This is a genomic window from Tepidicella baoligensis (assembly GCF_013432195.1).
Taxonomy (GTDB): domain Bacteria; phylum Pseudomonadota; class Gammaproteobacteria; order Burkholderiales; family Burkholderiaceae_C; genus Tepidicella; species Tepidicella baoligensis.
In genome coordinates, this window is sequence record NZ_JACCDB010000004.1 from 172405 (window position 1) to 230075 (window position 57671).

General features: G+C 65.1%; 49 protein-coding genes (2 of these 49 only partly in view). 21 read left to right on the forward strand and 28 right to left on the reverse strand.

Annotated features, from left to right (window positions below; translation table 11 throughout):
- The 3 genes in view from HZS63_RS06860 to scpA are tightly spaced (each overlapping or abutting the next) and all read right to left on the reverse strand, a layout consistent with a single transcriptional unit that may run on beyond the window.
- Positions 1-371 carry the 5' end (the start) of a BUD32 family EKC/KEOPS complex subunit gene (locus HZS63_RS06860; protein ID WP_180683306.1) on the reverse strand. The gene continues 409 nt to the left of window position 1, outside the view, so the window shows 371 of its 780 coding nt (coding positions 1-371); its start codon is at positions 369-371; its stop codon lies beyond the left edge, outside the window.
- A complete protein-coding gene (meaB, locus tag HZS63_RS06865; RefSeq protein ID WP_180683307.1) occupies positions 365-1486 on the reverse strand; it encodes a methylmalonyl Co-A mutase-associated GTPase MeaB in 1122 nt (373 codons plus the stop codon). Before meaB ends, HZS63_RS06860 begins: the two co-directional genes overlap by 7 nt.
- Complete coding sequence (gene scpA / locus HZS63_RS06870; protein ID WP_180683308.1) at positions 1483-3630, reverse strand: methylmalonyl-CoA mutase; 2148 nt, start codon at positions 3628-3630, stop codon at positions 1483-1485. The genes meaB and scpA overlap by 4 nt, the downstream gene beginning before the upstream one ends.
- 121 nt (positions 3631-3751) lie before the next feature.
- Between scpA and HZS63_RS06875 the strand changes: the two genes are divergently transcribed.
- Both HZS63_RS06875 and HZS63_RS06880 read left to right on the forward strand, forming a co-directional pair.
- Positions 3752-4390 (forward strand): GntR family transcriptional regulator, encoded by a 639-nt coding sequence (locus HZS63_RS06875; protein WP_180683309.1) that lies wholly within the window; start codon positions 3752-3754, stop codon positions 4388-4390.
- A 108-nt stretch (positions 4391-4498) separates the two neighbouring features.
- A complete protein-coding gene (locus HZS63_RS06880; RefSeq protein ID WP_180683310.1) occupies positions 4499-7006 on the forward strand; it encodes an EAL domain-containing protein in 2508 nt (835 codons plus the stop codon).
- On the opposite strand, the gene dusA is transcribed toward HZS63_RS06880, so the two are convergent.
- Genes dusA through HZS63_RS06905 form a run of 5 tightly spaced genes read right to left on the reverse strand, consistent with a single transcriptional unit; the run spans position 6937 to position 13427 of the window.
- Positions 6937-7995 carry a tRNA dihydrouridine(20/20a) synthase DusA gene (gene dusA, locus HZS63_RS06885; protein ID WP_180683311.1) on the reverse strand — a complete coding sequence of 353 codons (1059 nt, stop codon included), beginning with the start codon at positions 7993-7995 and terminating at the stop codon, positions 6937-6939. The two genes, HZS63_RS06880 and dusA, sit on opposite strands and share 70 nt — an antisense overlap.
- Positions 7996-8018: 23 nt before the next feature.
- On the reverse strand, positions 8019-9761 hold the full coding sequence (locus HZS63_RS06890) for a methyl-accepting chemotaxis protein (protein WP_343039961.1): 1743 nt from the start codon (positions 9759-9761) through the stop codon (positions 8019-8021).
- Entirely contained in the window at positions 9686-10423 is a 738-nt protein-coding gene (phbB, locus tag HZS63_RS06895; RefSeq protein ID WP_180683312.1) for an acetoacetyl-CoA reductase, read from the reverse strand. Before phbB ends, HZS63_RS06890 begins: the two co-directional genes overlap by 76 nt.
- Positions 10424-10469: 46 nt before the next feature.
- Entirely contained in the window at positions 10470-11648 is a 1179-nt protein-coding gene (locus HZS63_RS06900; RefSeq protein WP_180683313.1) for an acetyl-CoA C-acetyltransferase, read from the reverse strand.
- A gap of 39 nt (positions 11649-11687) precedes the next feature.
- Positions 11688-13427, reverse strand: a complete 1740-nt coding sequence (locus HZS63_RS06905) for a PHA/PHB synthase family protein (RefSeq protein ID WP_180683314.1) — start codon at positions 13425-13427, stop codon at positions 11688-11690.
- Between the two features lie 135 nt (positions 13428-13562).
- Between HZS63_RS06905 and HZS63_RS06910 the strand changes: the two genes are divergently transcribed.
- Positions 13563-13883, forward strand: coding sequence for a hypothetical protein (locus HZS63_RS06910; RefSeq protein WP_180683315.1), 321 nt, complete (start codon positions 13563-13565; stop codon positions 13881-13883).
- Here HZS63_RS06910 and pgeF read toward each other — a convergent pair.
- From pgeF to HZS63_RS06925, 3 genes are read right to left on the reverse strand one after another with little or no spacing between them, the layout of a single operon-like run.
- Positions 13800-14618, reverse strand: coding sequence for a peptidoglycan editing factor PgeF (pgeF, locus tag HZS63_RS06915; protein WP_180683316.1), 819 nt, complete (start codon positions 14616-14618; stop codon positions 13800-13802). The two genes, HZS63_RS06910 and pgeF, sit on opposite strands and share 84 nt — an antisense overlap.
- Complete coding sequence (maiA, locus tag HZS63_RS06920) at positions 14605-15288, reverse strand: maleylacetoacetate isomerase (protein WP_180683317.1); 684 nt, start codon at positions 15286-15288, stop codon at positions 14605-14607. Before maiA ends, pgeF begins: the two co-directional genes overlap by 14 nt.
- A 48-nt stretch (positions 15289-15336) precedes the next feature.
- A complete protein-coding gene (locus tag HZS63_RS06925) occupies positions 15337-15720 on the reverse strand; it encodes a MarR family winged helix-turn-helix transcriptional regulator (protein ID WP_343039962.1) in 384 nt (127 codons plus the stop codon).
- Between the two features lie 263 nt (positions 15721-15983).
- On the opposite strand from HZS63_RS06925, the gene HZS63_RS06930 reads away from it, so the two are divergent.
- Complete coding sequence (locus tag HZS63_RS06930) at positions 15984-17027, forward strand: TRAP transporter substrate-binding protein (protein WP_180683319.1); 1044 nt, start codon at positions 15984-15986, stop codon at positions 17025-17027.
- A gap of 117 nt (positions 17028-17144) precedes the next feature.
- Positions 17145-17699, forward strand: coding sequence for an NUDIX hydrolase (locus tag HZS63_RS06935; protein ID WP_180683320.1), 555 nt, complete (start codon positions 17145-17147; stop codon positions 17697-17699).
- Between the two features lie 13 nt (positions 17700-17712).
- On the opposite strand, the gene HZS63_RS06940 is transcribed toward HZS63_RS06935, so the two are convergent.
- Together HZS63_RS06940 and smc are read right to left on the reverse strand one after the other, a co-directional pair.
- Positions 17713-18798 (reverse strand): cell division protein ZipA C-terminal FtsZ-binding domain-containing protein, encoded by a 1086-nt coding sequence (locus HZS63_RS06940; RefSeq protein WP_180683362.1) that lies wholly within the window; start codon positions 18796-18798, stop codon positions 17713-17715.
- A complete protein-coding gene (gene smc, locus HZS63_RS06945; protein ID WP_180683321.1) occupies positions 18798-22322 on the reverse strand; it encodes a chromosome segregation protein SMC in 3525 nt (1174 codons plus the stop codon). The genes HZS63_RS06940 and smc overlap by 1 nt, the downstream gene beginning before the upstream one ends.
- 120 nt (positions 22323-22442) lie before the next feature.
- On the opposite strand from smc, the gene dapC reads away from it, so the two are divergent.
- From dapC to HZS63_RS06980, 7 genes are all read left to right on the forward strand, one after another.
- Positions 22443-23690 (forward strand): succinyldiaminopimelate transaminase, encoded by a 1248-nt coding sequence (dapC, locus tag HZS63_RS06950; RefSeq protein WP_180683322.1) that lies wholly within the window; start codon positions 22443-22445, stop codon positions 23688-23690.
- A 12-nt stretch (positions 23691-23702) separates the two neighbouring features.
- Entirely contained in the window at positions 23703-24527 is an 825-nt protein-coding gene (gene dapD / locus HZS63_RS06955; RefSeq protein ID WP_180683323.1) for a 2,3,4,5-tetrahydropyridine-2,6-dicarboxylate N-succinyltransferase, read from the forward strand.
- A gap of 25 nt (positions 24528-24552) precedes the next feature.
- Entirely contained in the window at positions 24553-25716 is a 1164-nt protein-coding gene (locus HZS63_RS06960) for a PilT/PilU family type 4a pilus ATPase (protein ID WP_180683324.1), read from the forward strand.
- Between the two features lie 21 nt (positions 25717-25737).
- On the forward strand, positions 25738-26922 hold the full coding sequence (dapE, locus tag HZS63_RS06965) for a succinyl-diaminopimelate desuccinylase (protein WP_180683325.1): 1185 nt from the start codon (positions 25738-25740) through the stop codon (positions 26920-26922).
- Positions 26919-27869, forward strand: coding sequence for a 50S ribosomal protein L3 N(5)-glutamine methyltransferase (gene prmB / locus HZS63_RS06970; protein ID WP_425505926.1), 951 nt, complete (start codon positions 26919-26921; stop codon positions 27867-27869). Before dapE ends, prmB begins: the two co-directional genes overlap by 4 nt.
- On the forward strand, positions 27866-29881 hold the full coding sequence (locus HZS63_RS06975) for an ABC-F family ATP-binding cassette domain-containing protein (RefSeq protein ID WP_180683326.1): 2016 nt from the start codon (positions 27866-27868) through the stop codon (positions 29879-29881). The genes prmB and HZS63_RS06975 overlap by 4 nt, the downstream gene beginning before the upstream one ends.
- A gap of 61 nt (positions 29882-29942) precedes the next feature.
- Positions 29943-30887: an RsmB/NOP family class I SAM-dependent RNA methyltransferase gene (locus tag HZS63_RS06980; RefSeq protein ID WP_219339112.1), complete on the forward strand. Its 945-nt coding sequence runs from the start codon at positions 29943-29945 to the stop codon at positions 30885-30887.
- Here the strand turns inward: HZS63_RS06980 and HZS63_RS06985 are convergent.
- Positions 30857-32569, reverse strand: a complete 1713-nt coding sequence (locus tag HZS63_RS06985) for a thiamine pyrophosphate-binding protein (protein WP_180683328.1) — start codon at positions 32567-32569, stop codon at positions 30857-30859. The genes HZS63_RS06980 and HZS63_RS06985 overlap by 31 nt on opposite strands.
- Positions 32566-33786, reverse strand: coding sequence for an MFS transporter (locus tag HZS63_RS06990; protein ID WP_425505928.1), 1221 nt, complete (start codon positions 33784-33786; stop codon positions 32566-32568). The genes HZS63_RS06985 and HZS63_RS06990 overlap by 4 nt, the downstream gene beginning before the upstream one ends.
- 97 nt (positions 33787-33883) lie before the next feature.
- Here HZS63_RS06990 and HZS63_RS06995 point away from each other — a divergent pair, with 97 nt between their 5' ends.
- Entirely contained in the window at positions 33884-34891 is a 1008-nt protein-coding gene (locus HZS63_RS06995; protein ID WP_180683329.1) for a D-2-hydroxyacid dehydrogenase family protein, read from the forward strand.
- A gap of 6 nt (positions 34892-34897) precedes the next feature.
- On the opposite strand, the gene HZS63_RS07000 is transcribed toward HZS63_RS06995, so the two are convergent.
- Positions 34898-36787, reverse strand: coding sequence for a type IV pilus assembly protein FimV (locus HZS63_RS07000; RefSeq protein ID WP_180683330.1), 1890 nt, complete (start codon positions 36785-36787; stop codon positions 34898-34900).
- Between the two features lie 172 nt (positions 36788-36959).
- Between HZS63_RS07000 and HZS63_RS07005 the strand changes: the two genes are divergently transcribed.
- Genes HZS63_RS07005 through HZS63_RS07020 form a run of 4 tightly spaced genes read left to right on the forward strand, consistent with a single transcriptional unit; the run spans position 36960 to position 40929 of the window.
- Positions 36960-37739 (forward strand): oxepin-CoA hydrolase, alternative type, encoded by a 780-nt coding sequence (locus HZS63_RS07005; RefSeq protein WP_180683331.1) that lies wholly within the window; start codon positions 36960-36962, stop codon positions 37737-37739.
- 59 nt (positions 37740-37798) lie between these two features.
- Positions 37799-38518 (forward strand): Crp/Fnr family transcriptional regulator, encoded by a 720-nt coding sequence (locus HZS63_RS07010; RefSeq protein ID WP_180683332.1) that lies wholly within the window; start codon positions 37799-37801, stop codon positions 38516-38518.
- Between the two features lie 25 nt (positions 38519-38543).
- Positions 38544-39632, forward strand: a complete 1089-nt coding sequence (locus HZS63_RS07015; RefSeq protein WP_180683333.1) for a phosphotransferase — start codon at positions 38544-38546, stop codon at positions 39630-39632.
- A 34-nt stretch (positions 39633-39666) separates the two neighbouring features.
- Complete coding sequence (locus tag HZS63_RS07020) at positions 39667-40929, forward strand: acyl-CoA dehydrogenase family protein (protein ID WP_180683334.1); 1263 nt, start codon at positions 39667-39669, stop codon at positions 40927-40929.
- A 5-nt stretch (positions 40930-40934) separates the two neighbouring features.
- On the opposite strand, the gene HZS63_RS07025 is transcribed toward HZS63_RS07020, so the two are convergent.
- From HZS63_RS07025 to HZS63_RS07055, 7 genes are read right to left on the reverse strand one after another with little or no spacing between them, the layout of a single operon-like run.
- Positions 40935-43379, reverse strand: coding sequence for a GspE/PulE family protein (locus tag HZS63_RS07025; protein WP_246316215.1), 2445 nt, complete (start codon positions 43377-43379; stop codon positions 40935-40937).
- 43 nt (positions 43380-43422) lie between these two features.
- On the reverse strand, positions 43423-43644 hold the full coding sequence (locus tag HZS63_RS07030; protein WP_180683335.1) for a DUF2788 domain-containing protein: 222 nt from the start codon (positions 43642-43644) through the stop codon (positions 43423-43425).
- A 14-nt stretch (positions 43645-43658) separates the two neighbouring features.
- Positions 43659-44438 (reverse strand): DUF2189 domain-containing protein, encoded by a 780-nt coding sequence (locus HZS63_RS07035; RefSeq protein WP_180683336.1) that lies wholly within the window; start codon positions 44436-44438, stop codon positions 43659-43661.
- A 34-nt stretch (positions 44439-44472) separates the two neighbouring features.
- Positions 44473-46098, reverse strand: coding sequence for an ABC transporter ATP-binding protein (locus HZS63_RS07040; RefSeq protein WP_180683337.1), 1626 nt, complete (start codon positions 46096-46098; stop codon positions 44473-44475).
- Positions 46095-47171 carry an ABC transporter permease gene (locus HZS63_RS07045; protein ID WP_425505929.1) on the reverse strand — a complete coding sequence of 359 codons (1077 nt, stop codon included), beginning with the start codon at positions 47169-47171 and terminating at the stop codon, positions 46095-46097. Before HZS63_RS07045 ends, HZS63_RS07040 begins: the two co-directional genes overlap by 4 nt.
- Before the next feature lie 4 nt (positions 47172-47175).
- Positions 47176-48210, reverse strand: a complete 1035-nt coding sequence (locus HZS63_RS07050; RefSeq protein WP_180683338.1) for a microcin C ABC transporter permease YejB — start codon at positions 48208-48210, stop codon at positions 47176-47178.
- A gap of 2 nt (positions 48211-48212) precedes the next feature.
- Complete coding sequence (locus HZS63_RS07055; protein WP_180683339.1) at positions 48213-50081, reverse strand: extracellular solute-binding protein; 1869 nt, start codon at positions 50079-50081, stop codon at positions 48213-48215.
- Between the two features lie 38 nt (positions 50082-50119).
- Here HZS63_RS07055 and fabI point away from each other — a divergent pair, with 38 nt between their 5' ends.
- Entirely contained in the window at positions 50120-50920 is an 801-nt protein-coding gene (fabI, locus tag HZS63_RS07060; RefSeq protein ID WP_180683340.1) for an enoyl-ACP reductase FabI, read from the forward strand.
- A 26-nt stretch (positions 50921-50946) separates the two neighbouring features.
- On the opposite strand, the gene HZS63_RS07065 is transcribed toward fabI, so the two are convergent.
- From HZS63_RS07065 to HZS63_RS07080, 4 genes are all read right to left on the reverse strand, one after another.
- Positions 50947-51558 carry a rhodanese-like domain-containing protein gene (locus HZS63_RS07065; protein WP_180683341.1) on the reverse strand — a complete coding sequence of 204 codons (612 nt, stop codon included), beginning with the start codon at positions 51556-51558 and terminating at the stop codon, positions 50947-50949.
- Positions 51555-52211: a c-type cytochrome gene (locus HZS63_RS07070; protein ID WP_180683342.1), complete on the reverse strand. Its 657-nt coding sequence runs from the start codon at positions 52209-52211 to the stop codon at positions 51555-51557. Before HZS63_RS07070 ends, HZS63_RS07065 begins: the two co-directional genes overlap by 4 nt.
- A gap of 117 nt (positions 52212-52328) precedes the next feature.
- Positions 52329-52838 (reverse strand): nucleoside deaminase, encoded by a 510-nt coding sequence (locus HZS63_RS07075; protein WP_180683343.1) that lies wholly within the window; start codon positions 52836-52838, stop codon positions 52329-52331.
- Entirely contained in the window at positions 52835-53866 is a 1032-nt protein-coding gene (locus tag HZS63_RS07080) for an ABC transporter substrate-binding protein (protein WP_133596374.1), read from the reverse strand. Before HZS63_RS07080 ends, HZS63_RS07075 begins: the two co-directional genes overlap by 4 nt.
- Before the next feature lie 297 nt (positions 53867-54163).
- Between HZS63_RS07080 and HZS63_RS07085 the strand changes: the two genes are divergently transcribed.
- A complete protein-coding gene (locus HZS63_RS07085) occupies positions 54164-55159 on the forward strand; it encodes an isopenicillin N synthase family dioxygenase (protein WP_180683344.1) in 996 nt (331 codons plus the stop codon).
- A gap of 111 nt (positions 55160-55270) precedes the next feature.
- Here the strand turns inward: HZS63_RS07085 and lpdA are convergent, their stop codons facing one another.
- Positions 55271-56872 (reverse strand): dihydrolipoyl dehydrogenase, encoded by a 1602-nt coding sequence (lpdA, locus tag HZS63_RS07090; RefSeq protein WP_246316228.1) that lies wholly within the window; start codon positions 56870-56872, stop codon positions 55271-55273.
- Here lpdA and HZS63_RS07095 point away from each other — a divergent pair.
- Both HZS63_RS07095 and HZS63_RS07100 read left to right on the forward strand, forming a co-directional pair.
- Positions 56865-57497: a radical SAM protein gene (locus HZS63_RS07095; protein ID WP_180683345.1), complete on the forward strand. Its 633-nt coding sequence runs from the start codon at positions 56865-56867 to the stop codon at positions 57495-57497. The two genes, lpdA and HZS63_RS07095, sit on opposite strands and share 8 nt — an antisense overlap.
- Positions 57498-57549: 52 nt before the next feature.
- Positions 57550-57671: the 5' end (the start) of a ferritin-like domain-containing protein gene (locus tag HZS63_RS07100; RefSeq protein WP_180683346.1), read on the forward strand. It continues 355 nt past the right edge of the window; 122 of the gene's 477 nt are visible here — the first part of the coding sequence; the start codon lies at positions 57550-57552; the stop codon falls past the right edge of the window.

A 57671-nucleotide genomic window follows, 5' to 3' on the forward strand; every position in this document is an offset into this window, starting at 1 on the left:
GCGACCCGGGCCGCTTCGCCGCCTTGGTCGATCAGGCGGATCAGGTTGTTCTGGCCCAGGTCCTCCATGACGATGAAGTCCTCGGCCACATGCCACAGCCGTGGCACCCGCACACCGGCGGCCGAGAGGTCTTGGAGCCGGCGCACTTCCACCTTCTGTGCAAGTGCCCCCCCATGCACCGGCACCGCCTTGAGACAAGCGACTCCGGCCAGCGTAGCGATGCCGTTGAGCAGGCGGTGCGCCCATGGCCCCCTGAGTGGGCGCTGCCCCTTGACCACGACCCGCCCTTCGGGCAGCTCGAAATGTTCCACCCGGTTGCGTCGCCAGCCTTGTGAGGCTTTGATGATCTCCAGCGAACGCGCACTCAGCACGAGGGCTCCTTCGTTTGCAGAAAAACGGCCAGCAATTCGCGTGCGGCGGCAGAGGCCACCCGCCGCCCCTGCAACACCTCGTCGGACAGGCCAGGCAACAGACGGCGAACAGCGGCGTGCTGCCGGAATGCCTCCCGCAGACCGGCATCGATGCGTTCCCACATCCAGGCCCGAGCCTGCTGGTGCCGCTTGGCTTGCAGACGCCCGTTCGCCGTTTGCAGGCGGCGGAAATCGCTCACCAGCGCCCAGAAGCTGTCCACCCCCTGCCCATGCAGCGCGCTGATCTGGATCACCTGCGGGTGCCAAATGGCAAGGCCCCCACGCTCTCCCACTGCGTGCGGGTCGCTGCCCCCCGAGGGGGCTGGTTCGCCCTTGGGGCGGCCCAGCGGGCGAACCGTTTCTGCTGGAGGCGCGATGGGCATGCGCTCGGGGTTGCCGTGCAAGCCCAGCAGACGCAGAGACGATGTGATCTGCGCCCGCGCGCGGGTGGCGGCATCCGGGTCGATGTCGGCCTTGTTGATGACCACCAGGTCGGCCAGCTCCATCACGCCTTTCTTGATGGCTTGCAGATCGTCGCCGGCGTTGGGCAGTTGCAGCAGGCAAAACATATCGGTCATGTTGGCCACGGCGGTTTCGCTCTGGCCCACGCCCACCGTCTCGACGATGACCACGTCGTACCCGGCGGCCTCGCACACCAGCATGGCTTCACGGGTTTTCTCGGCCACACCGCCCAGGGTGCCGCTGCTGGGGCTGGGGCGGATGTAGGCACGCTCATGCACCGACAGGTGTTCCATGCGCGTTTTGTCGCCCAGGATGGAGCCGCCCGACACGCTGCTGGACGGGTCCACCGCCAGCACGGCCACGCGGTGGCCCAGCCCGATGAGGTACAGGCCCAGCGCCTCGATGAACGTGCTCTTGCCCACGCCCGGCACGCCGCTGATGCCCAGCCGCAACGCCTGGCCGGTGTGCGGCAGCAGCGCGGTGAGCAGTTCGTCCGCCTGGGCGCGGTGATCGGCCCGGGTGGATTCCAGCAGCGTGATGGCCTTGGCCATCGCCCGGCGCTGCACGGCGCCCTGCCCCCGGACGATGCCATCGAAAAGCTCGGCAGGGCTCAAGCGACCGCCTTTTTGATCTGCTCCAGCACGTCCTTGGCGCTGGCGGGAATGGGGGTCCCGGGACCATAGATGCCCTTGACGCCCGCTTCATAGAGGAATTCGTAGTCCTGGCGCGGAATCACCCCGCCCACGAAGACAATGATGTCGTCGGCACCCTGCTTCTTGAGTTCTTCGATGATGGCAGGCACCAGCGTCTTGTGGCCTGCGGCCAGGGTGGACACACCCACGGCATGCACGTCGTTCTCGATGGCCTGGCGCGCGCACTCTTCGGGCGTCTGGAACAGCGGGCCCATGTCCACGTCGAAGCCCAGGTCGGCGAAGGCGGTGGCCACCACCTTGGCACCCCGATCGTGGCCGTCCTGCCCCAGCTTGGCGATCATCACGCGCGGTCGGCGGCCTTGGCTCTCGGCAAAGGCCGCGATCTCCTCCTTGAGTTTTTCCCAGCCTTCGGCCGAATCGTAGGCAGCAGCGTACACCCCGGTCACCTTTTGTGTGTCGGCGCGGTGGCGCCCAAAAACCTTCTCCAGTGCGTCGGACACCTCGCCCACCGTGGCCCGCAGGCGGATGGCGCGGATGGACAGGTCCAAGAGATTACCACTGCCGCTTTCGGCGGCGGCGGTCAGTGCCTCCAGCGCCGCCTGCACGGCCGCATGGTCGCGCTTGGCCTTGACCTCCTTCAAGCGCGCAATCTGCTGCTCACGCACCTTGTGGTTGTCCACCTCCAGGATTTCGATCGGGTCTTCCTTGGCCAGCTTGTACTTGTTGACGCCCACGATCACGTCCTTGCCGGAGTCGATGCGCGCCTGCTTCTCGGCGGCGGCGGCTTCGATCTTCAGCTTGGCCCAGCCGCTGTCCACGGCCTTGGTCATGCCGCCCATGGCGTCTACTTCTTCGATGATCTTCCAGGCTTCGTCGGCCATCTGCTGGGTCAGCGTCTCCATCATGTAGCTGCCCGCCCAAGGGTCCACCACCTTGGTGATGTGCGTTTCTTCCTGGATGATGAGCTGTGTGTTGCGCGCGATGCGGGCGCTGAACTCGGTGGGCAACGCAATGGCTTCGTCGAAGCTGTTGGTGTGCAGGCTCTGCGTGCCGCCAAAGACGGCCGCCATGGCCTCGATGGTGGTGCGCACGATGTTGTTGTACGGGTCCTGCTCCGTCAGGCTCCAGCCACTGGTCTGGCTGTGCGTGCGCAGCATCAGACTCTTGGGGTTCTTGGCGTTGAAGCCCTTCATGATGCGGCACCACAGCAGGCGCGCCGCCCGCATCTTGGCGATTTCCAGGTAGAAGTTCATGCCGACCGCCCAGAAAAAACTCAGGCGCCCGGCAAAGTCGTCCACGTCCATGCCCTTGGCAATGGCGGTCTTCACGTATTCCTTGCCATCGGCCAGGGTGAAGGCCATCTCCAGCGCCTGGTTGGCCCCGGCTTCCTGCATGTGGTAGCCGCTGATGCTGATGGAGTTGAACTTCGGCATGTGCTTCGAGGTGTACTCGATGATGTCGCCGATGATGCGCATCGAAGGCTCGGGCGGGTAGATGTAGGTGTTGCGGACCATGAACTCCTTGAGGATGTCGTTCTGGATGGTGCCGCTGAGCTGGTCCTGGCGCACGCCCTGTTCCTCCGCCGCCACCACATAGCCCGCCAGCACGGGCAGCACGGCGCCGTTCATGGTCATGGACACGCTCACCTTGTCCAGCGGAATGCCGTCGAACAGGATCTTCATGTCCTCCACGCTGTCGATGGCCACGCCGGCCTTGCCCACGTCACCAAACACGCGGGGATGGTCGCTGTCGTAACCCCGGTGGGTGGCCAGATCGAACGCCACACTCACCCCCTGCGCACCCGCGGCGAGTGCCTTGCGGTAGAAGGCATTGGATTCTTCAGCCGTGGAAAAGCCGGCGTACTGGCGGATGGTCCAGGGCCGCACCGTGTACATCGTGGCCTGCGGGCCGCGGATAAAGGGCTCGAAACCCGGCAGCGTGTCGGTATAGGGCAGATCTTTGATGTCTTGCGCGGTGTACAAGGGCTTGACCACGATGCCGTCGGGCGTGACCCAGTTGAGGCTCTCCAACGGGCGGTCTTTGAGCGACTTGGCAGCGGCCTTTTCCCAGTCGGACAGGGTGGCGGGCTTGAACTCGGACGTCATGTGGGGCACCTGTGCATGTGATCTTGAATGGAGCGCATTCTACATCATTCATAATTATTGATGCAAAATGCAGATTGAGGTAACATCGCACCCCATCCGCTCGATTGTCGATCCTTTCACCATGTCCCTGACCCCACGCGCCCTGTATGAAGAAGTGGCCGAACTGTTGCGGCAACGCATCTTCAACCGGGAGCTGCCGCCCGGGAGCTGGATCGACGAGCTCAAGATCGCCGAGGAACTGGGCATCAGCCGCACCCCATTGCGCGAAGCGCTGAAGGTGCTGGCCGCCGAAGGGCTGGTGACCATGAAGGTGCGTCGCGGCGCCTACGTGACCGAAGTATCCGAACAAGACTTGCGTGAGGTTTACGAACTGCTGTCGCTGCTGGAATCCGATGCCGCCGGGGCCGTCTGCGAGCGCGCCACAGACGACGATCTGCGCGAACTCCAGGCCCTGCATCAGGAACTGGAGCGCTCAGCCGATCCGGCCACAGGCTCGCGCGAGCGGTTCTTCGCCCTGAACGAAGCGTTTCATCTGCGCTTGCTCGACTTGGCCGGCAACCGCTGGCGTAAACAGATGGTCGCCGACCTGCGCAAGGTCATGAAGCTCAACCGGCACAGCTCGCTGCTCAAGGCGGGGCGCATCGAAGAGTCGCTGAAAGAACACCGCGCGATCCTCGCGGCCGTGACGGCCCGCCAAGCGGGCAAAGCCCGCGCTGCGGTGAAAACCCACTTTGCCAACGGGCTGGAAGCGGCCGCCTGAACCGGGGATTCCCCGGGTTTCTGGCGGCTGGCCCCTGTGCCTACAATGGGCCATTCGCACCGGGCGGCACCGGGCGGAAACGTCCCCCTGAAACCACCGACCCCGATTGTGGCCGATACAACGCCATCCCCACTCGACCGGCACACCCTGCTCGAATACCAGGCGATTCTCGAAAACGCCTCGGTGGGCATCGTGTTCACACGCCATCAGCATGTGTTGCATTGCAACCGCCGCTGCTCGGAGATCTTTGGCTGGCCCCATGGTGAATTGGTCGGACAACACGGCTCGGTGTTTTACACCTCCCCCGAGGAATACGCCCGCGTCGGGCGGGAGGCTTCCCCCCTCCTTGCCCAAGGGCAACTGTTCGATCAGGAAATGCCCATGCGGCGCAAGGATGGCGGCGTCGTGTACTGCCACATCCGTGCCAAGGCCATCGATCCAGCGAACACCGCAGAAGGCACCATTTGGATTGTTGAAGACGTCGGCGAGCGTCATCGAGCCGAGGCCCAGATTCAGGACTTGCTGCTGAAGCAGCAGGCGATCCTGGAGAACGCCTCCATCGGGATTGCCTTCACCCACAATGGCGTCATCGTGCACTGCAACCCCCGCATGGAGGCGATCTTCGGTTGGCCACCTGGGGGGTTGATAGGACGTCGGAGCGAGGTATTCTTCCGGAACACGGAGGATTATCAGGCCTTCGGCCGCCAGGTCGGACCTCTGTTGGCACGAGGCGAACTGGTGGATATCGAGTGGCTCAATGTCAAGCAAGATGGCACTGCCCTCTGGAGTCGCCACCTCGCCAAAGCCATACCCAACCTTGACGAAGGTCTGGGCGCCATCTGGATCAGCGAAGACATCACCAAACGGAAGGCCATCGAGGAAGCGCTCCATGAAGCCCAGCGCCAGTTGGAGCAGCGCGTGCTGGAGCGCACCGCGGAGCTGGAAAAAGCCCACCAGCAACTCGATGCCATGATCCAGTGTGCCCCGCTGGCCATTTACACGCGCGATCCCCAAAGTGTCATCACCAGCTGGAACCCGGCGGCCGAACAGATGTTTGGCTGGTCTGCCGAAGAGGTCGTCGGCCGGCAAATACCCTCCGTCCCGAGCGACCAGCTGGAGGAGCACGAGGCGCTGGTGCGCCGCGTGCTGGCGGGTGAAACCTTGATGCAGATCGAGGTGGTGCGCCTACGCCGCGATGGCAAACGCATCTACCTCAACATGACTGTCGCTCCCATGCGCGACAGCGCCGGCTGCATCACCGGCTACCTCACCATCGCCGCCGACATCAGCGAGCGCAAGGAGGCCGAGCAGCGCATCGAATTCCTGGCCTACCACGACGTGCTCACCGGCCTGCCCAACCGGCTGCTGTTGCGCGACCGGGTGGACCAGGCCATGGCCCATGCGGAGCGCCACCGCAAACATATGGCGCTGCTCTTCATGGACCTCGACAACTTCAAGCAGATCAACGACACGCTGGGCCATGACAGCGGCGACCAGCTCCTCAGAGAGGTGACGCAACGCATCCGGCACTGTATCCGCGACACCGACACCGTCAGCCGCCAAGGCGGCGATGAGTTCGTCATCCTGCTGCCGGATCTCACCGATGCTCAAGCCGCCGTCCCCGTGCTCGACAAACTGATGGAACAGATGCAGCGCCCCTTCGTGCTGGACGGCAACGAACTGAGCACATCGATGTCGGTGGGCGTGGCGGTGTACCCGGAAGATGGCCGAACGTTCGATGCCCTTCTGAAAAAAGCGGACATGGCCATGTATCAAGCCAAGGAAAACGGCCGCGCGACCTACCATTTTTTCAACGACGCCATGAGCCACCGCGCCAGCGAACACCTGGCCCTGCGCAACGGCCTGCGGCGGGCGCTCGACCATGGCGAGCTGGAACTGTATTACCAGCCTCAAGTGGATCTGGCCAGTGGCTGCATCACCGGCGCCGAAGCCCTGCTGCGCTGGAACGCCCCCGGTGACGGCCTGATCATGCCAGGGCGGTTCATTCCCGTGGCCGAAGAAAGCGGACTCATCGTGCCCATCGGCGAATGGGTCATCATGGAAGCCTGTCGGCAGGCCAGTGCCTGGCGCCGGGCGGGGCTGCCCGAACTGTGCGTGGCCATCAACCTGTCGGCCGTACAGTTCCGCCGCGGCAATGTGGAACAGACCGTGCTCCGGGCCCTGGAGTCGACCGGTCTGCCCCCGCATTGCCTGGAACTGGAGCTGACCGAATCCATCATGATCCAGAGCCTCGAACAGGTGCTCGCCACGGTCCGCCGGCTCAAACTGCTCGGCGTGAAGCTGTCGATCGACGATTTCGGCACCGGCTACTCCAGCCTCTCCTACCTCAAGCGGTTCGACGTGGACAAGCTCAAGATCGACCAGTCCTTCGTGCGCGATCTGGCCACCGACCCCGACGACGCGGCCATCGTTCGTGCCATCGTCCAGATGGCCCGGAGTCTGAACCTGAAAACCATTGCCGAGGGAGTGGAAACCGAAGACATGCGGCACATGCTCCGGGTGTTCCAGTGCGATGAGGCACAGGGCTACTTGTTCGCCCACCCGATGGGGGCTGAAGCGTTCGCCCGATTCTTGAGCGAACGCTCGGGCGTCTGAGCCTCAGGCTGCCGCTCCTGCGCCCGTGCTGCGCGGGCCATGGCCCACACCTCCCGCGGGGGCAAGGGTTTGAGCCGATGGTTGCTCCAAACCTGACGCCACCCTCGCGCCCCGCGTTGGCCGTGATAGAGGCCCAGCATGTGGCGCGCGATCGCATACCAGGGGGTACCGTCCTCACGCGCCTCGCGCTCCATGTAGGCCACCATCGCCTCTTCCACCGCCTCGCGCGTCACGGCTTGGGCAGGCTCACCGTAAAAGTCTTCATCCCAGGTCGACATGAGCCAGGGGTGGTGGTAGGCTTCGCGCCCCAACATGGCCCCATCGACCTCGCGCAGATGCGCCTCGATCGCTTCGTTCGTCTGGATACCCCCATTGATCACGATCGTCAGGTGAGGAAAATCCCGCTTCAGGCGATAGACGTGCTCATAACGCAGCGGCGGCACCTCGCGGTTCTCCTTGGGACTGAGGCCCTGCAACCAGGCATTGCGCGCGTGTACGATGAACACTTCGCAGCCCGCCTCGCTGACCAGCCCCACGAAATCGCGCACGAAATCGTAGCTCTCCACCCGGTCGATGCCGATGCGATGCTTGACCGTGACGGGAATCCGCACCGCATCCCGCATGGCCTTGACGCCATCGGCCACCAGGCCAGGCGCCGCCATCAGACAGGCACCGAAAGCCCCCCGCTGCACCCGCTCGCTGGGGCAACCGCAATTCAGGTTGATCTCATCGTAGCCCCAGGCCTCGCCGAGGCGCGCCGCGATCGCCAGCTCGCGCGGCTCGCTGCCACCCAGTTGGAGCGCCACCGGGTGTTCCTGCGCATCCAGGCGCAGGTGGCGGCGCACCGATCCGTGCATCAGCGCCCCCGTGGTCACCATCTCGGTATAGAGCCGGGTGCGACGGGTCAACAAGCGGTGGAAATAGCGGCAGTGCTTGTCCGTCCACTCGAGCATCGGCGCCACGGACAGGCGCCAACCCGCCTCTTGCATGGGTACTCTGATGCAAAAGACCATCAAGCCAGCCTGAAAGCAGCCACAGACTGCACCAGTTCCTGGGCCTGGCTGCGCAAACTGTTGGCGGCAGCCGCCATCTCTTCGACCAAGGCGGCGTTTTGTTGCGTGGCCTGATCCATCTGCACCACCGCTTCTTCGACTTGGCCGACGCCGCTGCTTTGCTCCAAGCTGGCGGCACTGATCTCGCCCACGATGTCGGTCACACGCCGAATGCTGTCGACCACCTCTTGCATGGTCTGCCCTGCACGGTTCACCAAGGCCGAACCCTGCTCGACACGCTCGACGCTGACTTGAATCAGGGCTTTGATTTCCTTGGCAGCCTCTGCGCTGCGCCCGGCCAAGCTGCGCACTTCGCCGGCCACCACGGCAAATCCGCGCCCTTGTTCACCGGCGCGCGCCGCTTCCACAGCGGCGTTGAGGGCCAGGATATTGGTCTGGAAAGCGATACCGTCGATCATGTTGATGATGTCTGCGATTTTGCGGCTGCTCTCGGAGATGCCCGACATCGTGTGTACCACTTGGCTCACCACTTCGCCTCCCTGCACAGCCACGCTGGAGGCGCTCTGGGCCAGTTGGTTGGCTTGTTGCGCGTTGTCTGAATTTTGCTTCACCGTCGAAGACAGCTCCTCCATCGAAGACGCTGTTTCCTCCAGGGCGCTGGCCTGGCTTTCGGTTCGGGAACTCAAATCCTGATTGCCCTGCGCAATCTGGGCACTGGCCGAGGCCACAGCCTCGGCGCCTTGCCGCACCTGACCCACCAGGCGCACCAACGAACGTTGCATGTCACTCAATGCCCGCAGCAATTGGCCGATCTCATCGGTCGTCTTGGGATGAACGCTATGGGTCAGGTCTCCCCCCGCCACGGCCTGGGCCAATTCCACCGCCTCTTTCATCGGCACGGTGATGGAGCGCACAATCCAGAAGCCCAACAGCAAAGCAAGCACCACGGCAGCACCCACCGCCACCCACACGGTCACCCGCAACTCGCGGACGTCGGCTACTGCCGTCTTTCCTGTTTCCTGGGAAACCTGTTTTTGCAACTCGATCTGCCGATTCAGCGCATCGAGATACGCCAGTTGCACAGGCCGGATGCCATTGAGCAGGTGTTCGACAGCCTCCTCTCTTTGCCCACTGTCAAGCAGCGAAAAGTACCGGTCCACGCCTGCCCTGAATTGGGTGCCGCTCTGCACGATCGTGGCCATCAGCTGGCGCCCTTGGGGCGATACGATCATCTCCTCCATCCGTTGGAGGATTTGCGCCGAACGCTGCCGGGATGCCAAGATGTCGTCCCGCTCGCGCTGCACATCGGCCGGGTTCGGCATCAAGGCCATGTTGCGGATGGCTCGGGCCTGGCGATTTACCTCCAGGCGGAGTTCGTTCATGTCCTCAATGATCACCATCCGGTTGTCGACAATGTCCAGCAGCTCATCCTGAACCACCGCCGCCTTGAGCGTGCTTTGCAGGCCGATCAGCAAAATGACCAGCACCAGCACACCGAAAGCCAAGGTCAAACGTGTTGCAATGTTCAGATTGTTCAAATAAGTCATGGCACCCCCCGGTTCATTTGTCGCTGACGAATATCGTTCTCTGAGGCCTTGAACACCAAGCTCTGCTACCCAGACAACCCGCCAAAGCGGGTTGCCAGCAGCGTCAAGACAGCGCCAGATCAGCCCATGTGCAGGCCGCCGTTCACCGAGAAGTCGGCGCCGGTGGTGAAGCCGGCGTCCTCGCCGGCCAGCCACGCCACGATGGAGCCGATTTCCTCGGGACGACCCAAGCGCTTCACGGGAATCGTGGCCACGATCTTCTCCAGCACATCGGGACGGATGGCCCGCACCATGTCGGTGCCGATATAGCCGGGACTGACGGTGTTGACCGTCACCCCCTTGGCGGCCAGTTCCTGGGCCAGCGCCATGGTAAAGCCGTGCATACCGGCCTTGGCGGCGGAGTAGTTGGTCTGGCCGGCCTGGCCCTTCTCACCGTTCACCGAGGAAATCTGGATGATGCGGCCCCAACCGCGCTCCACCATGTCCGGCACCACCTGCTTGGTCACGTTGAACATGGAAGTCAGGTTGGTGTTGATCACGGCGTTCCAGTCGTCCAGTGTCATCTTCAGGAACATGCGGTCGCGCGTGATGCCGGCGTTGTTGACCAGCACATCGATGGGGCCGTGCTCTTCTTTGGCCTTGGCAAAAGCCTGAACGGTCGAATCCCAATCGGCCACGTTGCCCACGCTGGCGTAGAACGTATAACCCAGGGCTTTCTGTTCATCCAGCCATTTCTGGTAGTCCCGCGTCGGGCCACAGCCCGCGATGACCTTGAATCCAGCCTGGGCCAGGCGATGGCAGATGGCGGTACCGATACCGCCCATGCCGCCGGTGACGTAAGCAACTTTTTGACTCATGTTGTGCTCCTCTGGGTGTGATGAGTGGGTGACAGACAGGAAATCATCAACGCTCGACGGTCAGGGACACGCCCATGCCACCGCCGATGCACAAGGCCGCCAGGCCTTTTTTCGCGTCGCGACGCTGCATTTCATGCAGCAGCGTGACCAGAATGCGGCAACCCGACGCCCCGATGGGGTGACCGATCGCAATCGCGCCGCCGTTAACGTTCACCTTGGCCGGGTCCACGCCCAGCCCCAGGTTGACGGCACAGGCCTGGGCGGCAAAGGCCTCGTTGAGCTCGAATAGGTCCACATCGCCGACGCTCCAGCCGGCGCGGGCCAAAGCCTTTTGCGAAGCCGGCACCGGGCCCATGCCCATGGTGGCGGGGTCCAGGCCGCTGGTGGCAAAGCTGCGGATGGTAGCGAGCGGCTTGAGGCCGAGTGCGGCGGCTTTGCTCGCTTTCATGACCATCACCGCAGCCGCGCCGTCGTTGATGCCCGAGGCGTTACCTGCCGTCACGGTGCCGGCCTTGTCGAAAGCCGGACGCAGGCTGGCCAGTGCCTCGGCATTCGTCTTGCGGTTGATGTACTCGTCGGAGTCGAACACGACCGGGTCCCCCTTCTTCTGGGGTATGACCACGGGCACGATCTCGTCCTTGAACTTGCCCGCCTCCTGTGCGGCAGCCGCTTTCTGCTGGCTGGCAAGCGCGAAGGCATCCTGTTGCTCGCGGCTGATGCCGTGCGCCTTGGCCACGTTTTCGGCCGTGATCCCCATGTGGTATTGGTTGTACACATCCCACAGGCCGTCCACGATCATGGTGTCCACCATCTTCCAGTCGCCCATGCGCTGGCCGTCGCGGCTGCCGTTGAGCACATGCGGGCTGGCGCTCATGTTTTCCTGACCACCGGCAATCACGATCTCGCTGTCGCCCCAGGCAATCGCCTGGGCCGCCAGCATCACCGATTTCAGACCCGAACCGCAGACGGCGTTGATCGTCATGGCGGGTGTCTCTTTGGCAATGCCGGCCTTCATCATGGCCTGGCGGGCCGGGTTCTGACCCACACCCGCTGCAAGCACCTGCCCCATGATGACTTCACCGATCTGGTCAGCACCCACGCCGGTACGCTCCAGCAACGCTTTGATGACGGTTGCGCCCAGCTCGGGCGCCGGGATCTTGGCCAAGCTGCCGCCGAACTTGCCCACGGCGGTACGGGCGGCGCCCACAATGACGATGTCTTCCATGTTCACTCCTGTGTTGATGTGACTTGAGGTTCGGCGGCTTCAGGCCTTGACCTTGACGTAGCGCCCCGGTGCCGGCTCGATGGGTTTGTATTTCCGGTTGCCGTAGCTCTTGGGAGCGGGGATCGGCTTGCCCGCATGACCCTTGAGCCAGGTGGACCAGTCCGTCCACCAGCTGCCCGGGTGTTCAGTCGCAGAGGCGAGCCAGTCCTCCAAACGGGGCGGGAAATGGTTGTCCACACCGATCCAGTGGCTGCGCTTGCCCTTGCTGGCTGGGTTGATGACCCCAGCGATATGCCCGGACGCCCCCATGACGAAACGCTTGGGCCCGGGCAGATGCTGGGTGCTGGCGTAGGCCCCGCCAATCGGCACGATGTGGTCTTCGCGCGAACCATAGATGTAGACGGGGATGTCGATCTTGCCCAGGTCGATCTTTTCGCCACAAACCGTGGCGGCTCCGGGTTTGCAAAGGCGGTTTTCCAGGTAAGTGTTGCGCAGATACCAAGCGTAGTAGGGCCCCGGCAGGTTGGTGCTGTCGCTGTTCCAGTACAGCAAGTCGAACGGCGGCGGCGTCTCGCCTTTCAGGTAGTTGTTCACCACGTAGTTCCACACCAGGTCGTTCGGGCGCAGGAAGCTGAAGGTGGTGGCGAGTTCCCGCCCGGGCAGCAGACCGCCGTGGGCGAACTGCATTTCGCGGAACTTCACGAAGGCCTCGTCGATGAAAACGTCCAGCACGCCGGTGTCGGAGAAGTCGAGGAAGGTGGTGAGGAAAGTGGCGCTGTGCACCGGTTTTTCCCCGCGCGCGGCCAGCACAGCGAGCGCCGTGCCCAGCATGGTGCCCCCCACGCAGAAGCCCAGGGCGTTGATGTCCTCGGCGCCCGTGATCTCGCGCGTGACTGTGATCGCGCGGATCACTCCATCCTCGATGTAGTCGTCCCAAGTCTTGTGGGCACAGGATGCGTCGGGGTTGCGCCAGCTCATCACGAAGGTGCGCATCCCCTGCTCGACCGCATAGCGGATCAGGGAGTTCTCGGGCTGCAGGTCCAGGATGTAAAACTTATTGATGCAGGGCGGCACCAGCAGGAAGGGACGTTCGTGGACCTTGGCGGTGAGCGGTTTGTACTGGATGAGCTGGAACAGATCGTTCTCGAACACCACCTGACCTTCGGTGGTGGCCACGTTCTTGCCGACTTCAAAGGCGCTTTCGTCGGTCATGGACACGTGCCCCTGCTTCATGTCGTGCAGCAAGTTCTGGATACCCCTGGCAATGCTCTCGCCCCGGGTCTCGATCGCTTTTTTCTGCGCCTCGGCGTTGAAGATCAGGAAGTTGCTGGGCGCGCTGGCGTCGATCCACTGCTGCACCGCAAAGTGGATGCGGGCACGGGTCTTGGCATCGGCTTGCACGGCGTCAGCCAGGGACATGAGCGTGCGCGCATTGAGCAGATAGACAGCCGCGACAAAAGCGGACAAGGGGTTCTGCGACCAGGCTTCGTCTGCGAAACGGCGGTCCTTGGGCGGTTTGACCTTGAGGCCCTGGTTCCAGATCTCGGTCAATTCACGGACATAGTTTTGTTGAATGTCCAGCAGACGGGAAGGCTCCACCTGGACCGGCTGGCCGCTGATTTTGGCGAACAGGTGCATCAGGTTGGCGTCGCTGGGCAGCCCAAAACCGGGATGGGGCACGCCCGTTGCCTGCTGGGCCTGGAGCATCTGGGCCCATTGCTGCATGGCGGCTTGCTGGAATGGCTGGGCCGATTGGAGCCAAGGATTGTCAGGTGTCATACACATCTCCGGGACGGGGGTTGCAACGCAGCGGATGGGGGATCGATCACAATAGGCGTTACAGTATGAAGGAGCGAGCTTCCAATGGCCTGACATGCCGTCGAGCTGCTGGATTCGCAGTTGCAAAACATACGCATGTATCTGGTCGTCATTGCCTGGCTCTATGTGGCGGTCCTGATGGCGGTGGCCGAAGCCACCAGCAGCACAGGAACCCTCCTTGGAGCCATTATCACCTTCTTCCTTTACGGTTTGGCGCCGATCGGCATCGGGGTTTACCTGATGGGCACGCCCCTGCGCCGCAAAGCCCGTCTGGCACGGGAACGGCAGGATGCAGCTCTGGGCATGGCTGGCGTGACCCAGCCGTCGAACGTCTCAGAGACGACGCCAGATCAAGGCCGCCATGCGTCCGCTGCCCCCGAGGCGAGCGGTGTCGCGCCGATGCGAGAAAAACCATGAAGGCTGGCTCACGGTGCACCACGCCGCACTGCCATCGTTGCCGTCGATGACGGTGAAGCCCAGCCGCATCAGCCGACGCCGTGCCAGAGCGGGCAAGTCGGCCAGGTAGCGGTCGGGACCGGTCGCCGTCGGCGCACGTGGCACGAAATGGGCCACCGATGCGGCATCGCTGCTCAGGAAAGCCTGCCGCACGTCCTCGCCGACCTCGAACTGCCTCGGCCCAATGCAGGGTCCCAACCATACCGTCGTGCGGGAGCGGTCGGCGGGCCGTTGCACGGCTGGCCACTGCTCGCACAAAGCCTCCAGAACACCATGCCCCTGCCGGCCCGCCAACCCCCGCCAACCGGCATGGGCGGCCGCCACGCTGGCCCCACCCGGAGCCGCGAACAGAATGGGCAAACAGTCGGCGACCAGCACCGTGCAGGCCAGGCCGGTCTGATCGGTCCAGCAGGCATCGGCTTGCACACCGTCCGGGGTGTCGGGCTGCAGCCGGCACACCGCCGACCCATGAACCTGGCGCAAAAACACCGGGCGCACGCCACATGCCGTGGCCAGGCGCTGCCGGTTGCTGGCCACGGCGAGCGGATCGTCTCCCACATGATCGCCGAGATTGAAACTCGACCACGGCCCGACGGACACACCGCCTTCGCGATAGGTCCAGGCGGCTTGTACACCGGCTGGCCAGCGAGCCCCCACCGGCTGGCAACCGACACGCGAGGGATCAGCGCTCGGCATCCGGGCAACGGTCGGGCATGGCACGCTGAAATGCATCGAGTTGCATGCAGGCCTCATGGGCGGCCATGGTCAGCGGGATGTCCAGCGTGGCGTAATCCAGGCCAAAACGGCGACCATTGATCACCTGGGGCACCAGGCAGCAATCGGCCAGCGTCGGCGTGTCGCCATAGGAATAGACCGACGGTGGCAAACCACGCGCAGCGCGCTCGGCCTGCAAGTCGCGCAAACGCCGTTCGTAGGCCAACAGCCCTTCTTTGACCCAGTGGTTGTACCAGGCAGCCCGCTGGTCCTCATCCAGCCCGAGCGGTCCACTCAAGTATTTCAGGATGCGCAGGTTGTTGATCGGATGCACCTCGCAGGCAATGGTCTGCGCCAACCCGCGTACGCGGGCGCGGCCCAAGGGGTCGGACGGCAGCAGCGGTGGCTCGGGATGGGTTTCGTCCAGGTACTCGATGATGGCCATGGACTGGCTCAGCAACGCGTGGTCGGGGTCGCCGTCCACGTCGAGCACGGGCACCAGCCCATCGGGGCTGATCGCCCGGTAGGCCGCCCCGTGCTGCTCCCCCCGAGCCAGGTGTACCGGCAGGTACTCGTAATCCAGCCCTTTCAGATGCAGCGCGATGCGCACCCGAAACGAGGTGCCAGAACGGAAGTAGTTGTAAAGTTTCATGCGTTGAACTCCATCCAAAAAAACATGCCCGCATCAGAGATGCGCGGTTCACACGGCATGGTCCTGCCCGCGCATGAACACCTTGCGCAACAAACGTTTGAATTCGACCTGCTCCTGCGCGTCCAGTGGCGCCATGAGGCGGTCCTGCGAGCGGGCGATCGGCACCATGAGCGCAGCCACCACGGCTTGGCCAGCCTCGGTCACCCACAGCAGTCGGCGCCGGCGATCGGCCGTATCGCGCTCACGCTGGATCCAGCCCTTGGCCTCCAGCCGCCCGATCACCGAGCCGGACGTGGCGGCATCCAGCGCAACAGCCTGTGCCAAGCTCACCTGGTCCAGGCCGGGCCGGTCGATCAACGCATTGAGGATGGCAAACTGCACCTGGGTCACGTCGTAAGCGGCGGCTTCCTGCGTGAACAAGGCCACAGACACCTGATGCGCCCGGCGTATGAGATGCCCGGGTGCATTCGCAAAATCGAAACTGACAGTGGCAGGAGCGTCTGAAGTCATGGGTGAGCAGGGATGGCAAATCCCCATGACAATAACATGGGGATTACACCTAGTCGATAGCGGCCGTCAGGACACATATTGACACATTTTTTGCCTTACAGTTATGGGAACCGGAATCACTTTGGTCACTCATATGGGGGCCATCAACCACCCATCCGGGATTCGTCGTCAAGAGGAGATTTTCCATGATTCAGCGCAGAACCCTGCTTCAGTCTGGCGCCGCCGTTGCGCTCGGTGCTCCCGCCCTGATCGGCTTTGCCCAGCAAAGCGTGACCCTGAAATTCCACACCTTCATGTCACCGACCTCGAACGTCTGGCTGAACATGCACCGTGCCTGGATGGACAAAGTCGAAAAAGACTCCGGCGGCCGCATCAAGTTTGAAGCATACCCGGCGATGCAGCTCGGCGGCTCACCTGTGCAACTGTTCGATCAGGCCAAGGACGGCGTGGTGGACATCGTCTGGACCCTGCCCGGTAACACCCCCGGCCGCTTCCCGCGCTCCGAGGTGTTCGAGCTGCCCTTCATGATGACGAACGCCGAGGCCACCTCCAAGGCCTTCTGGGAATATGTGCAGACGAAGGCGGCCGACGAGTTCCGCGAAGTCAAGCCCATTGCCTTCCAGGTCCACGGCCCCGGCGTGTTCCACATCAAGAACAAGGCGATCAACTCACCAGACGATTTGCGTGGCCTGAAAATGCGTGGGCCTACCCGCCAAATCACCAAGATGCTGGGCTACCTGGGGGCCACGCCGGTGGGCATGCCGCTGCCGCAAATTCCCGACTCGCTCTCCAAGGGGGTGGTCGACGGTTGCGTGATTCCTTGGGAGGTGGTGCCTTCGATCCGTGTGCACGAGCTCACCCAGTTCCACAGCGAATTCGACTCGTCCGGCGGCGCTCTCTACACCACCACCTTTGTGATGGGCATGAACCAGCGCAAGTACGACTCGCTGCCGCCCGACCTGAAGAAGGTGATCGACGACAATTCCGGCCTCAACGCCTCCGCCTTCCTGGGTCGTACCCAGCAGGCGGGCGATGCACCGGCCCGCAAGCTGGCCGTGGACCGCGGCAACACGATCAACACCATCGGCCAGGCCGAGGCCCAGGAGTTCCGCCGCCGCGCCCGCCAGATGGAGGTGGAGTGGGTGCAGGACATGGATCGTCGAGGCTTCAACGGCCGAGACCTCCTCGAGACCGCGCGCAAACTGATCGAAAAGCACACCAAGGCTTGATGCCTGCGGCCTACCCGGCTTTCTCGCAGAACCGGCCTCTGCAGAGGCCGGTTTTTTATGGCCTTCGCACAACCCTGCAGCCCTGCATGGGCCTTGCCAGACCACTACACTCGGGGCATGTTTCGCTCAAAGATCAAACACTGCCGTGAATGCGGCGCTGCGGTCGAGCACCGGCTGCCTGGCGATGGCGACACCAAGGTCCGGGCCATCTGTCCGCAGTGCGGGACGATCCATTATGAAAACCCGCTCAACGTCGTGGGCACCGTCCCCTTTTGGGGAGCGGATGGCGCACAGGTGTTGCTGTGCAAGCGCAATATCGAGCCGCGCTTCGGCAAGTGGACACTGCCGGCCGGTTTCATGGAACTGGGCGAGAGCACACTGGAAGGCGCGGTGCGCGAGACGCAAGAGGAAGCCGGCGCCGACATCGAAATCCTGGACCTGTTCACGGTGCTCAACGTGGTTCGCGTGGGGCAGGTCCACTTTTACTACCGGGCGCGGTTGCTGAGCGACACGTTCAAGCCTGGTCACGAAACCCAGGAAGCCCGTCTATTCCGCGAGGAGGAAATCCCCTGGGAGGAACTGGCGTTCCGCACGGTCAAGGAGACGCTGGAGTACTATTTCGAGGATCGGCGCCAGGGGCGTTTTTGCGTGCACACGGGCGATATCGTCTGATGGCGGCTGCACCTCAACTGAACAGCCGTCGCGTCAGTGGCGCGCCAGCGGGCAGCTGCCTGGCTTCCAAAGCATCGTAGAGAACCTCGAGATCGGCGCCAATGCGATCCATCGCGTCCTTGCCCAGAGGCTGCCCTCCATCGTCGGTGACGCTGCCCTCCATCGACGCCGCCAGCGCCAGGGCCGCTTCGCGCATGCGCACGAAAGGACGTTCGGCACGGGCCACGTGCGGCACGTCCAGCGTGATCGAAAAATCACGCAGTGCAGCCTGATCGGGGTCTTCGGACAAGGCGGCCTGGGTCTCGAACTGCAGCACCAACACCGCAGCGGCACCCGGCTGCGCGGCCGGCAACACCATACGACCGGGCAAAGCGCCGACCACGAAGCCCTGCCGCGCGGCATGCTGGGTCAGATAGCCGGGGCTCCAGGCGGCCCGGGTGGCTCGAACGGTGAACGAGAGCTGAGCATCGTGCGCACCGGCAAACTGATCGAGCTCGCGGGCACGGGCGACTTCCTGCATCATGTCCGGGAAATCGGCTGCAAGTTGCAAGGCGTCGGCAAATGCCTGCAGCTTCACCACGAATTCGGAGAACTCGATCTCATTGAGCGGCCCCATGCGATTGGCGAGCTGGATACCGGCCCGCAGACAGGTGTAGCGCTGCCCGGAGCGCGGAAATTCCCACGCCTGAGTGGCAAGATTTTGGCCCTCGATGAAGAAAGGCTTGCTGCCGATGCGGCGCGTACCGGGCAGGGCCGCGAGCACGGCATCACCGGAGACCATCGTATCGGCCGTGAGTTGGGCGATCGCGTCGAGTTGCGGATCCAACAACGGCAAGGCGGTTGCGGGGGACTGGCGTGAACCGCTGACCGCCAGGGGTGGCTCGCCAGCTCCGGTATCGTCACCGAGCACAGGTTCGAGTCGATCGTGCAGCGCCTGGGCCACGGCAGCGGCTTCCTGGGCTCGGTCCTCGGTGCCGTCAGCTGGCGCAGGACGGGCGCGGCGCGGCTGCAAGCGAGAGGTGACCCAACGGTTGTAGAGCAAGACAGCCGCCACGACGACCACCCCGAGGACGATCAGGCCCAGTTGCAGAGGGGAGATCACGATGACGCCTCCATCATGCCGGCGGCGGTTTCCATGTCCACCGCCACGATGCGGGATACACCCTGCTCCTGCATGGTCACACCTATGAGCTGCTGTGCCATTTCCATGGCGATTTTGTTGTGGCTGATGAAGAGAAATTGGGTCTCGGCGCTCATGCGTGAGACGAGTTTCGCATAACGCTCGGTGTTGGCATCGTCCAGCGGGGCATCGACCTCGTCGAGCAGACAGAAAGGCGCTGGGTTGAGCTGGAAAATGGCAAACACCAGCGCGATGGCGGTCAGCGCCTTCTCACCACCAGACAGCAGGTGGATGGTCTGGTTTTTCTTGCCTGGGGGCTGGGCCATGACTTGCACACCGGCGTCGAGGATTTCCTCCCCGGTCATCACCAGCCGCGCCTGACCACCCCCAAACAGTTCGGGAAACATCTTGCCGAAATGGCTGTTGACGGTCTCGAAGGTGTGGGCCAGGAGGTCGCGGGTTTCGGCGTCGATTTTGCGAATCGCGTCCTCCAGCGTCCGGATGGCTTCGTGGAGGTCGTTGGACTGGGCGTCGAGGAATTGCTTGCGTTCGCGAGCGCTACCCAGCTCTTCGAGAGCAGCGAGGTTGACGGCGCCCAGCGCGGTGATTTCACGCTGGCAGCGGTCGATCTCGCCCTGCAGGCCATAGAGCTTGACCCCTTCGGTTTCGATGCCTTGCGCGAGTGCGTCGAGATCGGCCCCGGCCTCGGCCAGCCACTGATGGTATTGGTCCAACCCCATCCGGGCCGCCTGTTCCTTGAGCTGGAATTCGGTGATGCGCGCACGCAAGGGTTCGAGCTCGCGCTCCAGTTGCAGACGACGTTCGTCACTGGCGCGTAAGCGGGCGGTGAGTTCGTCGTACTGGCTGCGCTGGGCAGCGAGCTCCTGCTCGCGCTGGAGCTTGGCTTCGAGCGCTGCCTGCAACCCGCCCTGGGCGGCCGCATCGGACAAGCGCTCGAGCTCGACCTGGGCGCGTTGCCGTTCGTCTGCCAGGGCCGCGGCCTGCTGGCGCGCAGTCTCGATCGCGCGCTGCAGTTCGCCGCGTCGAGCTTGCAGGCTGCGCTGGGAAAAGCTCGCTTCCTGGGCCTGCCGTTCCAGCGCACGCCACTGCTCGCGGGCTTGATTCAGCCGGCGCTCGGCGTCTGTGACGGCGTCTTCGAGCTGGGCATGACGCTCTTGACCATCGGCCAGCTGCATGTCGAGCTCCTCGAAACGGGCCTCGGCGGTGAGGCGGCGCGCCTGCAATGCGTCGAGCTGGTCGTCCACCTCTGCCAGGTCACGACCGATCTGCTCGCGACGGTCACGGGCCTGTTCGGCCAACTGGGTCAGGCGCAGCATCTCGACTTGCAACTCATGCACACGGGCCTGCAGTTCCGTGGCTTCTCGGCGGGCAGGCTGCAAACGCTGGGCCACATCGCCATAAGCCGCCTCTGCGCGTTGCAGGGCCGCGCGGGCCTCGTCAGCGATCAGCGACTGTGCGCGAAGCTGCTTGTCGAGGTTGTCGATTTCCTGCGCGCGAGCCAGCAGACCTGCCTGCTCGCTGTCAGGCGCATAAAAACCCACGTGATGAGCAGTGACGCAGTGACCCTGCGGGGTATAGACAGTCGCGTGACCTGACAGCTTGGTGCGCACCGCCAGCGCCTCTTCGAGCGACGCGACGCTGTAACAGCCCTCTAGCCATTCGTCGAGCAGTGCTTGAAGCATGGCATCGTGCAGGCGCAGGCGCCGGGCCAGAGGCACCAGCCCGGGCACCAGGCTGCTTCCAGTCGCCTCGGCCACCGAAGGGGAGAAGAAAGCCAGCCGGGCAGGAGGGGCGTCGGCGACGAAAGCCCGCACCATGTCGAGACGGGAGACCTCCAGCGCCCGCATGCGTTCGCGCAGCGCCGCTTCAATCGCCTGCTCCCAACCCTGTTCGACCTGGAGCCGGGTCCACAGGGGGGCGAGGTTATCGAGGCCATGGCGCGCCAGCCACGGCTGGAGTTTGCCATCGGTCTTGAGCTTGTCCTGCAGGGCCTTGAGCGCCTCCAGCCTGGCCGTGAGCTCGGCCAGCACGCGCCCTTCGGCATTCGCCGCGGCCTGGGCCTGGCGGCGCGCCTCGTCCAGTTGCGGCAGCATGTCCTGCCATTCATGGAGCCGGGCATCGGCCTGTTCCTGAGCCTCCTGAGCCGCCTGCCACTGCTCGCTGGCGCGTTGCAGACGTGACTCGTCCGGGACGACCATGGCGTTGCGATCGGCCATCAGCCGCTCGCGCCGTTGCTGCAACTGGCGCGACTGCTCTTCGATCCCGCGCTGCTCGGCCGCCAACACTTGGATGGCTTGCTGCACCTGGACCACAGCGGCGCGCTGCTCGCCAGCGCGGTGTTGGGCCTGTCGCACAGCCTCTTCCAATGCGGGCAATTGCTGCGCCTGTTCCTCGACCTGCGCAGCCAGGATGTCGCGCTGTTCGGCCGCTGCCTCATTCTGCTCGGCCAAGGCTTCCAGCTCGATTTCGGCGGCTTCCTGGCGCTGCGCCCACTGGGCGATCTGCTCCTGCAACTGACCGAGGCGCTGCTGTACGCGCTGGCGGCCTTCCACCACGTAACGGATCTCGGCTTCGAGCCGCGCCACCTCGGCGCCCGCTTCGTACAGCCGGCCCTGGGCCTGGTTGAGCCGGTCCCCGGCCTCGTAATGGGCCTGGCGGATGGCCTCCAGGTCGGCTTCCACGCGGCGCAAGTCGGCCATGCGGCTTTCGAGCTGATTGACGGCCTGCAGCCCCTCGGCCTGGACCCGCGCCAGCTCGGCTTCGGCGTCGCGCCGTTTGAGAAACCAGAGCTGCTGCTGGCGCAGGTTCATCTGGGCCTGCAGCGCGTGGTAACGCGCGGCCACCTCGGCCTGCTTTTCCAGTTTGTCCAGATTCGCATTGAGTTCGCGCAGGATGTCTTCCACGCGCGTCAGGTTCTCGCGCGTGTCGTTGAGCCGGTTGGCGGTTTCGCGCCGGCGTTCTTTGTACTTGGAAACGCCTGCCGCCTCCTCCAGGAACAAGCGCAGTTCCTCGGGCTTGGACTCGATGATGCGGCTGATGGTGCCCTGGCCGATGATGGCGTAGGCACGCGGCCCCAGGCCGGTGCCCAGGAACACGTCCTGCACATCGCGGCGCCGCACCGGCTGGTTGTTGATGTAGTAGCTGCTGGTGCCGTCTCGCGTGAGCACGCGCTTGACCGCGATTTCGGCAAATTGGCTCCACTGGCCGCCCGCGCGGTGGCTGGCGTTGTCGAACACCAGCTCCACGCTGGCCCGGCTGGCCGGCTTGCGCTGCGTGGTGCCGTTGAAGATCACGTCCTGCATGGACTCGCCGCGCAGCTCGCTGGCCTTGCTTTCGCCCAGCACCCAGCGCACGGCGTCCATGATGTTGGACTTGCCACAGCCGTTCGGCCCCACCACGCCCACGAGCTGCCCGGGCAGGTGGAAGGTGGTGGGTTCGGCAAACGACTTGAAGCCGGAGAGTTTGATCGTGTGGAGGCGCACGGAAGACTGCTCGAAACGGATGCTTGTGCATCTGACAGACGACAAAACCGGAAGTTTAGTCTCTCAGCACCGGTCCCGGATGCCGGTGCGGGCAGCGCCAGCGCGCTACCATCGCGGGCTATGAACCCTCTGCTCACCCGCCTGCAACCGTATCCGTTCGAGCGTCTGCGACAACTGTTCGCGGGCGTGCAGCCCAACCCGGCCTACCGTCCAATCAGCCTGGGCATCGGTGAGCCCCGGCACCCGACGCCCGCCTTCTTGAAAGACCGGCTCTGTCAGGCCATTCAGTCGCCCTATGGCGGACTGGCCACCTATCCGGCAACCGCCGGCACGCCCGAACTCAAGCAAGCCTGCGCCGCTTGGCTACGGCATCGCTATGGTCTGAGCCTGGACCCCGGCACGCAGATCCTGCCCGTCAACGGCTCGCGCGAGGCGCTGTTCGCGCTGGCACAGGTGGTGGTGGACCCTCGCGCCTTCGCCACGGGGGCAGAGCCGGTGGTGGTATGCCCCAACCCCTTCTATCAGATCTATGAGGGGGCCGCCTACCTCTCGGGTGCCCAGCCCTGGTTCGCTCCCAGCGACCCTGCCCGCAACTTCGCCACCGATTGGTCCAGCGTACCACCCGAGGTGTGGGCCCGTACCCAGCTCGTGTACACCTGCTCTCCAGGCAACCCGACCGGGGCCGTCATGCCGCTGGAGGAATGGGCACAACTGTTCGCATTGAGCGACCGCTACGGCTTCGTCATCGCCTCCGACGAGTGCTACAGCGAAATCTACTTCCGTGACGAACCGCCTCTGGGCGCTCTGCAGGCAGCGCACGCGCTGGGCCGCACGGACTTCCGACGGCTCATCAGCCTGACCAGCCTGTCCAAACGCAGCAACGTGCCCGGCCTGCGCAGCGGCTTCGTGGCCGGTGACGCCGAGTTGATCCGCCCTTTCTTGCTCTACCGCACCTACCATGGCAGCGCAATGAGCACCACCGTACAGGCCGCCAGTGCCACCGCCTGGCTGGACGAGGCCCACGTGCGCGACAACCGGCAACAGTACCGGGCCAAGTTCGCGGCGGTCACGCCCCTCCTCGCGGAGGTGATGGACGTGCGCCTGCCGGATGCCGGTTTCTACCTCTGGGCCGGGGTGCCGACGCGCTTCGGTGGCCTGGACCACAGCCATCATCCCGAGCGCGACACCCTGTTCGCCCGTGAGCTGTACGCCCAATACAATGTCACGGTACTGCCCGGCAGCTACCTGGCCCGCGAGGCACAGGGGCACAACCCCGGACGCCACCGGGTGCGCATGGCCCTGGTCGCCGAAACCAGCGAATGCGTCGAAGCCGCGCACCGTATCACCCGTTTCATCCAATCCGCCTGACGGTTCCCCACCATGACCCTACCTTTGCAACAGATCATCGAAAACGCCTGGGACAACCGCGCCCAGATCTCCCCCGCCACGGCACCCCAGGAGGTGCAGGATGCGGTCGAAGAAGTCATCCGCCAGCTCAACGTGGGCAAGCTGCGCGTGGCCACCCGCGAAGCCGTGGGCCAGTGGACCGTGCACCAGTGGATCAAGAAAGCGGTGCTGCTGAGCTTCCGCCTGAAGGACAACGAAATCATGCAGGCCGGCGATCTGGCCTTCTACGACAAGGTGCCCACCAAGTTTGCCCACCTGAGCCCGCAGGAAATGGCCGCCACCGGCGTGCGCGTGGTGCCGCCTGCGGTGGCGCGCCGCGGCAGCTACATCGCCAAAGGCGCGATCCTCATGCCCAGCTACGTGAACATCGGCGCCTACGTCGATGAAGGCACCATGGTGGACACCTGGGCCACCGTGGGCTCCTGCGCCCAGGTTGGCAAGAATGTGCACCTGTCCGGCGGCGTGGGCCTGGGCGGGGTGCTCGAACCCCTGCAGGCCAACCCCACCATCATCGAGGACAACTGTTTCATCGGTGCGCGCTCCGAGATCGTCGAAGGCGTGATCGTCGAAGAAAACTCCGTCATCTCCATGGGCGTCTACATCGGCCAGAGCACGCCGATCTACGACCGCGCCACAGGCGAAATCAGCTACGGCCGCGTACCGGCCGGCTCGGTGGTGATCAGTGGCAGCCTGCCCAAGGAAGGCGGAAAATACAGCCTGTATGCCGCAGTGATCGTGAAGCGGGTGGATGCACAGACCCGCGCCAAGACCACCCTGAACGATTTGCTGCGGGACTGATTCACCAGCACCGGAGGGGGTTGACATGGGTACGATGGAGCGGATTTTGCGCCTGATGGGGGACAAGAAAGCCTCCGACGTGTACATGTCCGCCGCCTCGCCGGTGCTGATCAAAATCAACGGCGTATGCGCCCCGATGAACGCCCAGCCGTTGCCGGCAGACGGGCCGCTGCAACTGCTGTCGGAAATCGTGACCGACGAGCAGATGCACTTGTTCCAGCGCACAGGTGAGCTCAACATCGCCGTGCCCTTGGCCGGGGTTGGGCGCTTTCGGGTCAGTGCCATGAAGCAGCGCGGCAGCTGCGCCGTGGTGATCCGGTTCATCAGCACCGAAATTCCGAGCATCGAGTCGCTCAACATCCCGCCGGTGCTCGCCGACATGATCCTGGCCAAACGCGGCCTGATGCTGGTCGTCGGCTCGACCGGCTCGGGCAAGAGCACCACACTCGCCGCCCTGCTCGACCACCGCAACGCCAACGTGTCGGGGCACATCCTCACCATCGAGGACCCGGTCGAATACCTGTTCAAAAACAAGAAGTGCATCGTCAACCAGCGCGAGGTGGGCACCGACACGGAATCGCTGCAAGTGGCGTTGAAGAACGCGCTGCGCCAGGCCCCGGACGTGATCTTGATCGGCGAGATCCGCGACCGTGAAACCATGTCCCTAGCCATCGCCTACGCCCAGTCCGGCCACCTGGTGCTGGCCACCATGCACGCCAACAACAGCTATCAGGCACTCAACCGCATCCTCAACTTCTACCCGGTGGAGGTGCGCCCGTCCATGCTGAACGACCTGGCCTCGGCGCTCAAGGCCATCGTCTCGCAGCGGCTGATGCGCACCATCGACGGCGGCCGCATCCCGGCGGTGGAAGTCATGGTCAATACCCGCCTGATGAGCGAACTCATCGAGAAAGGCGACTTTTTCGGGGTGCGCGAAGCGCTGGAGAAATCCATGGCCGAGGAGTCGCAGACCTTCGAGGAAGACATCGCCCGCCTGATCGTGGAGGGCAAGGTCGATCGCAAGGAAGGCCTGTCGTATGCCGATTCGCCCACCAACCTCATGTGGCGCTTGCAAAATCAGTTCCCCGCTTCTCACAGCCGCTCCGCGGCGGCTGCCACGGCCGAGACACCTTCGACCGATGCGGCCGGCCCCTCGTTTTCCGACTTCACCCTCGATGTCAACCTCTGACATCGCCATCTGATAGTGCCCATGACCGCCACCTTGCGCCTGACCGAGGCGCTGATCGCCCGCTCCTCCATCACCCCCGATGACGCAGGCTGCCAAACCCTGATCTCCGCCCGGCTGATGCCCTTGGGCTTCGTGTGCGAAACCATCGAGAGCGGCCCCGCCGATTTCCGCGTCACCAACCTGTGGGCCAAGCGCACGGTGTCACCAGACGCCCCCACGCTGGTGTTTGCCGGCCACACCGACGTGGTGCCCACCGGCCCCCTGGACCAATGGGAGAGCGATCCGTTCACCCCCACCCACCGCGATGGCAAGCTCTATGGCCGTGGCGCCAGCGACATGAAAACCTCGCTCGCGGCCATGGTGGTGGCGTGTGAGGACTTCATCGACACCCACCCGCAAGCCCCGCTGAACATCGCCTTCCTGCTCACCAGCGACGAAGAAGGCCCGGCCAACGACGGCACGGTGGTGGTGTGCCGCGAACTGCAAAAACGCGGCGAGCGGCTGGACTATTGCATCGTGGGCGAGCCCACCTCGGTCGAGCGCACGGGTGACATGATCAAGAACGGCCGGCGCGGCACCATGAGCGGCAAGCTCACCGTCAAAGGCGTACAAGGGCACATTGCCTACCCTCACCTCGCGCGCAACCCCATCCACATGCTGGCGCCGGCCCTGGCCGAACTGGTCGCCACCCGCTGGGACGGGGGCAACGATCACTTCCCGCCCACCACCTGGCAGGTCAGCAACATCCACGGCGGTACCGGGGCCAGCAACGTCATCCCCGGCGCCGTGGTGGTGGACTTCAACTTCCGCTTTTCCACCGAAAGCACGGCCGAGGGCTTGCAGCAGCGCGTGGCCGACATCCTGGCCCGCCACGGCCTGCAGGCCGGCGCCGACTACGACCTGGCCTGGACCGTCGGCGGCCTGCCCTTCCTGACCCGACCCGGCACGCTGGTGGATGCCGTGCGCGACGCCATCCGAGCCGAAACCGGCATCGAAACCGAACTCTCCACCACCGGCGGCACCAGCGACGGGCGCTTCATCGCGCAGATCTGCCCGCAGGTCATCGAACTGGGCCCGCCGAACGCCACCATCCACAAGGTCAATGAGTGCGTGACCGTGGCCGACATCGAGCCGCTGACGGCCATCTACCGGCGCGTGCTGGAAAACCTGGCGGGCGTGCCGGCCATGGACGAGACCACACCGTGAGCAATCCCGTGCATGCCCATTCCACACTGGGCGCGCTGCTGGAACGCGCCACCACGTTGCTGGACACGGCCCAGCTCGCCTACGGCCACGGCACCACCAACGCCCGCGACGAGGCCGCGTGGCTCACACTGTGGTCGCTGGGCCTGCCGCTGGACAGCGATCTGTCGGCACTGGAAGACCGACCCGTCAACCACGATGAGCAAGCCCGCGTACTGGCCCTGATCGAGCGCCGCATCGCGACACGCCAGCCCGCCGCCTACCTCACCCGCGAAGCCTGGCTGCAAGGCGTGCCGTTTTACGTGGACGAGCGGGTGATCATCCCGCGCAGCTTCCTCGCCGAACTCATCGCCAACGCCGATGGGGCCGAGAGCATCGACCCCTGGCTCGGCGAACACACCCGCCGCGTGCTGGACCTGTGTACGGGCAACGGCAGCCTGGCGGTACTCGCCGCGCTCGCCTGGCCCGACGTGACGGTGGACGCCGCCGACATCTCGCCAGACGCCCTGGCCGTGGCCCGCATCAACGTGGACAAGCACGGCCTGCAGGAGCGCATTCGCCTCATCGAGTCCGACGGCTGGGCGAATGTGCCCGACCGCTACGACCTGATCCTGTGCAACCCGCCCTATGTGAGCCGCGCCCGCATGGCGGCCCTGCCCCCCGAATACCGCGCCGAACCGGTGATTTCACTGGATGGCGGGTTGAGCGGCAGTAACGACGGCATGGACTTCGTGCGCCACTTGCTGGACCATGCCCTGGAGCACATGAACGGGCACGCCGTGCTGGTGCTCGAAATCGGCAACGAGCGCGAGCACTTCGAACACGCCTTCCCCACCCTGCTCGCCTACTGGCCGGAAACGACCTCGGGCGAAGGCCCGGTGCTGCTGCTCACCCGCGAAGCGCTGCAAGACTGGCAAGCCACGCGTCAGCGCAGCGGAGGCGCGGCATGATCACCCTGCGCGACGTGACCCTGCGGCGCGGCACCAAGGTCGTGCTCGACCGCGCCAGCGTCACCCTCAACCCCGGCGAAAAGGTGGGCCTGGTGGGCCGCAACGGCGCTGGCAAGTCCAGCCTGTTTGCGCTGCTGCAAGGCCACTTGCACGAAGACAGCGGCGACTTCACCTGGCCGCGCCAGTGGCGCCTGGCCCAGGTGGCCCAGGACATGCCCGAGACGGACCAGCCCGCCACCGCCTTCGTGATCGACGGCGACACCCGCCTGCGCGATGCGCAGCAGCAGGTCCGCGCCGCCGAAGCCAGCGGCGACGGCGAGGCGATGGCCCACGCCTACACCGCCCTGCACGACGCCGGTGCCCACGACGCCCCCGCCCGCGCCCAGGCGCTGCTGATGGGGCTGGGCTTTCAGGCGAGCGAGCTGGAGCGCCCGGTCAACAGCTTTTCGGGTGGCTGGCGGATGCGGCTGCAACTGGCGCGCGCCCTCATGTGCCCGAGCGATCTGCTCATGCTCGACGAGCCCACCAACCACCTGGACCTGGACGCCCTGGTCTGGCTGGAAAGCTGGCTCAAACGCTACGAAGGCACGCTGCTGGTCATCAGCCACGACCGCGAATTCCTGGACGCCGTCACGCAGGTCACGCTGCACATCGACAACGGCAAACTCACCCGCTACGGCGGCAACTACAGCCGCTTCGAAGACATGCGGGCCGAGCAGATCCGCCAGCAACAGGCCGCCTTCGCCCGCCAGCAAGACAAGATCGCCCACCTGCAGCGTTTCATCGACCGCTTCAAGGCCAAGGCCACCAAAGCCAAGCAGGCGCAAAGCCGCATCAAGGCCCTGGAGCGCATGGAGAGCATCGCGCCGGTCCTGACCGATGCCGACTTCAGCTTCACCTTCGACGATCCAGGCCAGTTGCCCAACCCCATGCTCAGCCTGCGTGAGGCGCGCTTCGGCTACCGCAGCGACACCGGCGCGGACACCGTGATCGTGCAAAACGTGACGCGCTCGGTGCAGGCCGGCCAGCGCCTGGGCATCTTGGGCGCCAACGGCCAAGGCAAATCCACCTTCGTGAAAACCGTGGCGCGCGCCCTGCCCCTGCTGGGCGGCACGCTCACCGAAGGCAAGGGTCTGCGCATCGGTTACTTTGCCCAGCAGGAGCTGGACGTGCTGCGCCCCGACGACACGCCACTGGCCCACATGATCCGGCTGGCCCGCGAGACCGAAGCGGCGGGCGCCCTGACCGGCCAGGCCCTGCGCGAGCAGGACCTGCGCAACTTCCTGGGCCGCTTCCAGTTCAGCGGCGACATGGTGCAACAGCCCGTGGGCACCATGAGCGGCGGCGAAAAAGCCCGGCTGGTGCTGTGCATGATCGTGTGGCAGCGCCCCAACCTGCTGTTGCTCGACGAACCCACCAACCACCTGGACCTCGCCACCCGGGAAGCACTGGCCGTGGCACTCAACGCATTCGAGGGCACGGTCATGCTCGTCAGCCACGACCGGGCGCTGCTGCGCTCGGTATGCGACGAGTTCTGGCTGGTCTCGCACGGTGGCATCGCACCTTTCGATGGCGATCTGGACGACTACCAGCGTTACCTGCTGGATGTGGCCAAGCAAAAACGCGAAACGGCGCAGGAGCCGTCAGGTGCGGGCCGGCAGGCAGAAAGCGCCCGCCCGGCCAACGGCTCCACGCCTGCGACAGCCCAGCCAGACGCCCCGCGCCTGCCCCCCGGCGAACAACGCAAGCTCGAAGCCCAGCGCCGCCAGCAACTGGCGGACCAATTGAAGCCCCACAAAAAGCGCCGCGACGCCCTGGAACAGCAACTGGAAGCCTTGCAGGCCGAACAAGCCGAGCTGCATGCACGTCTGCAAGGCAACCTGACCCAGGCCGAGTTGGCACAGGTCGGCAAGCGCCTCAAGGCCGTGGACGAGGCGCTCGCCGAAACGGAGGAAGCCTGGCTCGAAGTGGCCGCCTTGATCGAAGACTTGCAAAATGCGGCCGCACTCTGATCCAGCCCAGCACAGCGCAGACCTCTGCACCCAGTCATGCCCGGATGAGGGGCTGCCCCCGTTGCCCGAAGCCTTTCTGCACCTGCTCGACGCGGTGGTGCCCGCCTCGCAACGGCCCATGGTGGACGCCAGCTACACCCGCCCGCACTGGACCAGCTTCCGTTTGAATACGCTCAAGGCCGATCCAGCAGACACCCTGGCCGAGCTCATGGCTCAGCCTGCCCTCAATCTGGAGGCCCTCGACGGCGTGGACGGCGTATTCCTCGTCCCCCCGGCACAACGCGAACACCTCACCCACCACCCGGCGGCGGGTGACGGTCGGATTTACATCCAAGGGCTCTCCAGCATGGCCGCCGTCTGGGCACTGGACCCGCAACCCGGCGAAGAAATCCTCGATCTGGCGGCCGCACCCGGTGGCAAGACCAGCTACATCGCGGCCCGCATGCAAGGCATGGGCCGGCTCGCCGCCGTGGAGCCGGTGAAGGCGCGGTTTCACCGGCTCAAGGCCAACCTGCAGCGACTGGGCGCCGGGCATGTGCACACCTACCTGAAGGACGGTGCCGTGGTCGGCAAGCTGACGCCCGAACGTTTCGACCGCGTGCTGCTGGACGCGCCCTGCTCCTCCGAGGCCCAATTCACCCGGCTGGACCCCACATCGTGGGCCCACTGGAGCCCCAAGAAGGTCAAAGAGAGTGCGCGCCTGCAGGCGCGACTGATCCGCTCGGCCTGGGCGGCCCTCAAGCCCGGCGGACGGCTGGTGTACAGCACCTGCTCCCTGTCGCCGGAAGAAAACGAGCTCACGGTGCAGGGGCTGCTCGCCGAACAAGCCGATGCGGCTGTCGAAGCCATCACGCTGCCCACCCGACCGGACACGCTGCCCACCCTGGCCGGCCTGAGCCACTGGCAAGGTCGGGCGCTGGACCCGCGCCTGGCGCAGTCGCTGCGCATCCTCCCCAGCGACCGCACCGACGCGTTTTACATCTGCTGCCTGCGCAAGGCGGCCTGACGGATCGCGTCCAGCGTCCCGCGCGTGGTGATGACCTCCGGGTCCAGCGGCATCTCGATCAGGGTGCCGGTGGGCGCCTCCAGGGCCCGGCGCAGCGCAGGCTCCCAGTCGGCGGTGCAGGTGACGCGCTCGGCCGCATAGCCGTAGGCCCGGGCCAGGGCACAGAAATCGGGGTTGTGCAGTGAAGAGCCCGCCACATGACCGGGGTACTCGCGCTCCTGGTGCATGCGGATGGTGCCGTACATGCCGTTGTTGAGCAGCAACACGATGGTCTTGGCACCGTGCTGCGTGGCCGTGGCCAACTCCTGCCCATTCATGAGGAAATCGCCGTCCCCCGCGATGGTGAACACGGTGCGCCCGGTCGCAATGGCCGCGGCCACGCCCACCGGCACGCCATAGCCCATGGCGCCATTCGTGGGCGCGAGCTGGGTTTTGTGGCCGCGCGCCAAGCCCGGGTAACGGTAGAAGCGATGCAACCAGCTCGCAAAATTGCCCGCGCCGTTGGTCAGCACCGCATCGGCCGGCAACAGGCGCTGCAGCGTGTGGATGACCTGGGGCAGATCGATCTCACCGGGCAATTGCACGCCGCCGTTGGCCACGTCGATGTTGGCCAGGTAGTCGGCATGGCAGCCTTGCGCCCAGTCGCCCCACGGCACCTGCGGCGGTGGGGTGAGCGTCTCCAGGCTGCGCGCGGCAGCCGACAGGCTCGCACAAATGGCCAGATCGGCCTGATAAACCCGGTTCAACTCCTCGGCGCTGCTGTGGATGTGCACCAGCTTCTGCCGGGGGCGCGGCACCTCGATCAAGGTGTAGCCCCCGGTGGTGGCTTCGCCCAGCCGGGGGCCGATGGCGATCAGCAGGTCGGCCTGCTGGATGCGTTGCGCCAGTGCCGGGTTGATGCCCAGGCCCACATCCCCTGCGTACAAGGGGTGGTGGTTGTCGAACGTGTCCTGAAACCGGAAGGTGTTGCACACCGGCAGTTGCCAGTTCTCGGCGAAACGTTCGAGCGCCTGGGCGGCCTGCGGGGTCCATCCGCCGCCACCGGCCAGCACCAGCGGGCGCTGCGCCTGCAACAGCATCTCGCGCAGTCGGCGCAGTGAACCGGGGTCGCTCCAGGCTTCCACCGGCTCCACGCGCGGCAAGGGCGCACCGTCCACCGGGTGGGAGAGCATGTCTTCGGGCAACACCAGCACCACCGGGCCAGGCCGGCCGTTGAGGGCGGTGGCAAAGGCGCGGGCCACATATTCCGGGATGCGGCGGGCATCGTCGATGCGCTCCACCCGCTTGGCCAGCGGCCCGAAGAAGCGGAAGAAGTCCACCTCCTGGAAGGCCTCGCGGTCGCGGCAGTCGCTGGCCACGTCGCCCACGAACAGCACCATGGGCGTGGAGTCCTGGAACGCCGTGTGCACGCCAATCGACGCATTGGTGGCGCCCGGCCCGCGCGTGACGAAACACACACCCGGACGCCCGGTCAGCTTGCCGTGTGCCTCGGCCATGAAGGCGGCCCCGCCCTCCTGCCGGTTGATGACGAAACGGAGGCGATCGGCATGGTGGTGCAAGCCATCGAGCACCGCCAGGTAGCTCTCGCCCGGTACCCCGAAGGCATGGGTCACGCCCTGTTCGATCAGGCATTCCACCAGCAGATGACCCGCCAGACGGGGGGCAGCAACCTGGGCATTCATGCCTGCACCTCCGCCGTGCGCCGACCCACACCCAATGCCGCGAACACCGACAGCATCAACACCACCGCCGCGCCGGCCAGCGTGACCCCGTACCAGCCCCGGTCCATGAAGGCACCGAAAATCAGCGGCGAAATGGCGAAGCCCACGTCCAGCCCGGAATAGACCGTGCCGTACACCCGGCCTGTGGCCCCCTTGGGCGTGGCACGGCGGATCATCATGTCGCGGCTGGGCCCGGCAACACCCACGGCCAAACCCGTGATCGCCAGCACGATCATGGTGCCGGTGCCGCCCATCCATCCGGTGGCGGCGAGCAACATCAGCAAGGCCCCGGCGCCCATGCAGCCACCCACCACACGATCGGTGTGTGTGGCCTTGCCCGCGACGAATCCCCCCAGCACCATGCCCAGGGCGCCACACAGCATGTAAGCGGTGAGCGTGAACGTGGCGGCCTCCAGGCTGACCGCATGCACCGCCTTGAGGATGGAGGCCGAGTAGGTCTGCACCACCGCCAGCGTCATGGTGGACAACAGGAAGAAAGCGAAACACCACCACACCACCGGCAGCTTCATGAAGGCAAGGTCACTGCCCCGCGTGGCGCCAGGGGGGCGAATCACCACCTCGGTCTCGAGGTGGTCGCGCTGCCACCACAGCAGGGCCAGCACAGCCAGGTACATCACCGCGGCAGCCAGGTAGGCGGCGCGCCAGTCGGCCAGTGCCGTGATGCCGACCAGAAACACCGGTGCCGCCGCCCAGCCCAGGTTGCCGGTGAGACCGTGCACACTGAAGGCATGACCCAGCCTCGGGGCCGAAACCCGCTGGTTGAGAATGGAAAAGTCCACCGGGTGGAACGGCGCGTTGCCCAAACCGGCCAGCACCGACACCAGCAGCAGCGCCGCGTAACCGTCGGCCATGGAGGCGGTCAACGCCGCGGCGGTGAACAGCAACAGGGAGCCGAACAGCACGGGCCGCGCCCCGAATCGGTCCACGACGAAGCCCGCACTGGCCTGGCCCAGGCCGGAGATCACGAAAAACACGCTCATCAGCAAACCGACCTGGGAAAACGACAGGTCGAACTCGCTCATGAGCACCGGAAACAGCGGGGGCAGCAGCAGATGGGTGAAATGCGAGATGCCGTGCGCCAGACCCACCAGGGCCATGACACGCGCGTCTTCGCGCCAAGGAACGGAAGGAGGTGGCGACGAAGCGCCGAGGGACATGCTTGACATGTGACGAATCGTAAGCGAAAGCCCGCAAACCCGCAGTCACCCGCTCGAACCCGCCCGGCACCGCAGCGGACACAGGCACAATAGCCGCATGAACATCGTGATCCTTGACGACTATCAGGATGCCGTGCGCAAACTGCCCTGCGCGGCCAAGCTCGAACCCTATCCCGCCAAGGTGTTCACCAACAACGTCAAGGGGGTGGGGCAACTCTCGGTCCGTCTGCGTGACGCCGACATCGTGGTATTGATTCGTGAACGCACCCATATCACCCGCCAACTGATCGAGAAACTGCCCAAGCTGCGGCTGATTTCGCAAACCGGGAGCGTGGGCCGGCACATCGACGTGGCGGCCTGCACGGCACACGGGGTGGCGGTGGCCGAGGGGGTGGGCTCGCCCGTGGCACCGGCCGAGCTGACCTGGGCGCTGATCATGGCGGCCATGCGGCGCATCCCGCAATACGTGGCCCATCTCAAGCATGGCGCCTGGCAACAGTCGGGTCTCAAGGCGGCCGCCATGCCGCCGAACTTCGGCATCGGCATGGTGTTGCGCGGCAAGACGCTTGGGATCTGGAGCTATGGCAAGATCGGCCAGATCGTGGCCGGATACGGGCGCGCCTTCGGCATGCGGGTGATCGTGTGGGGCGGGCAAGCCAGTTGCCAGCGTGCCGCCGCCGATGGCTACGAGGTGGCCCCCTCCAAGGCCGCGCTGTTTCAGGAGTCGGACGTGCTCAGCCTGCACCTGCGATTGGGCGAACACAACGTGGGCTGCATCTCGCTGGACGATCTCAGCCTGATGAAGCCGACCTCGCTGCTGGTCAACACGTCGCGCGCCGAATTGATTCAACCCGATGCGCTCGTCGCCGGCCTGAACCGCGGCCGCCCCGGCATGGCAGCGGTCGATGTGTTCGAGTCTGAGCCCATTCTGCAAGGCCATGCCCTGCTGCGCCTGGAGAATTGCATCTGCACGCCGCACATCGGCTTCGTGGAACAGGAAAGCTACGAGAAGTACTTCTCCGCCGCGTTCGACAACGTGGTCAATTACATCAAGGGAACGCCGACCAATATCGTCAACCCCGGGGCACTGCAGTACCACCGCTGATCGGGTTCAGGTTTTGGGGTCGTCCGGCTTGGTCTGAATTGGGGGTTCGAGTTCGAACGAGCCGACATCGAAGTCGAGGGTATGGTCCTCACGCTTTTCAGATGTTGGCGAACCCGAGGACTCGTCGGCCCCACTGAGGGGCGGTGCGGACGGCAGCTCGAAATCCAGCATCGGAGCCGCCGCAGCGGCCCCTCCCGGACGGGGGGACAGTTCGGTCACGGACTTCCAGTCCGTCACTGGCAGCGCCGTCTCCTGTTGGGGCGTGTCGGAGCAAGCCTCGCGAAGCTCCCAAACGCCTCTGAGCATGAGCAGGTCATCGAACGCGGCCAGGGTACGCACGGTCAGCGGGCTGTCTGCCGCACCGGGCTGCGAGGCCAGCGCACGCGCCAACAGATCGCCCGCCGCGGCGCGAGGCCATTCGCGCACCAGCGCCTGGATGAAGGCCGTGTCCTCATCGAGATGACGAGACGCCGAGAACTGGGCCCTCTCGGGTACCAGGCGTTGGAAATGCGTTTCGTAAAACCGTTGGGCGGCGCTGCGGTCGTTCTCGCTGCCATGGAGCTGGGCCAGCTGCAACCACAGCAGATACGGGGCCTCCGATGCCCGCGGGCTATCAGACACGAAAGCACTCAGCGCTGCCATGGCCTCCTGGAATTGACCGATGGACTCACAGAAGCGCGCCTGCTGCCAGGTGTCTTCCAGCGCGGCAAGGTCCAATGGGGCGACCGGGACCTCGTGGAACATGGATTCGCGTGCATCGGCAACCTCCAGACCGTCCATGCCATCGGGCGGTGAAACCTCACCGGGCGGCCCAGCCGGCGCCGTCTGCGCCGGCTGCGGCAAAGAGGACTCCCACCAGGGCACGGCCACAGGAGCCGATGCGGCGGACCGGCGCCAGGTACGCCACGCATACCACAGCCCAGCCAGCAGCAACAGCGACAAGCCTCCCAACCCATACACCAGGGCGGATGACCCCTGTTGCGCCTGCTCAGCGGCACGCAGTTGGGCATTCATGGTTTCCAGCGCCAGCCGCAGGCGCTCCTGCTCTGCCCGCAGCGCCTCGAGCTCTTGCTGCAAAGGATTCGGTTCCACCGCCGCGACGGTCGGAACTGGTGCGTCGGAGGTCATGGGGGCGCTGCCGCTGTCCGAGGCAGCGCCGGCAGAAGGCATGTCGACCGGATCGAGTTGCAGACGCGAACCCGCCGCGGGCTCGTCCTGCGGCAGGGTGACGGTGCCAGCGGCATGCCGAGGGTCGTCTTGCACGGGGGGTGGCGCCACGACGGGCAGCGGACGGGTCTTGGACAGCATGCGCGTCACTGCTGCGGGGCGAGGGGCAGGTGCGGAGAGGCGAATCGGGGTTTCGGGCTGCAGCGCGGCAGAATCTGCAGATCGAGCAGGCGTTGCCGCAGCGGTCGAAGGCTGTCCTGCGACGCGCACCGGCGCCAGCCCCTCGACAGGCGCTGCCGCAGGCGCAGGCGGGCGCTGGACCAGCACAGGTCCCGAAGCCGCCGGAGCTGGCGTGGCCAAGCGAGGTTCCACATCCGCCAGCAGGGTGTAGCTGCGGCGAAACGGCGTCTGACAGCCGACCTGGATGGTCACCGTCACGATCGGTTCATTCACCGGCTCGGTGGCGCGCACCCGCAAAGCACCCGCCCCACCGGTGCCGACCCGGTGGATCTCCGCTGTGATCGCCGTGGCCGCAACGCGCATGTCGCCGTAGATCACCTCGGCTTCCAGGCACAAGCCCGCAGCGGCTTCGGAAGCATCGATGCTGCTTTGGATGAGGATATCGAGCGGACGACCGATAATGACGTTGCCTTGCGTGGCACCGAGCGAGACCGCAACGACCTGGGTGGTTGTCGCAAGCAGCACGCTTCCCATCCCCAGCTTCAGCATGTTTTGTTCCTTGTGGTGCGGATATGTGTATCGTTGTCAGCGCTACATTCTGGCACAAGCACCTGACCCGCACCCCATGAGAGACCGCATGAACCCCTCTTTGCACCACACGGCCGCCGCCGTGGGCCGCGGCGCACCCAACCTGAACCTGACACACGTGGAGGACTGACACATGCCAGCGACCCTGAAGAGCCACAGCGTGGATGCCACCCTGGTGCTCACGATCAGCAACCCCGACCACCGCAACGCCCTGGGCCCCGAAATGTACGCCGCCGGCGTCGAGGCCTTCAACGCCGCCGACGGCAACCCGGACGTGCGCTCCATCGTGATCACCGGCGAAGGCCCCCACTTCTGTGCCGGGGGCAATCTGCAACGCCTGCTGGGCAACCGCCAGCACCCCCCCGCGGTCCAGGCCGAGAGCATCGAAGGGTTGCATGGCTGGATCGAAGCGGTGCGCAGTGCCTCCAAACCGGTGGTGGCAGCGGTGGAAGGCTCGTGTGCGGGCGCCGGTTTTTCGCTCGCGCTGGCATGCGATTTCCTGGTCGCAGCCCGCGACAGCGTGTTCGTGATGGCCTACGCCAACGTGGCGCTCTCGCCCGACGGCGGCGGCAGCTGGAACCTGGCGCGGCAGCTGCCGCGTGCCACCACCATGCAATTGTTGATGCTGGGCGAACGCTTCGGTGCCGATCGGCTGCAGCAGCTTGGCTTGATCAACCATGTCACCGAACCCGGTCAGGCGCTGCACCGGGCGCTGGAACTCTGCGAATCGCTCAACGCCAAGGCGCCCAATGCCCTGGCCAGCATCAAGGAGCTGGTCAACGATGCCGCGCAGCAACCACTCAGCGCCCACCTGCGGCAGGAGCGTGACCAGTTCGTCCGCAACCTGCACCACCCCAACGGCGGCGAAGGCATCAGCGCCTTCCTGGACAAGCGCCCGGCACGCTACCGTTGAAGCCGCCGCGTCACCCGCGAGACATTTCCATGCACCCCCAGTCACTCACAAGACAGACGATGGACGAACCGATTCTGACAATGGAAGAACGCGAGGCGATCAACAGCGGTCGCTGGTTCACGAGTCTTTCCCCTTCACTTCGACACGACATCCTTCGATGCGCCTACGTCAAACGCTACAAGGACGGCGACCTCATCGTGGCCCGAGGCGACCCACCCTCCGAGTGGTCCGCCGTGGCCAAGGGCGCCGTGCGCGTGAGCTCGACGTCGCTGTCGGGCAAGCAGATCACCCTGACCTATGTGGAGCCGGGCGTGTGGTTCGGCGACGTGGCGATGTTCGACGGCGACCAACGCACGCACGACGCCTATGCCCACGGCCCGACCACGCTGCTGTGCGTGGCGCGCAACGACTTCCAGAAAATCCTGTCGCAGCACGTGGAGCTGTACGAGGCACTGCTGCGGCTGCAGGCGCGGCGCATCCGCAACCTGTTCGGCCTGGTGGAGGACCTCAACACCCTGCCCCTGCGGGCCCGGCTGGCCAAGCAACTGCTGCACCTGGTGCGCAGCTATGGCGTGCCCTGCCTGGCCAACGGCAACGAAATCCGCATCGGTCTGCAACTGGCGCAAGAAGAACTGGCCCAGATGCTGGGCGCTTCGCGACAGCGGGTGAATCAGGAGCTGAAAGCCATGGAGCGCGAGGAAGCCATCCGCATCGAACCGGGCGGGCTGGTGGTGCGCGACCGCTCAGCGCTGATGCGCATCGCCGAAGCCGAACACTGACCCCCCACCGGAGACCCCATCGGCCATGAGTGACACCCCTTCCCCCCCTCAGGCCGATGCCTCCTCCCCAGGCGGTCACGCCATCGACATCCCTGCCCTGGAGCGTTGGTTGACCGCTCACCTCGCCGGTTTCAGCGGGCCCCTGCAGGTGAAGAAGTTTGCCGGCGGGCAGTCGAACCCGACCTACCGCCTCATCACCCCGGCACGCAGCTACGTGATGCGGGCCAAACCTGGCCCGGTGGCCAGGCTGCTGCCATCGGCGCATGCCATCGAGCGCGAGTTCCGCGTCATGAGCGGCCTGGCCGGCACCGATGTGCCCGTGGCCCGCATGCATGTGCTGTGCGAGGACGAAAGCGTCATCGGCCGTGCTTTCTATGTCATGGAGCATGTGGACGGCCGCGTGCTGTGGGAGCAGTCCCTGCCCGGCATGTCACCGGCCGAGCGCCGCGCCCACTACCTGGAAATGAACCGGGTGCTCGCCGCGCTGCACAAGGTGGATTTCCGCGCCGCCGGCCTCGGCGACTACGGCAAGCCGGGCAACTATTTCGAGCGCCAGATCGGCCGCTGGAGCAAGCAGTACCAAGCCTCCATCACCCAGCCGATCCCGGAAATGGATCGCCTCATCGAGTGGCTGCCCGCCCACATCCCGGCCATGGCCCGGGACGAGGCCATGGTCTCCATCGTGCACGGCGACTACCGGCTCGACAACCTCATGTTCCACCCCAGCGAGCCCCGCGTGCTGGCGGTGCTGGACTGGGAACTGTCCACCCTCGGGCACCCGCTGGCCGATTTCAGCTACCACTGCATGTCCTGGCACATCCCCCCCGGCATGTTCCGTGGCATCGCCGGCCTGGACATCGCCGCGCTCGGCATCCCGTCCGAGCAGGAATACATGGCGTTGTACTGCGAACATACCGGCTTTGCCACCCCCGAGGCCCTCATGGCCGACTGGAACTTCTACCTCGCCTACAACATGTTCCGCCTCGCGGCCATCCTGCAGGGGATCGCCAAGCGGGTGGAAGACGGCACCGCCTCCAGCGCCCAGGCCCGCCAGTCGGGCGCGGGTGCCCGCCCCATGGCCGAACTGGCCTGGTCCTTTGCCCAGCGGGCCTGAACACCCCCGCACCGATCCACCACAGGAGCCCCACATGGATTTCGACTACACCCCTAAGGTCAAGGCCCTGCAGGCCCGTCTGCTCGCCTTCATGGACGAGCACATCTACCCCAACGAGCGCCGCTTCTTCGAGGAAATCGCCGCCAACCGTGCCCAGGGCAACCCCTGGGTTCCCACCAGACTGATCGAGGAGCTCAAACCCAAAGCCCGCGAGGCCGGTCTGTGGAACCTGTTCCTGCCGCATTCCAAGCGCGCTCCCGAAGGCCTGAGCAACCTGGAGTACGCCCCGCTGTGCGAGATCATGGGCCGCGTGCCCTTCGCGCCCGAGGTGTTCAACTGCTCGGCCCCCGACACCGGCAACATGGAAACGCTGGAGCGCTACGCCTCGGAAGACCTCAAGGACCGCTGGCTGGAGCCGCTGCTGCGCGGCGAAATCCGCTCCGCCTTCCTGATGACCGAGCCCGAGGTCGCCTCTTCGGATGCCACCAACATCCAGTGCCGCATCGAGCGCCAGGGCGACGAGTATGTGATCAATGGCCGCAAGTGGTGGTCGTCTGGCGCCGGTGACCCGCGTTGCGCGGTCTATATCGTCATGGGCAAGACCGACCCCGAGGCGCCCCGCCATTCGCAACAATCCATGATCGTGGTGCCCGCCGATGCCCCTGGCGTCCGGGTGGTGCGCCCGCTGTCGGTGTTCGGCTACGACGACGCACCCCATGGCCACATGGAGGTGGTGCTGGAAAACGTGCGCGTGCCGGCAGGCAACATCCTGCTCGGTGAAGGGCGTGGCTTCGAAATCGCGCAGGGCCGGCTCGGGCCGGGCCGCATCCACCACTGCATGCGCTCCATCGGAGCGGCCGAGCGAGCACTGGAGCTGATGTGCAAGCGACTGAGCCAGCGCGTGGCCTTCGGCAAGCCGGTGGCCGCCCAGTCCATCTGGCACGAGCGCATCGCCGAAGCCCGCTGCATGATCGAGCAGGCCCGCCTGCTCACACTCAAGGCCGCGTACATGATGGACACCGTGGGCAACAAGGTGGCGAAGGCCGAGATCGCCATGATCAAAGTGGTGGCGCCCAACATGGCGTGCCAGATCATCGATTGGGCCATCCAGGCCCACGGCGGCGGCGGTGTGAGCGACGATTTCCCTCTGGCCTACGCCTATGCCAACCAGCGCACCCTGCGCCTGGCCGACGGCCCCGACGAGGTGCACCGCAACGCCATCGCCAAGCTGGAACTGGCACGGCACCACCTCCTGGCCGCGAAAGAAGTGGAGATGCCGATCACGCGCGGTTGTTGAACCGTTCAGCCCAGAGTCGAGGAACGCACCTCGGCCAGGCTGGTCAGGCCCTGCAACACCTTCTCGATGCCGTCCTGGCGCAGGGTCCGCATGCCTTCCTGGATGGCCAGTACCTGCACCTCCGTCGGGCGGGATCGGCTCTGGATCAGGTGGCGCATTTCGGCCGAGTTGCTCATCAGTTCGTGCACCGCCAGCCGGCCATAGAAGCCGGTGTGGCCACAACGGTCGCAGCCGCTGGCATGGCTGACGAACAGTTGGCCGTCGCGGCCGAAACGCTTGAGCCAGTCGGCCATAAGGGTGTCGTGGTCGCGCAGCGGATGCTCATAGGGTAACTGCGCCTGGTAATCGGCGATGAGCTCCTCCAGCAACGCTTTGGAGACCGCCTCGGTTTGGATGCACGAGAGGCACAGGCGTCGTACCAGGCGCTGGGCCAAGATGCCCTGTAGCGAATCGGCGAAAGAAAATGGATCGACCCCGAGATCCACCAGCCGCACCACCGTTTCGGCGGCTGAGTTGGTGTGCAGCGTGGACAGCACCAAGTGTCCGGTCAGGGCCGCCTCGATCGCGATTTCGGCCGTTTCCTGATCGCGAATTTCGCCCACCATGATGACGTCCGGGTCGGCCCGCAACAAAGCACGCAGGGCAGCCGCAAACGTCCAACCGATTTTCGGGTTGACCTGGATTTGGCGCAGCCCGCGCTGGGTGATCTCGACCGGGTCTTCGGCGGTCCAGATCTTGCGACTCGGCGTGTTGATCTGGCGAAGCGCGGAGTGCAGCGTGGTGGTCTTGCCCGAACCCGTGGGGCCGGCACACAGAAACAGACCGTAGGGCCGTTCGACGATGGCCTCGAACGCGGCCAGGTTGTGCGGGCTGAGCTGCAGCTTGTCCAGCGGCATCGGCTCGGAGGAAGACAGGATACGCAGCACCACGTCTTCCAGACCGTTGACGGTGGGAATGGTCGCTACGCGCAATTCGATGGCCAGCCCGCCGAACTTGGCGAAATGGATCTTGCCGTCTTGCGGTTTGCGCCGTTCGGAAATGTCGAGATCGCACATGATTTTGATGCGCGCGATCAGGGCATTGCGGTAGCTCGACGGCAGTTCCAGATAGGGCCGCATCTGACCATCGACGCGAAAGCGGATGACCAGTTTCTCCCGCCCGGGATAGGGTTCGATGTGGATGTCTGAAGCCCGCTGGTAGTAGGCCTCGGTGATCATGGAGTTGATCAGCCTGACCAGCGTGTTGTCCGACTGCTCGATCGGGCGCTCGTCGTCCTGAACCTCCACCGCCTCGCCCGTCAACTCGACCGCGAGCTGCATCGCATCCACCTGGGCAGCACTCGGCTCGCCGGCGGGCGCTGTGGCAGGAGCCGCTTTGGACGAGGACGTCGCGCTGGCCAGATCGCTCATGCCGATCTCTCGGTAGGCCTTCTTGATCTTGTCCACCAGTTCACCACTGGTGCTGACCACCGGAATCACTTTGCGCTGGGTGGTGAACTCCAGCTCGTCGATGACCTTGAACTGCAACGGATCGGTCATCGCCACCACGATGGATTTACCCTGGTCCAGGATAGGCAGCACCTGCAACCGCAACGCCAGGGCAAAAGGCACACGACGCAGCGCCGAGGCGTCGATCGGGAACTTGGCCAGATCGACGAAGGGATAACCCATCTTTCGAGCGAAAGCGGTCTGCAGATCGGCCGCGGTGACGAGTTTTTTTTCGAGCAGGATTTGCCCCAACGGGCGTTTTTTGTCCGCTTGTTGAAGCTTGAGCACCGCATTGAGCTGATCGACCGTGATCTTGCCCAAGCCCACCAGGGCCTGCCCGATCGGCACCGGCTTGAGGCTGCTCTGGCGCCTGAGTGCTTCCAGCAGCTCCTCGTGCGTCTCGACCGTGGACTTTTCCACCGTCTCGGAGGTGAAGGCGGGCTCCACAGGTCCCTCGTAGAGCATGGTCTGGGCAAAGTCGGCGTCGGAAATCAACGCCTCATCGCCTTCCCGGATTTCCAGCCTGACGATGCCGTTCTTGGGCACGAACACCCGGTAGGGGTCGCCATCGAGATTGCGCTTGGGGAAGATCCACAGGCCCTGGTCGGTTTTTTCGTACCGGTAGCAAATGCCCGAATACAGCGAGCCATCACGCAGGAACACAACGAACGACTGGGCCTGGCTCGCATCCGCACCCGGCAGCCCGGTCGGGCTGAATTCGGTATCCGTCGGCGCATGGTGCTGGATGCGCAGGCGCTTGACCTGATTGAACTTCAGGCTGAGGCTGCGCTCCTCACCCCGAAGCCGCAGCTTCAGGACGCGCCGTTCGGTGTCGAAGTCCAGCAGATGACCGGACACGGTGTTGTCGCTCCAGCCCTCCACCGTGCAGGCCAGAATCGCCTCCCCCACGGGAAACACATCCGTGCGCTCGATGTTGGGCAGTTGAAAAGTCGGCTCATTCATGCTTTACCCTGAAAAACCGGTGGGTCTGCAACATAGCGGCAGGTCACAGTCCCAAGACCCATTTGATGACGTTCTTGGCCAGAAACCCCAGCATGCCGAACGACAGCACCAGAAACAGAATGAATGTGCCGAACTTGCCCGCCTTGGATTCGCGGGCCAGATTCAGCACGATGAACAGCATGTAAAGGATGAAGGCCCCCACCCCGAAAGTGAGGCCGAACTGGGCGATCTGCCCCTCGGTATAGCCGAAAATGGTTCCCTGCATCGGGTCGCTCCGTCTCAAGCCCGAGGCGTGCGGATCGAACCCGCGCGCTTGAGATCGACATAGGCGTGCCAGCTCGCATGCCCGAGCACCGGCACGATCACGATCAGCCCCAGCATCAGCGTAGCCAGGCCGAGTCCGACAAGCGTCACGATCAGCAGGGCCCAAAACGCCATCACCACCGGATGGCTGCCCACCGCCCGCCAACTCTCGCCCACCGCCACCCACAGCGGGGCCTGCGTGTCCACCAGCATGGGCAGGGTGACGATGCTGGAGGCGAACATCGGTGCCGCCAGCAGGGCCCCGAGCAGTAGCCACACCTCGAACAGGCCGGGAGCAGGGGCCAGCACCACATGGTGCAGAAAATCGACCGGCTTTTCCACCGGCGCCACGGACCACAGCGTGATCAAACCGGCGGAGGTGAGCACCCAACCCGTGCCCGCCAAGGCCAGCAGCAGACCGAAGCCCATGAGCCGCCGGTCACCCGACAACCACACCCTCAGCACCTCGCGGCAGCAGACCTTTTCGCCTTGCTGGGCCTGGCGGCTGACGGTGTAGAGCCCCGTGGCCAGCACCGGCGCCACGATCAGGAACCCGGAAAACGCGCCGGCCAGCCACCAGAACTGGTCATGCGCCAACCAGAGCAGCAACCCACCAAACCCAGCCAGCCCGACCCCGTGCATGAGTCCCGGGAGCGGATTGGCGACCAGATCCCGCCACCCCCATGCCAGCCAGCGCAGCGGCGAAAGCGCATCGATCGCCGGCCGAGCCGGGGACTTCCCATCGTGTTCTGTCATACGTCCACCTGATGCCACATCACCCTACATTGGATCACAGCGGCTCCCAGGCGCTGAGCAACTGACGGGTATAGGGGTGTGCGGGTGCTCGCAGCACCTGCTCGGCCGGACCGCTCTCAACGACCTCTCCGGCCTGCATCACCATCACCTCATGGGCCATGGCCCAGATCACGTCCACGTCATGGGTGATGAGCAGATAGCTCAGTTCCCGCTCGCGCTGCAGCCGCAGCAAGAGTTCAATCACCTGCTTTTGCACCGTCACGTCCAGTGCGGAGGTGGGTTCATCGAGCACCAGCACGCGGGGTTGGACGATCAGCGCACGAGCAATGGCCAGGCGCTGGCGTTGCCCGCCCGAAAACTCGTGCGGATACCGCTGCAACCAGACCGAAAGCAGATCAGGCGGCAGGTCGGGCAGCAAGCCCACCTCGCGCAAGGTCTGCACGACGCGCTCGCGGCGCCGGTCTTCATCGAGTTGCGGCGCGTGTACACTCAGCCCCTCCCCGACGATCTGCTCCACCGTCATGCGCGGCGACAGGGACGAAAACGGATCCTGGAACACCACCTGCACCTGCTGGCGCAGGCGTCGAGCCTCGGCCACGCTGCCCCTGCCCTGCGGCCAGGGCCGTCCCATGATCTGCAACTGCCCTTCGTGCGGATGCAGCCCCAGCGCGGCGAGTGCCAACGTGGACTTGCCGGAACCCGACTCCCCCACCACGCCCAGGGTGCGCCCCGGGGCCAGGGAAAACCGGGCCTGTTTGACCGCCTCGAAACGCCCGCGCCGGAACCAGCCCACGATTCCCGGCAAAGGCGTGGCGTAAGCCACCACCAGGTCCCGGGCTTGCACCACGGGTGGCTCGGTCGCAGGTTCATGGGCGGGCAGTCCGCGTGGCGGCCGGCTGCCCAGCAGCTTGCGGGTGTAGGCATGTTGCGGTTGCTCGAACACCTCGGTCACACCGCCCTGCTCCACCAGGTGTCCCTTTTCCATCACGGCCACCCGGTCGGCGAACTGGCGCACCAGATGCAGGTCGTGGGTGATGAGCAGCACCGCCATGCCCAGGCGCTGCTGGAGTTCTCCCAGCAGTTCCAGGATCTGGCCACGCAGGCTGGCGTCCAGAGCGGTAGTGGGTTCGTCGGCAATGAGCAGCCGTGGCTCGCTGGCCAGCGCCATGGCGATCATGGCCCGTTGGCGCTGGCCGCCGCTCAACTGGTGTGGAAAGGCTTGGGCGCGGCGTGCCGGCTCGGGAATACCCGTGGAGGCCAGCAACTCCTCCACCCGGCGGCTGGCCTCACGCGGCGACAAGCCCTTCTTCAACGTGAGAACCTCGGCAATTTGGTCTCCGATGGTGTAGAGCGGATTCAACGCCGTCATCGGTTCCTGAAAGATACAGGCCACCTCGTCGCCACGCACCCCACGCAGCTCCCGTTCGCTCAGGCGCAACAGGTCCCGCCCCTGAAAATGGGCCTGCCCCTGGATGTCGGCATTCGGCACCAGCCGCAGCAGGCTCAGGGCCGACACCGTCTTGCCCGACCCCGACTCCCCCACCAGTGCCAGCTTTTCGCCCGCCCTCACTTGAAAGTCGATGCCGTGCACCACGGTCTGCCCACCGAAGCCGATGCGCAGGCCACGCACGTCGAGCAACGTCTCCTGAACGGCATTCATCGGTCGGCCTTTCTCGGGTCCAGCGCATCGCGCAGGGCGTCCCCCATGAAGGTGAGCAGCAACAGCGTGATCACCAGCACGGCAAAGGTGGACAGTGAAATCCACCAGGCGTCGATGTTGTTCTTGCCCTGGGCCAGCAATTCGCCCAGCGATGGCGTGCCCGGCGGCACCCCCAGCCCCAGAAAATCCAGCGAGGTGAGCGCGAGAATGGCCGCGCTCATGCGGAACGGCAGAAAGGTGACCACGGGCGTGAGGCTGTTGGGCAGAATGTGACGCCAGATGATCTGCCCGTTGCTCAGCCCCATGGCGCGGGCCGCGCGCACGTAGTCGAGCTGGCGGTTGCGCAGGAATTCGGCCCGCACGTAGTCGCTCAGCCCCATCCAGCCGAACAGGCTCAGCAGCACCAGCAATATCCACACGCTGGGCTCGAAGACGGCCGAGAAGATGATCAGCAGGTAGAGCTCCGGCATGGAGCCCCAAACCTCGATGAAGCGCTGGAAAGCCAGGTCCACCTTGCCCCCGTAGAAGCCCTGAATGGCCCCGGCCACCACGCCCAGCAGCACCCCGATCACGGTGAGCGCCAAGGCAAACAGGATGGACAAGCGAAAGCCGTACAGCAGGCGGGCCACGATGTCGCGGCCGCGGTCGTCGGTGCCCAGCCAGTTGTCGCTCGTGGGCGGTGCCGGGTGCGGCTCCTTGGCAAAGTAGTTCAACGTGCTGTGGTGGTAGCGATTCACCGGGTACAAGGCCCAGTTGCCGGGCTGCTCGAACTGGCGCTGGATGAACGGGTCCAGGTAGTCGGTGGGCGTTTCGAAATCACCGCCGAACGCCGTTTCGGGCGGGTTGTGCCACAGCGGCACGAACCATTCGCCGTTGTAACGCGCCAGCAGGGGTTTGTCGTTGGAAATCAGCTCTGCCCCCAGGCTGAACACGAACAGGGTGAGAAAAATCACCAGGCTCCAGAAACCCAGCCGGTTGCGCCTAAAGCGCTGCCACGCCCGCTGGCTGGGACTCAGCGAGCGGGCCACCGTGGGTACATCCGCCACCCATGCGGCATCGGGCGAAGAGGCGATGGCGTCAGTCGAACTTGACACGGGGGTCCACCCAGACGTAGCAAAGGTCGCTGATCAGCTTGGTCACCAGGCCAATCAGGGTGAAAAGGTACAGCGTGCCCAGCACGACCGGGTAGTCGCGCCGCATCACGCTCTCGTAGCTCAGCAAACCCAGGCCGTCGAGCGAGAACAGCGTCTCGATCAGCAGCGAGCCGGCAAAGAACGCCCCGATGAAGGCCGCTGGGAACCCGGTGACGATGGGGATGAGCGCGTTGCGAAACACGTGCTTCCAGAGCACGCGCCGCTCGCTCAGGCCCTTGGCGCGGGCGGTGAGCACGTACTGCTTGCGTATCTCTTCCAGAAAGGCGTTCTTGGTCAGCATGGTGGTCACGGCAAAGGCGCCGAGTACGCTGGCCGTGACCGGCAGCGTGATGTGCCACAGGTAATCCACGATCTTGGCCCACAAGCTCAACTCATGCCAGTTGCTCGATGTGAGGCCTCGCAGCGGGAACCACTGCAATTGCCCCCCGAAAATCACCAGCAAGGCCACCCCGAGCACGAAGCCCGGGATCGCGTAGCCCACCAGCACGATGAGGCTGGTGACCGTGTCGAACCGCGTGCCCGCCCGCACCGCCTTGGCAATACCGAGCGGAATGGAAATGGTGTAGCTGAGAAAAAAGGTCCACAGCCCCAGGCTGATGGACACCGGCAGCTTCTCCTTGACCAGTTCCCACACCGCCTTGTGGTGGAAGAAGCTCTGCCCCAGGTCGAAGCGGGCGAACTGCCCGAGCATCTGGATGAAGCGCTCGTGCGCCGGCTTGTCGAAGCCGTAGAGCTGGCGGATTTCCTCGATGCGCTCGGCGTCCACCCCCTGCCGACCCCGATAGCCCGCCCCCGCCACCGCGGCGCCTTCCCCGCCGGTATCACGGCCCTGCAACTGCGCCACCATCTGCTCCACCGGGCCGCCGGGAACGAACTGGATCACCACGAAAGTGATGAGGAGGATACCGAACAGCGTCGGAATCATCAGCAGCAGCCGTTTGAGGATGTAAGCCCACATGGTCAGCGCCTCCGCCCCGGTGCGGGGTTCAGGTTGTCGGGACTGGCCCACCAGGTGGCCAGCACCCAGCTCTCCGGTTGGTAGTAACGCGGCATGGCGGCGGGTTGCTCGAACCGGCCGGCCCGATAGGCGATACGGTGTACGCTGGCAAACCAATGCGGTACGGTGAGGTGCTGATGGCGCAGCACGCGGTCAAGCGCCCGCAGCGCCGCCACCAGTTGTGGGCGCGTGCGGGCCGTCACCACGTGGTCCAGCAGGGCATCGACCGCCGGGTGCTTGACGCCCATCAGGTTGCTGGAGCCTTCGGTATCGGCCGCGGCGGAACCAAACCGGTCCAGCAGTTCGGTGCCCGGCGCCTCGCTGCCCGGCCAGCGCACGCTGATGACCTCGAAGTCAAACACGTCCAGCCGTTTCTGCAGAATGGCGAAATCGATCACGCGGTAGGTCGCGCGTATGCCCAGGCGCTCCAGGTTCTTGGCAAACGGCGTCACCACCCGGCCCATGGAGCCGCTGTTGTCCAGAAACTCGATGGTGAACACTTCGCCGCGCTCATTGCGCAAGGCGCCGTCGCGGTAGCGCCAGCCTGCCTCGGCCAGCAGGTCGCGGGCGCGGCGCAGGTTGTCGCGCAGGGTCTGCCCCGAGTCCGGGTCCAGGCTGGTGTAAGGCGGCAGCGGCACCTCCCGCTCGAACACCTCGGGCGGCAACTGGCTGCGCAAGGGCTCCAGCAACGCCAGTTCGTCGGGGCCAGGCAGGCCCCGGGCCTCGAAATCGCTGGCGACGAAATAGCCTCTGACCCGCTCGTAGGCGTTGTAGAAGAGTTGGCGGTTCAGCCACTCGTAATCCATCGCCAGCCCGATGGCCTCGCGCACCCGCGGGTCCTGAAACTTGGGCAGCCGGGTATTGAACAGAAACCCTTGAAAGTCTCCCGCATTGCCGTGCGCCAGCTCGCGCTTGACCAGGTCGCCCCGGTCGAACCGGCGCCCGGTGTAGGAGCGCGCCCACTCGCGGGCGATGAATGCCTGGATGTAATCGAATTCACCGGCCTTGAAAGCTTCGAGCTGTGCCGTGTTGTCTTTGTAGATCTTGAACGTGATGCGGTCGAAATTGAACATCCCCCGCCGCACGTTGAGGTCCTGCGCCCACCAGTTCGGATCCCGCACATAGGTGATGTCGCGCCCAAAGTTCACTCGCCCGATCCGATAAGGCCCCGAGGTGATGGGCTCGTCGAGCACGATCTGGTCGAACGGCTTGCGCTGGCCATTGACCACCCCCCACTGACGGCTGAACACCGGCAGGCTGCCCACGATCAGGGGGAGTTCGGCATTGGCGCGATGGAAGTCGAAACGCACGACGCGCTCTCCCAGCACCCGCACGCCCTTGACCTCGCTGAAATAAGTGCGAAACTGCGGCGCGGCCTGCGGGCTGATGAGCGTCTCGAAAGAATGGCGCACATCCTCGGCCAGCACCGGGTCACCATTGTGAAACCGGGCCTTGGGGTTGAGCCGGAAAGTGACCGAGAGGCCATCGGCCGCCACACTCACGTCCTCGGCCAGCAGGCCATAAGCGGTGGTGGGCTCGTCCATAGTTCCCGTCAGCAAGGTCTCGAACATGAGGCCCGTGATGTTGGGCGGCGCGGTGCCCTTCAGGGTGAAGGGGTTGTATTTGTCGAAGTTGCTGATGCGGGTGGGCGAGACCAGCGAAATCTCCCCACCCTTGGGCGCATCCGGGTTGACATAGGCGAAGTGGGCAAAGCCGGGCGGGTACTTGATATCACCGAACTGGGCATAGGCGTGCGCGGCCCAGGCCGACGGCCCTGCCAGGGCCAGCCCGCACAGCATCCCGATCCGCCACAGGAACGACAGCCAACGCATGCGACAATTCTGCACGACATTCACAGGAGAAATGACCCATGGGATTTCTGGCAGGCAAAAAGTTGCTCATCACCGGCGTGCTGTCCAACCGCTCCATCGCCTACGGCATTGCCAAGGCTTGCCGCGCGCAAGGCGCGGAGCTGGCCTTCAGTTACGTGGGGGAGCGCTTCAAGGACCGCATCACCGAATTTGCCGCCGACTTCGACTCCAAGCTCGTTTTCGAATGCGATGTCAGCGATGATGCGCAAATCGAGCGATTGTTCCGCGAGCTCTCGGCCCATTGGCCCACGTTCGACGGCTTCGTGCACAGCATCGGCTATGCGCCGCGCGAAGCCATTGCTGGCGATTTCCTCGATGGCCTCAGCCGCGAGGCGTTCCGCATCGCTCACGACATCAGCGCCTACAGCTTCCCGGCCATGGCCAAGGCGGCCCTGCCCTACCTCAACGACAACGCCTCCCTGCTGACGCTGACCTACCTCGGCGCCGTGCGCACCGTGCCCAACTACAACACCATGGGGCTGGCCAAAGCATCGCTGGAAGCCTCGGTGCGCTACCTGGCCGAATCCCTCGGCAGCAAGCAGCGCGGCCTGCGCGTCAACGGCATCTCCGCCGGCCCCATCAAGACGCTGGCCGCCAGCGGCATCAAGGGCTTCGGCAAAATCCTCAGCGTGGTGGCGGAAAACTCCCCCATCCGCCGCAACGTCACCATCGATGACGTGGGCAACGTGGCCGCCTTTCTGCTGAGCGATCTGGCCGCGGGCGTCAGCGCCGAAATCACCTATGTGGACGGGGGCTTCAGCCAGGTGGTCGGCGGCATTGCCGAGCCGGCCGAGGCTTGAGCAGCCGAACAGGCCCGCGCCACGCCTCACAGGGGGGCCAGGTACATCTTGGCCTTCTCTAGCCGGTAAGTCCAGGGCAGCTTCGCATTCTTCCAGCCATTGACGACCCTCTGCCCCTTGTGCTCGCCGTCTCGGGCCACATCGCCCTCGAAGCCGTCGATCACGGTATAGGCCTGGGCAAAGCCCATGTCTGCCAGCAAGCCGCTGGCCGCGTTGCTGCGCACGCCAGAGCGGCAGATCAGGATCACGGGGTCGTTCTTGGTGAGCCCTTTGGCCTGTAGGCGCTCCTCGATGTCGCGGACGAAACGGGGATTGGCCTGCAAGACGTATTCATTGTTCTGGTCGCTCCACTCCCAAAACTCCGGGAAGTCCAGCAAAGGCACCAAAAAGTCCACGGCGCTGGCCATGCCGACGAACATGGCTTCGGCGCGGCTTCGGATGTCGATCATCAGCACCCGATCGCCCAATTGCGCCTTCATGGCCGCGGCTTCCACGGCCGTGAGGTGCAGGCCCGAGGCAGACCGTTTGTTGGCGGGCACCTGATCCACGTCGATGCCCCAGGCCCCAGCGGCCATGGCCAGCGCAGCGGCCAACACCCCGATGCAGCGCCCTGCGCTCAGCCAGCGTCGGCGTTTCATTTCAGCCCTCCGAGATAGGTGGCGACGGCCTGCAACTCCATGTCCGACACGCGGCTGGCCACCAAATGCATGATGGTGTTGTCGTTGGCCCGCTCCCCGCTGCGGAAGGCCATCACTTGCTTGATGAGGTACTGCGGATGCTGGCCGGCCAAGCGGGGCAGTTCTGCCGTGCCGCGGGCGCCGGTCCCGTGGCAGGTCACACACGCGGGCAAGGCGGTATGCGGGTTGCCCCGGTCGTAAACGAATTGCCCCACTTGCGCCAGTTGGGCATCGGTCACCAGGGTCACGCTCGGCGTGAGGCTCTGGTAGTACAAGCCCAGGGCATACATCTGCTCTGCCGTCAAGGCTTGGGCTTTATCCCCCATCACAGTGCTTTTGCGCTTGCCTTCGGAAAAGTCCTTGAGTTGCTTGAACAGGTAGCTGGCATTCTGTCCTGCCAGGCGGGGAAAGTCAGGGGCCACGCTTTGGCCTTGATCGCCATGGCAAACGGCGCACCGCTGCTGCGCGATGGCCTCGGCGGCGGCCACCTGAGCGGCCCACACCGGAGGCACGGCGGCTTGAGCCCAGGCCGACATGCTGCTGAAAAACAGCACATGCAGGGCCAGCAAGGGCCGCGTGCATGTGCGCAGGGTATACCGCAAGCGCGTGAACATCGGGACTCCACGAATACAACCCGATCGATTCTGACCAAGTACCCCAATGGGTATGTTGATCTGCGTCAACCTTGTTGCATCCCCGGGGCCGCAGGCGCGCGCTTCGTCGGTTTGCGGCTAACGCCGCCAGAAACCTTGGTGCGGCTCGCTGGCTTCGTCGATGAGCGCCGGCCCCACGCACTCGATCGGGTGCGGGGAGGCGGCGAACACGTCGCGGCAGGAGAGTTCGGCGTCGCGCTGCTCCGGGCGTTCGCCACGGAACACCCGCAGCCGCTGGGCATCGATGCCGAAAACGACGCGGCCGATGTTGCTCCAGAAAATCGCGCCAGCGCACATCACGCAGGGCTCTGCCGATGAATAGAGCGTCGCGGTGGCCAGCGCTTCGCGGCTGTGGTGCGGGCTCACCACCCGGATGGCGTTGACCTCTGCATGCGCGGTGCAGTCCCCGGTCTCGCCGTTGCTATTGGCCACGGCGGCCAAGACCTGCCCAGTAGCCGACACGATCACCGCGCCAAAGGGCCGATTGCCACGCGCTCTGGCCACGCGGGACATGTCAATGGCCATGCGCAGATAGCGGCCATCCTCCGCAGACAGCGGGACTTGAGGGGGCAGCGCCACCGCGTTCATGCGCTCACCTTGCGGCTGGCAGCAGCGGGCAAGTGGCTGCGGTCAAACAAGGTATCTGCACTCGGCCGGCTCTTGAGTCCGAACATCTCCACCACCTGCTCCACCTGCTGTTCCAACGTGGTGCGCACCACATCGCCCAACCCGTGCGCGGCGGTGTCACGCGCGGCCACGTATTCGGCCGTCAGGCGCCAGCGCTCCAGTTCGATGCGCTCATCCAGAATGGGCTCGCGCTGGCGTGTGGCCGCAATCGCTGGCAGCGGGTCGGCCAGGGTATCCACAATCGCCCGGTTGGTGGCCCGCAAGAAAGCGGCCACCACCTGCGGCTGCTGTGTGAGCAGGGCTTGACTGGCCAAAATGGCATTGCCATAGAGGTTGACGCCGGCATCGGTGTAGCGCAGCACGCTGAGCAACTGGGGATTCATGCGGGCAAAGAGCGAGACGGCCGAATCGTGGAAATAAGTGGCCGCGTCCACATCGCCACGCACCATCACGTTGTCGCGCGCGCTGAAATCGGTCGTTACCCACTGGAAGAAGTCCGGACCCACCCGCAGTTGGTTGGCCACGATCGGCCAAGCCCGGCGCGTGGCTTCGACCGCCGCTGCGGCCACCCGCTTGCCTTGGAGGCTGGCAAAGTCCTGGGTGATGCCGCGGTCCTTGCGGCCGATGATGGCAAATGGCGCGCGGTTGTAATACTGATACACCGCTTGCACCACAGGTGGGTTGGCGGACTGGAACTCAATGAGTGAATTGATGTCACCCAACCCCATCTGGTACACGCCACTGGCAATCCGCGTGATCGACGCCACTGAGCCGGCGCCCACATCGATGCTCACGTCCAGTCCCTCTTCACGGTAGTAGCCGCGCTGCAGCGCCAGAAAGAAGGGGGAGGTCTGGCCGGTCACGCGAAAGTCCAGCGTGAATTTCAGGGGCGTGAGGCGCCCGCTGGCATGCGCGTGAACACCCGGCAGCGCCAGGGCGGCGGCCGTTGCAGCCAGGGAGGAAGACAACAGGAATTGACGGCGTTGCATGGATAAGCTCCGGAAGAGAAAACACTCGGCGAATGCCCATGCAACCCATAGGCTGCACAGGGCCCTCAGAGCAATTTCCGGGCTGCCGTGATGACGGCGGCTGAACGCTTCTACTCCGTGTCCTCACCATTCAAGAACCGTGCCAACCCTTGCCGCACGCCAGCCACTGCGCCCTCAGCCTACGCCATGGCATAGGGTTTGCTAGGATTATGGTGAGAGTAGAAGCGTTCAGCCGTCGTACCGATGGCGGGAAATTGCTCTTGCGATGTGTCTTTCCACCATTTCAGGAGCATTTCCATGCATGCCGCGACCGACTACACCCTTGAAGAACTGCGCAAAGAGGCCCGGCTGGGCCAGGCCGGCACCGAAACGTTGGCACGCACCGTGCCCGTGATCGATCTGTCGGACTTTGAGGCCCGCCGTGCCGACATCACCGATCAACTCTGGCGCGCGGCCGTCGAGGTGGGGTTTTTCCAGCTGCGCAACCACGGCATCCCCTTGGCACAGGTGCGCCACGCATTTGCCATGAGCGAGCGCTTCTTCGCCCTCCCGCAGGCCGTCAAGGCCCAGTACCCCTTGCGCCGCAATGCCGGCTGGGAAAGCCTGACTCAAGTGCGCCCTTCGGCGGGGGTGCCCGATCAGAAAGAAAGCTACCAGATCACGCGCCCGCGCATGGCCGGCTTGTATCCCTCCGAGGACGAACTGCCCGGCTTCGTGGACACCATGCTGGCTTTCGAGCAGGCCAGTTGGCAGGTGGGTATGCAGGTGCTGTCCTGCTTTGCCGACCGGCTGGGCCTGGGGCGGGACTTTTTCACCCAGGCCCACCACCCCGCCAGCGACACCTACCAGTGCACTTTGCGGCTGCTGCACTACTACGCCATCCCCGAATCGGTGCAAGACCGCCTCGATTATGTGCGGGGCGGTGCGCACACCGATTTCAACTGCCTGACGCTGCTGTACCAGCGCGAAGGTCAGGGCGGGCTTCAGGTCTGTCCGGGCAAAGATTACGACGCCCCCGAATGGACGCCCGTGCCCCCCGATGAAGGCCTGATCACCTGCAACATCGGTGACATGCTCATGCGATGGAGCGATGACCGGCTGCTGAGCAACTTCCACCGGGTTCGCAATCCGCTGCCTGGGGAATACATGGGCCCGCGCTTCAGCATCGCCTTTTTCTGCCAGGCCAACACCGATGTGGTCATCGAATCGCCCGAAGGCAAATACCCGCCCATCACCGCCGGCGATTATGTGGCCGAGCGCATGAAGGCCAATTACGCCAGCCACGGGCGCTAAACGCCACGCCGGGGGGCTGAGAGACAGGCGCTTCCATCCCCACTGGAGTGGAGCGCCCCAAGCCCCCGGACCGTTGCCCATCCGGGGGCCAGAGCATCCCTCGTCAGGCGGTCAACGCTTTTGCGGCGGCAAGTCCGTACACGAGCCGTGCGCCACCTCCGCCGCCATGCCGATGCTCTCGCCCAGCGTGGGGTGCGGGTGGATGGTCTTGCCGATGTCCACCGCGTCGGCGCCCATCTCGATGGCCAGCGCGATCTCGCCAATCATGTCGCCGGCGTGGGTACCCACGATGCCGCCGCCCAGGATCTTGCCGTGGCCATGCGCCTCGGGGCGGTCGTCGAACAGCAGCTTGGTAAGGCCTTCGTCGCGGCCGTTGGCGATGGCTCGGCCCGACGCCGTCCAGGGGAACAGGCCTTTCTTGACGGGGATGCCCTGCGCCTTGGCCTGGTCTTCGGTCAGGCCCACCCAGGCCACCTCGGGGTCGGTATAGGCCACGCTGGGGATGACCCGCGCGTCAAAAGCACTGCGGGCCAGGGCGGCATCGCCCAGCAGTTCGCCAGCGATCACCTCCGCCGCCACATGGCCCTCATGCACGGCCTTGTGCGCCAGCATGGGCTGGCCAACGATGTCGCCGATGGCAAAGATGTGCGGCACGTTGGTGCGCATCTGCACATCAACCCCAATGAAGCCCCGGTCGGTCACGGCCACGCCGGCCTTGTCGGCGGCGATCTTCTTGCCGTTGGGGGTGCGGCCCACGGCCTGCAGCACCAGGTCGTACACCTGGGGCTCGGGCACCGTGACGCCGTCCTTGGCGGGCGCAAAGCTCACCTTGATGCCCTCGGGCGTGGCCTCGGCGGCCACGGTCTTGGTATTCAGCATCACGTTGTCGAAACGGTGCTGGTTCATCTTCTGCCATACCTTGACCAGGTCGCGATCAGCGCCCTGCATCAGGCCGTCCAGCATCTCCACCACGTCCAGGCGCGCGCCCAGCGTGCTGTACACCGTGCCCATTTCCAGGCCGATGATGCCGCCGCCCAGGATCAGCATGCGTTTGGGCACGCCCTGCAGCGCCAGCGCGCCGGTGGAATCCACCACGCGCGGATCGTCGGGCATGAACGGCAGGCGCACGGCCTGGCTGCCGGCGGCGATGATGGCGCGCTTGAACGCCACCACCTTCTTGGCGCCGGTCTTGTCCTGGCTGGTGCCGGTGGTTTCCTCCACCTCCAGGTGGTTGGCGCCGACGAAGTGGCCGTAGCCGCGCAGCACGGTCACCTTGCGCATCTTGGCCATCTGCGCCAGCCCGCCGGTCAGCTTGCCGATGACCTTTTCCTTGTGGCCGCGCAGGGTGTGGATGTTGACCTGCGGCGCGCCGAAGTCGATGCCGGCGCTCTTCAGGTGGCTCACCTCGTCCATCACCGCGGCCACGTGCAGCAGCGCCTTGGAGGGAATGCAGCCCACGTTCAGGCACACGCCGCCCAGGGTGGCGTAGCGCTCGACCAGCACCACGTTCAGGCCCAGGTCGGCGGCGCGGAAGGCGGCGCTGTAACCGCCGGGGCCGCCACCCAGCACCAGCACATCGCACTCCACGTCGGCACTGCCGCCGAAGCTGGCTGCTTCGGTTTTAGGAGCTGCTGGCGCTTGAACAGCGGGCGCTGGAGGCTGCGAGTCGATCGACGCGCTGCGCGAACTCGGTCTGCCGATCGCGGTGATCAGCAATGCATCGCTCCTCTGGTACGCCGATGTCCGCTCGGCGCTGCGCCGGGCGGATTGGGTCAGCGTCAAGGTCGACAGCGTCGTCCCCGGCGTCTGGGAGCGGATCAATCGCCCCCACGGCGTGCTGCGCCTTGCCGACATTCTTGGCGGCATCCAGCGCTTCGCCTCGGAGTTTGCCGGGCGGCTGGTGAGCGAGACGATGCTGGTGGCCGGACTCAACGACGGCGATGAGGACATCGCCGCGCTGGGCCGCTTCATCGCGGCAACACGCATCGCGCATGCCTACCTCGCGATTCCGCATCGCCCGCCGGCGGTTGCGGGGGTGCGCGGCCCGGACGAGGCGGTCGTCCTGCGTGCGTTCCGGACGCTGGCGGAGCAGGGGCTCGAGGTGGAGCTGTTGACCGCCTACGAGGGCGACGTGTTCGCCTTCGGCGGCGACCTGCGCGCCGAGATCCTGGCGATCAGCGCGGTGCATCCGCTGCGCACCTCCGCGATCCAGGCCCTGCTGGATAAGGGCGGTGGCAGCATGGCGCTGGTGGATGCGCTGCTCGCCTCGGGCGAGCTGCGCAGGCTCGAGCATGAAGGAGAGGTTTTCTACCTCAGGCGGCTGCACCGCGAGGGATGAACCGGCCCGGCAGGCGTGAGGGCCGGCGGACGACATCTTGGAGGATCGAACGATGGATCGACTCACCGAACATGAAATCGAGGCTTTGCGCGAGGCGCTGGACGACGAATACCACGCCTGGGCGACGTATGACCAAGTGATCGCCGATTTCGGCGAGGTGGCGCCTTTCGTGAA

What these genes read in the sequence shown, in the direction of transcription:
- scpA (WP_180683308.1), bottom strand. Translation starts at nt 3,630, where the DNA reads ATGACGTCCGAGTTCAAGCCCGCCACCCTGTCCGACTGGGAAAAGGCC.
- HZS63_RS06875 (WP_180683309.1), top strand. Translation starts at nt 3,752, where the DNA reads ATGTCCCTGACCCCACGCGCCCTGTATGAAGAAGTGGCCGAACTGTTG.
- dusA (WP_180683311.1), bottom strand. Translation starts at nt 7,995, where the DNA reads ATGCAAGAGGCGGGTTGGCGCCTGTCCGTGGCGCCGATGCTCGAGTGG.
- phbB (WP_180683312.1), bottom strand. Translation starts at nt 10,423, where the DNA reads ATGAGTCAAAAAGTTGCTTACGTCACCGGCGGCATGGGCGGTATCGGT.
- HZS63_RS06900 (WP_180683313.1), bottom strand. Translation starts at nt 11,648, where the DNA reads ATGGAAGACATCGTCATTGTGGGCGCCGCCCGTACCGCCGTGGGCAAG.
- HZS63_RS06905 (WP_180683314.1), bottom strand. Translation starts at nt 13,427, where the DNA reads ATGACACCTGACAATCCTTGGCTCCAATCGGCCCAGCCATTCCAGCAA.
- HZS63_RS06910 (WP_180683315.1), top strand. Translation starts at nt 13,563, where the DNA reads ATGTATCTGGTCGTCATTGCCTGGCTCTATGTGGCGGTCCTGATGGCG.
- pgeF (WP_180683316.1), bottom strand. Translation starts at nt 14,618, where the DNA reads ATGCCGAGCGCTGATCCCTCGCGTGTCGGTTGCCAGCCGGTGGGGGCT.
- maiA (WP_180683317.1), bottom strand. Translation starts at nt 15,288, where the DNA reads ATGAAACTTTACAACTACTTCCGTTCTGGCACCTCGTTTCGGGTGCGC.
- HZS63_RS06930 (WP_180683319.1), top strand. Translation starts at nt 15,984, where the DNA reads ATGATTCAGCGCAGAACCCTGCTTCAGTCTGGCGCCGCCGTTGCGCTC.
- HZS63_RS06935 (WP_180683320.1), top strand. Translation starts at nt 17,145, where the DNA reads ATGTTTCGCTCAAAGATCAAACACTGCCGTGAATGCGGCGCTGCGGTC.
- dapC (WP_180683322.1), top strand. Translation starts at nt 22,443, where the DNA reads ATGAACCCTCTGCTCACCCGCCTGCAACCGTATCCGTTCGAGCGTCTG.
- dapD (WP_180683323.1), top strand. Translation starts at nt 23,703, where the DNA reads ATGACCCTACCTTTGCAACAGATCATCGAAAACGCCTGGGACAACCGC.
- HZS63_RS06960 (WP_180683324.1), top strand. Translation starts at nt 24,553, where the DNA reads ATGGGTACGATGGAGCGGATTTTGCGCCTGATGGGGGACAAGAAAGCC.
- dapE (WP_180683325.1), top strand. Translation starts at nt 25,738, where the DNA reads ATGACCGCCACCTTGCGCCTGACCGAGGCGCTGATCGCCCGCTCCTCC.
- HZS63_RS06975 (WP_180683326.1), top strand. Translation starts at nt 27,866, where the DNA reads ATGATCACCCTGCGCGACGTGACCCTGCGGCGCGGCACCAAGGTCGTG.
- HZS63_RS06985 (WP_180683328.1), bottom strand. Translation starts at nt 32,569, where the DNA reads ATGAATGCCCAGGTTGCTGCCCCCCGTCTGGCGGGTCATCTGCTGGTG.
- HZS63_RS06990 (WP_425505928.1), bottom strand. Translation starts at nt 33,786, where the DNA reads ATGTCCCTCGGCGCTTCGTCGCCACCTCCTTCCGTTCCTTGGCGCGAA.
- HZS63_RS06995 (WP_180683329.1), top strand. Translation starts at nt 33,884, where the DNA reads ATGAACATCGTGATCCTTGACGACTATCAGGATGCCGTGCGCAAACTG.
- HZS63_RS07000 (WP_180683330.1), bottom strand. Translation starts at nt 36,787, where the DNA reads ATGCTGAAGCTGGGGATGGGAAGCGTGCTGCTTGCGACAACCACCCAG.
- HZS63_RS07005 (WP_180683331.1), top strand. Translation starts at nt 36,960, where the DNA reads ATGCCAGCGACCCTGAAGAGCCACAGCGTGGATGCCACCCTGGTGCTC.
- HZS63_RS07010 (WP_180683332.1), top strand. Translation starts at nt 37,799, where the DNA reads ATGGACGAACCGATTCTGACAATGGAAGAACGCGAGGCGATCAACAGC.
- HZS63_RS07015 (WP_180683333.1), top strand. Translation starts at nt 38,544, where the DNA reads ATGAGTGACACCCCTTCCCCCCCTCAGGCCGATGCCTCCTCCCCAGGC.
- HZS63_RS07020 (WP_180683334.1), top strand. Translation starts at nt 39,667, where the DNA reads ATGGATTTCGACTACACCCCTAAGGTCAAGGCCCTGCAGGCCCGTCTG.
- HZS63_RS07025 (WP_246316215.1), bottom strand. Translation starts at nt 43,379, where the DNA reads ATGAATGAGCCGACTTTTCAACTGCCCAACATCGAGCGCACGGATGTG.
- HZS63_RS07030 (WP_180683335.1), bottom strand. Translation starts at nt 43,644, where the DNA reads ATGCAGGGAACCATTTTCGGCTATACCGAGGGGCAGATCGCCCAGTTC.
- HZS63_RS07035 (WP_180683336.1), bottom strand. Translation starts at nt 44,438, where the DNA reads ATGACAGAACACGATGGGAAGTCCCCGGCTCGGCCGGCGATCGATGCG.
- HZS63_RS07040 (WP_180683337.1), bottom strand. Translation starts at nt 46,098, where the DNA reads ATGAATGCCGTTCAGGAGACGTTGCTCGACGTGCGTGGCCTGCGCATC.
- HZS63_RS07050 (WP_180683338.1), bottom strand. Translation starts at nt 48,210, where the DNA reads ATGTGGGCTTACATCCTCAAACGGCTGCTGCTGATGATTCCGACGCTG.
- HZS63_RS07055 (WP_180683339.1), bottom strand. Translation starts at nt 50,081, where the DNA reads ATGCGTTGGCTGTCGTTCCTGTGGCGGATCGGGATGCTGTGCGGGCTG.
- fabI (WP_180683340.1), top strand. Translation starts at nt 50,120, where the DNA reads ATGGGATTTCTGGCAGGCAAAAAGTTGCTCATCACCGGCGTGCTGTCC.
- HZS63_RS07065 (WP_180683341.1), bottom strand. Translation starts at nt 51,558, where the DNA reads ATGAAACGCCGACGCTGGCTGAGCGCAGGGCGCTGCATCGGGGTGTTG.
- HZS63_RS07070 (WP_180683342.1), bottom strand. Translation starts at nt 52,211, where the DNA reads ATGTTCACGCGCTTGCGGTATACCCTGCGCACATGCACGCGGCCCTTG.
- HZS63_RS07075 (WP_180683343.1), bottom strand. Translation starts at nt 52,838, where the DNA reads ATGAACGCGGTGGCGCTGCCCCCTCAAGTCCCGCTGTCTGCGGAGGAT.
- HZS63_RS07080 (WP_133596374.1), bottom strand. Translation starts at nt 53,866, where the DNA reads ATGCAACGCCGTCAATTCCTGTTGTCTTCCTCCCTGGCTGCAACGGCC.
- HZS63_RS07085 (WP_180683344.1), top strand. Translation starts at nt 54,164, where the DNA reads ATGCATGCCGCGACCGACTACACCCTTGAAGAACTGCGCAAAGAGGCC.